Source organism: Streptomyces mirabilis, from assembly GCF_039503195.1.
GTDB classification, from domain to species: domain Bacteria; phylum Actinomycetota; class Actinomycetes; order Streptomycetales; family Streptomycetaceae; genus Streptomyces; species Streptomyces mirabilis_D.
In genome coordinates this window covers 902,187-959,654 of the sequence record NZ_JBCJKP010000001.1, presented here as the reverse complement: position 1 = coordinate 959,654, position 57,468 = coordinate 902,187, and the positions used below count along the sequence as shown (strand labels likewise).

Genomic DNA, 57,468 nt, shown 5'->3' with positions numbered 1-57,468 from the left:
GGCGTCGGTGAGCTCGACCGTGATCTGCCGTTCGGCCAGCCGTCGGCGCAGGTCGTCGAACTGCAGCTCCACGATCCGCTCGATCTGCGTCATGCCCAGCGGCTTGAACAGCACGATGTCGTCGACGCGGTTGAGGAACTCGGGCCGGAAGTGGCCCCGTAGATCGCTCATCACCCGCGCCCGCGCGTCGGACTTGATCTCGCCGTCGGCGGTCACCCCGTCCAGCAGGTGGGCCGAGCCGATGTTGGAGGTCATGATGATCACGGTGTTGCGGAAGTCGACGGTGCGGCCCTGGGCGTCGGTGATGCGGCCGTCGTCGAGGATCTGCAGCAGGGTGTTGAAGACGTCGGGATGGGCCTTCTCGATCTCGTCGAACAGGACCACGGAGTACGGCTTGCGGCGCACCGCCTCGGTGAGCTGGCCGCCCTCCTCGTAGCCGACGTATCCGGGCGGTGCGCCCATGAGCCGGCTGACGGTGTGCCGCTCCTGGTACTCGCTCATGTCCAGGCGGACGATGCTCTCCTCCGAGTCGAACAGCGCCGCGGCGAGCGCCTTGGCCAGTTCGGTCTTCCCGACGCCGGTGGGGCCGAGGAAGATGAACGAGCCGATCGGCCGGCGCGGGTCCCGGATCCCGGAGCGGGCTCTGATGATCGCGTCGGTGACCAGCTTGACCGCCTCGTCCTGGCCGATCACCCGCTCGGTGAGGATCTCGTCGAGGCGCAGCAGCTTCTCGCGCTCGCCCTCCTGGAGGCGGGTGACGGGGATGCCGGTCCAGGCGGCGACGATCTCCGCGATCTCGTCCTCGGTGACGACCTCGCGCAGCAGCCGGTTCTCGCCCTGCTTGGCGGCCAGCGCCTCCTCCTCCGCCGTGAGGCGGCGTTCGAGTTCGGTGAGCCTGCCGTAGCGCAGTTCGGCGGCCCGGTTGAGGTCGTAGCTGCGTTCGGCCTCCTCGGCCTCCTGCCGGACGTGCTCGAGTTCCTGGCGCAGCTCCTGCACCCGGCGGATGGCCTGGCGTTCGGCCTCCCACTGGGCGTGCATGGCGTCGGCCTCGGCGCGCAGGTCGGCCAGCTCGCGGCGCAGCTCGTCGAGTCGCTTCTGGCTGGCGGCGTCGGTCTCCTTGGCGAGCGCCGCGTCCTCGATCTCCAGACGGGTCACCCGGCGGGTGATCTCGTCCAGTTCGGCGGGCATGGAGTCGATCTCGGTACGGAGCCGCGCGCACGCCTCGTCGACCAGGTCGATGGCCTTGTCCGGCAGGAACCGGTCGGAGATGTAGCGGTGGCTGAGGGTCGCCGCCGCGACCAGCGCGGTGTCCTGGATCTTCACGCCGTGGAAGACCTCGAGGCGTTCGCGCAGTCCGCGCAGGATGGAGATGGTGTCCTCGACGCTCGGCTCGTCCACCTGCACCTGCTGGAAGCGGCGTTCGAGGGCCGCGTCGGACTCGACGTACTTGCGGTACTCGTCGAGGGTGGTGGCGCCGATCATGTGCAGCTCGCCGCGTGCCAGCATGGGCTTGAGCATGTTCCCGGCGTCCATCGCGCCCTCGGCACCGCCGCCCGCGCCGACGACCGTGTGCAGTTCGTCGATGAAGAGCAGGATGCGCCCCTCGCCCGCCTTGACCTCGCTCAGTACGGCCTGCAGCCGTTCCTCGAACTCGCCGCGGTACTTGGCGCCCGCCACCAGCGAACTCATGTCGAGCGAGAAGATCGTCCGGTCGCGCAGCCCGTCGGGCACGTCGCCCCGCACGATGCGTTGGGCGAGCCCCTCCACGATGGCGGTCTTGCCGACACCCGGGTCACCGATGAGGACGGGGTTGTTCTTCGTCTTGCGGCTCAGGATCTGGATGACCCGGCGGATCTCCGCGTCCCGGCCGATCACCGGGTCCATCTTGCCGCTGCGTGCCTCGGCGACCAGGTCACGGCCGTACTTCTCCAGTGCCTCGTACGCCGCTTCGGGCGTCGCCGAGGTGACGCGCTGGTTCCCGCGGATCCGGGTGAGCGCGGACAGGAACCCGTCCTTGCTGACGCCGTGCTCCTTGAGGAGTCGGCCGGATGCCGTGCGGGAGCCCTCGTCGACGAGTGCCAGCACCAGGTGCTCGACGGACACGTACTCGTCCTTGAGCCGCCTGGCCTCCTGCTCGGCCGAGTCCAGTACCTTCGCCAGCCGTTGGGTGACGTAGACCTGTCCTGGGGTGGCACCGGGGCCCGTCACTTTCGGCCTGCGGGCCAACTCCTCGTTCAGCGCGGTGCGCAGGGCCCGGGTGTCGGCGCCCGACTGGTCGATCAGCCGCGGTATCAGGCCGTCGGGCTGGTCGAGCAGGGCGAGGAGCAGATGCTCGCCGTCGACCTCGGTCTGGTTCAGCCGGCCGGCGATGGTCTGCGCTTCCTGGAGCGCCTCCTGGGACTTCTGGGTGAGCCGGTTCATATCCACGATTCATCACTCCTGGAGCCGGCGTTGCTGCGCCTCAGAGCGTCCTCCAACTCACTGATCCGGTCGAGCAGATCGAGCACCAGACCCAGGGAGGCGTAGTTGAGGGGGAGCGCGGCCCGTAGTCGTTGGATGCGGGCGAGGGTGGCGGGAGCGGACGGCTCGAACCACAGTCGCCCGGTGGCGTCCCGGGTGGCGTCGACGAGGCCGAGGGTGACGAACCGGCGTACGAGATCGGGATGGAGACCGGAACGGGTGGCGACGGCGTCGAGACCGAGCCGATGGGCCGGTCCGAGCGGGGCGGCGCGGACCACGATGTTCAAGGCCGGCCGGGGTACCGGGGTGGCGGTACGGCGGTGCGCACCGCCGGGGCGGGGGGCTGTGGTCATCGGGGTCTCCTCGGGTCGAAGGCGGACGCGGCGGCCAGTTCCTCGAAGAGCTCACGCTCACGGGCGGTCGGCTCGGGCGGCACCATGATGCGGACCTCCGCGTACAGGTTGCCGTCCTCGCCGCGCGGGTTGGGCATGCCCTCGCCGCGCAGCCGCAGCCGGCGGCCGCTGGAGGAGCCCGCGGGGACGGTGACCTTGGCCGTGCCGCCGGGGGTGGACACCGGCACGGTCGCGCCGAGTGCCGCCTCCCACGGTGTCACCGGAAGGACCACGTGGATGTCGCGGCCCTCCAACCGGAACCGCCCGTCGGGCTTGATCCGCACGCGCAGATACAGGTCGCCCGGCGGGGCGTCGGGGCTGCCCCTGCCGCCTTCTCCGGCCAGCCGGATGCGCTGCCCGTCCACCACCCCGCGCGGGATGTTGACGTCGTAGGTGCGCTGCCCGGTGGGGCCGCCCAGGGTGATGCCGCGCTTGCCGCCCCGGTACGCCTCCTCGACGCCGAGCTGGATCTCGGCCTCCTGGTCGGCACCCGGTACCCGACCCCAGCCGCCCCCCGCCCCCGCGCCCCCGCCACGTCCGAAGATCCCGCCGAACAGGTCCTCGAAGTCGACGCCGGAGCCGTCGAAGTCGACACCGTCCGCCGTACGGAAGCGCACCCCCCTGCCGCCTCCTCCGCCGGCCCCTCCGACGCCCGCGCTCCAGCCGCCCCGGGCACCCGCTCCCGCGGCCACCCGCTCGTCGTAGTCCTCCGGGATCTGCCGGAAGTTCTCACCGAAGCGGTCGTAGCGCTGCCTGGTCTTCGGGTCGGACAGCACGCTGTACGCGTCGTTGATCTCCTTGAAGCGCTCCTCGGCTCCCGGGTCCTTGTTGATGTCGGGGTGGTGTCTGCGCGCCAGCTTGCGGAAGGCCTGCTGGATCTCCTCCGCGCTCGCGGTGCGCGGCACTCCGAGCACGTCGTAGTAGTCCCGTGCCATGGGGCGTCACTCCTGCCGCTTGCTGACCACGACGAAGGCGGGGCGCAACTGCTTGCCGTCCGCCCCGTAGCCCGGGCTCACCACCTGGGCCACGGTGTTCGGCTCGGCGTCGGGGGTGTCGACGACTCCGACGACCTCGTGCCGGGTCGGGTCGAAGGGCACCCCGGTCTCCTCGTAGCGGGGATACCCGAGGCCGCGCAGCACCTCGACCGCCTGGTCGCGTACGGTTTCGACGCCCTTCAGCACGGCGGAGGGGTCGGAGTCGGCGTGGGCCAGCGCCCGTTCCAGGTTGTCGAGGACGGGCAGCCAGGCCCCGGCGGTGCGGGCGCGCTCCTCGACCCGCACGCGTTCCAGTTCCTTCGCGTGTCGCTTACGGAGGTTGTCCAGGTCGGCGAGCGCGCGGCGCCAGCGGTCGCGCATCTCGTCGAGGGCGGCGGTCTGTTCGTCCGACTCCGGCACCTGCGAGGACGAGGGGGTCTCGCCCGGCTGTTCCGGGGGCGTCATCGGCTCCTGCTCGGTGGCCATGACCGCTCCTCAGCTCTTGTCGAATTCCGCGTCGATCACGTCGTCGCCGGCTGTCGCCGAGGCGCTCGCGGTGTCCTCCGTCCCGGTTCCGGTTCCGGCCCGGGCCTGTGCGGCGGCGCCGGCCTGGTACTGGGCGAGCGACGCCAGCACCTGCTGGAGTTCGGAGGTCAGCGGCCTGGCCTTGTCCGGGGACGCCTCCTGCTGAACCGCCTCACGGGCATCGGCGACGAGCATGTCCGCCCGGGCCCGCTCGTGCGAGGGCACCGCGTCGCCCAGCTCGTTCAGCCGGCGCTCCACCTGGTAGGCCACGGCGTCCAGTTCGTTGCGGGCGTCCACGGCGTCGCGCAGCGCCTGGTCCTCGCCGCGGTGCTGCTCGGCCTCCTGGACCATCCGCTCGACCTCGCCCTGGTCGAGGTTGGAGCCCTCGCTGATGGTGATGGTCTGTTCCTTGCCGGTGTCCTTGTCCCGTGCGGTGACGTTCACGATGCCGTTGGCGTCGATGTCGAAGATGACCTCGACCTGCGGCTCGCCGCGCGGGGCGGGGCGGATGTCCTTCAGCTGGAAGCGGCCGAGGATCCGGTTGTCGGCGGCCATCTCGCGCTCGCCCTGCAGGACGACGATGTCCACGGCCTCCTGGTTGTCCTCGGCGGTGGAGAAGGTCTCCGAGCGGCGGACCGGGATCGTGGTGTTCCGGTCGATGATCTTCGTCATCACGCCGCCGCGGGTCTCCACGCCCAGCGACAGTGGAGTCACGTCGAGCAGCAGGACGTCCTTGACCTCGCCCTTGAGTACGCCCGCCTGGATCGCGGCGCCCAGCGCCACGACCTCGTCGGGGTTGACGCTCATGTTCGGGTCCTTGCCGCCGGTCAGTCGGCGAACCAGGTTCTGCACGGCCGGGATGCGCGTCGAGCCGCCGACGAGAATGACCTCGTCGATGTCGTTCGCGCTGGCCTTGGCGTCGGCCATCGCCTGCTTGACCGGTTCCATGGTCCGCTCGACCAGGTCGGCGGTGATCTTGTCGAACGTGGACCGCATGATCGTCTCGGTCAGGTGCTTGGGCCGGAGGCGTCCGCGGTGATGAACGGCAGGCTGACCTGCGTCTGCGTGACCGAGCTCAGCTCCGTCTTGGCCTTCTCCGCGGCTTCGAACAGCCGTTGCAGCGCCTGCGGGTCCTTGCGCAGGTCGATCCCGTTCTCCTTCTGGAAGCCGTCCGCGAGCAGGTCGACGAGGCGACGGTCGAAGTCGTCGCCGCCGAGGTGGCTGTCGCCCGCCGTCGAGCGCACTTCGACGACCCCGTCACCGACGTCCAGGATGCTCACGTCGAAGGTGCCGCCACCGAGGTCGAAGACGAGCACCGTCTCGTGCTGCTTCTTCTCCATGCCGTACGCCAGTGCCGCCGCCGTCGGCTCGTTGATGATCCGCAGTACCTCGAGCCCCGCGATGCGCCCCGCGTCCTTGGTCGCCTGGCGCTGGGCGTCGTTGAAGTACGCGGGCACGGTGATGACGGCCTCGGTGACCTTCTCGCCCAGCTGCTTGCCGGCGTCGTCGGCGAGCTTGCGCAGCACCAGCGCGCTGATCTCCTCAGGCGCGTACAGCTTGTCGCGCACCTTGAAGCGCGCGACTCCGCCGTCGCCCTCGACGACGTCGTACGCCACCGCCTTGGCCTCGTCGGAGATCTCGTCGAAGTGCCGGCCGATGAACCGCTTGGCCGAGTAGATGGTGCCCTTGGGATTGAGGATCGCCTGGCGCCGGGCGAGCTGACCCACCAGCCGTTCGCCGCTGTCGGTGAAGGCGACGATGGAGGGCGTGGTGCGCGAGCCCTCGGCATTGGGTATGACGGTCGCTTCACCGCCCTCCCATACGGCGATCACCGAGTTGGTGGTGCCCAGGTCGATTCCGACTGCCTTGCCCATGAGGAACTCCTTCGCCTGCCACCCCCGGCGTCCGCGCGTCTCCGGTGGCGGCGGTTTGTCTTCACGTGAGGTCGCGTGTCCGCGGGCGCGTCGGCGGGCGGACACGGGTCGTGGGTTCCGTCCTTGCCAGGGTGTTACGGGACGAAGGGCGACGCCTGCTCCCGACGGGGCGAAATTCGGCCCCTCCTCTCCCCCGGGAGTGCAGGAGGCCACGCGGCACGCGCCACCTCCCGGGGTGCCCGGCGCAAGAAGCGGCGAAAGGGGGTGAAAGCTAGTATTACGGCATGTCTGGCACGGCCGACGACGCGACCAGTGCGACGCACCGGAGCATCGCACCACGCGGCCTCGGCAGCCGGGCGCCGACCGCCGCACTGACCGGCTGGGGGCGCAAGCAGTCGGCGAGCCTGTACGACGTGTTCGTGCTGGCCGTGACCATGCTCGACGGCCGCCCGGTGGACGAGATCCTCCAGTTGGCCATGGACGAGGTGCCACACCTCCTCGACTGCCGGCCCGAGGGCTGCTGCATGCTCAGGGACGGCCGCTTCGAGCTCGAGGCCACGCCGAGCACACGGGCCCTCGGCGGTCGGGCAGCGCGCGCTCTGACCGACCCGGTCGGACAGCTGACCGCGCTCGAAGGGGAGGACGGCGCCGTCCACTTCCGGGAGGGCGGCTGGGGCTGGGCAGCGGGCCTGCGCAGCCCCGGCGGGCTGCTCGGCTACCTGCTCGTCAGCGCCGGGAAGCCGCCTCCCGACGAGGACCGCTTCCTCGTCTACGCCCTTGCTCAGCTGACCGGAGCCGCGCTCTACAACGCCGAGGCCCGCCGCCGCGACCGCGAGTACGCCCGACAGCTGTTCCGGGCGATCGAGGAGCGGGACGCGGTCAACGAACGACTCACCGCGCTGGTGGCGGAGCTGGAGGAGCAGCGCACCGTGCACGACGTCCTCGCCCGGACCTCCCTCACCGACGAGGGGGAGCGCGGCATCGCCGCCGCCGTGTACGAGCTGACCGGCCTCGCCACCCGTGTCGAGGACCGCTTCGGAAACCTCCTCGCCCGCGCGGGGCCGGTCCCGCCCGAGCCCGACACCAAGCCCGATCCGCTCCAGCGCGAGCAACTCATGCACGAGGCGATGCGCGAACTCGGTCCGATCCGCCACGAGGGACGCCTCGTCGGACTGGCCCGCCACCGCGGGGAGCCCCTCGGCAGCATCGAGCTGATCGACCCCGACGGCACGGCGGGCGAGGCCGAGAAGTTCGCCCTCGAACACGCGTGCACGGCGCTGTCCCTGGAACTGGCCCACCGCCGCAGTCTGGCGGAGGCCGAACTGCGCCTGCGCCGGGAACTCGTGGACGACCTGCTCACCGGCGCCGACGCCGGCGGCGCGTACGCCAGGGCCGAGGCCATCGGCCACGACCTGCACGGACCGCACCACGTCACGGTCGCACAGTGGCGGGGAACGGCCGCCGACGACCGCTTCCTGGGAGCGGTGGGACGTGCCGCGCAGGGACGGGGCCTGCGGTCGCTGCTGGCCCGACGAGGCGACATGGCGGTGCTCGTGGTCCGGGGCGAGCCGCGCGACTCGGGTCTGTACCAGGCCCTCGCCGACGAAGTGGGCTCCCCGCACGGCGCGGTGGGCATCGGCAGCCTGTGCGAGGCGGTGGCGGACATCCCGCGCTCCTTCGACCAGGCCGTCCGCGCGCTCGCCGTACGCCGCCAGTCCCACCCCGTGGACGGCACCACGACGTGCGAGGAACTCGGCCTCTACCGCATTCTGGCCCGGGACAAGGACGCGGGGGACGTCACCGACTTCGTCCGCGAATGGCTCGGCGCGCTCCTCGACTACGACGACGCCCACGGCACCGACCTGGTGCACACCCTCAGCCGGTACTTCGACCACGGCGGCAACTACGACGAGACGGCGCAGGCCCTCGCCGTGCACCGCAGCACGCTCCGCTACCGTCTGCAGCGCATCAGGGAGGTCAGCGGCCGCCGGCTCGACGAGGTGGACAGCCGCTTCAACCTCCAGGTCGCCACCCGGATCTGGAAGGTCAGCGGCCCCGCCTTCTGACCGCCCGCCTCGCCCCGCACACTCGAATCACTCGAACCGGGAGGGATCGCCCGCTCCTCGTCGTACGATCTCGGGCTCGCCCTGCGAGAAGTCGATGACGGTCGTCGGCTCGACGCCGCAGTCGCCGGAGTCGAGGACCGCGTCCACCACGTGGTCGAGTTCCTCCTTGATCTCCCAGCCCTGGGTCAGCGGCTTCTCCTGATCGGGCAGGAGCAGGGTGCTCGACAGCAGGGGCTCGCCGAGCTCGGCGAGGAGCGCCCGGGCGACGACATGGTCGGGAATCCGGACACCGACCGTCTTCTTCTTCGGGTGCAGCAGCCTGCGCGGTGCCTCCTTCGTCGCCGGGAGGATGAAGGTGTAACTACCCGGAGTCGAGGCCTTGATCGCACGGAACACCGCGTTGTCCAGCCGTACGAAGTGGGCCAGCTGCGCGAAGTCCTGGCACATCAGGGTGAAGTGGTGCCGGTCGTCCAGCCGGCGGATCGAACGGATCCGGTCGAGTCCGTCCCGGTTGCCCAGCTGAGCCCCGAGGGCGAAGCAGGAGTCGGTCGGATAGGCGACGAGCCCTCCGCCGCGGATGATGTCCGCCACCTGGCTGAGAGTGCGCTGCTGAGGGTTCTCGGGGTGCACGTCGAAGTACTTGGCCATGCGCCGAGCTTAGATCGGCGGCGTCGGGCACCTGACGATTCGCCCCAGGACCCTTCGTTCGGTCCTGAGGCCTCGCACCCCAGGTACCAACCAGGTACCATCCGAGTATGCCATCACTGAACGTGACCTTCACGGAAGCGGAGCTCGAGGGAGTGCGCGCGGCCGCGGCGGCCGACGGCAAGAGCCTCAAGCAGTATCTGCACGACCTCGGTGTCCGGGAGATGCAGCGCAGGCAGTTCGTCGCAGGCGCCACCGCCTGGGCCGACCGACTGCGCGGCGAGTTCGACGACGCGTTCCCCGACGAGGTGCCGCCCGCCGAGCGCCGGGACGGATCCGCGGCCGCCTGATGCACCTGACCATCGATGTCGCCTGGCTGCTGGACGTCCAGGAGGCCGCCCTCGCCCGCGAGGACATGTCCGTGTCGGACTACTCCGCGCTCGTCGCGGCCGTCGCCCGGCACAAGACCAAGCTGCCCACGCTCGCCGCGGCCGACCCGGACGCGGCCTGGCGCGCCGCCGCGCTGATGCACACCATCGTGCGCCTGGAGCCGCTGCCGCACCGCAACAGCCTGTTCGCGGCGTTCGTCGCCGCCCAGTACATGGACCAGTCGGGCGAGGGAATCGACCCGCCCTACGGAGCCCTGTCCGACCTCGTCCGCAAGATCCGCGACACCCGCGTCGGCGTCCCCGCCGTCGCCGACCAGCTGCGCTCCTGGAAGGTCTGAGGACGCCGGTCCACCAGATCCACCGCCGCGCCCCGGAGTCGTGATCGCAGGCAGGCGTGAGAGTGCGGGTCCCGATAGCGGGACCCATACTTTTTGAACGTCCGGAATGTCCCTTCCATTGAACCGGAATGTCCCTTCCACTGAAGGGGGCAGTCGCCTGAATTCCCGGTTGTTCCGAGCTGGACGCGCCGCCGCCGCTCTGGACGCTCTGCGAGCAAGTACAGGACGACTCGATCGGAAAGACTCATGCGAGCAACTCTGATTTACGGTGCCGGTGACGTGCGTGTGGAGGAGGTTCCCGACCCGAAGATCCAGCGGCCCACGGACGCGGTCGTACGCGTGCTGCGATCGTGCATCTGCGGCAGCGACCTGTGGCCGTACGGGTCGCGCCCGCCCTCCGAGCAGGGCGACCGCATCGGCCACGAGTTCCTGGGTGTCGTCGAGGACATCGGCGCGGAGGTGTCCGGACTGAGGACCGGAGACCTGGTGGTGGCCCCCTTCGTCTATTCGGACAACACCTGCGACTTCTGTCTCGAGGGCCTGCACACCTCGTGCCGGCACGGGGGCTTCTGGGCCACGGACGGGGTGGACGGTGGCCAGGGAGAGGCGGTGCGGGTACCGCAGGCCCAGGGCACGCTGGTGAAGCTGCCCGTCGGCGAGGACTCCGCCCTGCTGCCGTCGCTGCTGACCCTGTCGGACGTGTTCTGCACCGGCCATCACTGCGCGGTGACGGCGGGCGTCACCCCGCGTACGACCGTGGCCGTGGTCGGTGACGGAGCGGTCGGGCTGTCGGCGGTGTTGTCCGCCAAGCGGCTCGGCGCCGAGCGGATCATCCTGATGGGGCGGCACAAGGACCGCACCGATCTCGGCCGCGACTTCGGTGCCACCGACATCGTCGCCGAACGCGGTGAGGAGGGCGTCGCGCGTGTGCGCGAGCTGACCGGCGGCGACGGTACGCACACGGTGCTGGAATGCGTCGGTACGCTGCCCGCGCTTGAGACGGCGCTGGGCGTGGTGCGCGCGGGCGGCACGATCAGCCGGGTGGGCGCACCGCAGTACGACCAGGCGCCACTGGGCGTCCAGGTGTTCATGAACAACATCACCCTCACCGGCGGTGTGGCTCCGGCCCGCGCCTACATCGAGGAACTCCTCCCCGACGTCCTCGAGGGGAAGATCGAACCCGGGCGCGTCTTCGACCGCACGGTGAGCCTCGACGAGGTACCCGACGGCTATCGCGCGATGGCCGCCCGGGAGGCACTGAAGGTGCTCGTCCAGCCCTGACACCGAGTGGTGCGCCCTACTCCGGTGCCCCGGTGACCTGCGCGACAGCCCCGTGGGGGCCCTGCCACGCCCCGGAACACCGCTCCCATGAACAGCACGGTCTGCCGGGATGCGGGCCGGGCGAGCAGGCTGGATGCTCGTTGAAGATCCCATTTCCCGGGAGCATCCCATGCCCGTCCCCGTCACTCCGACCCGGCGACCCGTCGGCGATCCCCCGGGGCAAGCCCTCCCAAGTCCCGCGCCGGCGCTGGCGGCGGCCCTCCTCGGCTTCTTCGTGATCACCCTCGACACGCTGGTCGTCAACGTCGCGCTGCCCTCGATCCAGGACGACCTCGGCGGTGGCGTCACGGGCCTGCAGTGGGTCATGGACGGCTACACGCTGATGTTCGCCGCGCTGCTGCTCTCCTCGAGGGGCCCTCTCCGACCGGATCGGCGCGCGCCAGGCGTACGCGGCCGGGTTCGCGTTGTTCATCGCCGCCTCCGCGGCCTGCGGATGCGCCCCCACGCTGGGCGTTCTGATCGGGGCACGCCTGCTGCAGGGGCTCGGCGCGGCGGTCACGCTGCCCGCCTCCATGGCCCTCCTCCGCGAGGCCTACCCGGACCAGGTCGAGCGTGCCCGCGCCATCTCCATCTGGGCGATGGGCGGCGCGGTCGCCTCGGCGGCCGGACCGGTGCGCGGCGGCTTCCTGACCCTGCTCAGCTGGCGGGCGATCTTCTTCATCAACCTGCCGGTGGGCCTGGTCGCGCTGCTGCTGGTCACGAGGATCGCGCGCTCACCCCGCCGGGAGGCGCCGCTGGACCGGACCGGGCAGATCGCCGCGGTCGTGGCCATGGGCGGGCTGACGTACGGCGTGATCGAGGCCGGTGCCGACGGCTTCGGCACGCCCAGGGTGCTGATCGCGCTGAGCCTCGCGATCGTCGCGCTGATCGTGTTCCTGACGTCCCAGGCACGCGGCAGACACCCCATGGTGCCCCTGGACCTGTTCAGGTCCCGCGGTGTCGTGGTCCCGCTGCTGGGCGGCTTCGCCTTCACCGTCGGCTTCTACGGACTGGGGTTCCTGCTCAGCCTGTACTTCCAGGAACTGCGCGGCCTGTCCTCGTCGGCCACGGGCCTCGCGTTCCTGCCGATGACCGTCGTGACCGCCTTCATGAACCTGGTGGCCGCCCGGGCCGAGCGGGCGGGCACCGCGAGCGGCGTGCTCAACACCTTCCGGCAGTCGGGCGGCGCCCTGGCGGTGGCGGTCTACGGAGCGCTGATCACCACCGACTTCCTGCACGGCATGCGCGTCGGCCTCACGATCTCGACCGTCCTGCTGGTCGTGATGGCCGCGGCCACTCTCACGCTGAAGCGCCCGGCAGAAATGACCACACCCATGAAGGGGGCCAGACCATGACCACGTCGTGGACGAGCGACGAACTCACCGGGATCGGCCGGGCGGAGGAGCTGGAGATCGCGTCCGTGCGCCGCGACGGCGCGCTGAGCGGCCCCCGGACGATCTGGGTCGTCCGGGTCGGCGACGAGATCTACGTCCGCTCCGTGAACGCCCCGGGCTCCGACTGGTTCCGCGGCACCCGGGCCCGCCGCGAAGGCCGCATCGAGGCCGACGGCGTCGAGAAGGACGTCACCCTGACGGACGCCGACGGCGAGATCAACAGCGAGGTCGACGCCGCCTACCGCACCAAGTACGGCCGCTACTCCGCGAACACCATCGCCCGCATCACGAGCCCCGTGGCGGGCTCCACGACGACGCGACCGAGGCCACGCGGCGCAGTGGACGCCCAGTCAGACTTCGGCACCCGTCCGGCCGCCGACGACCCCATCAACCTCACCCCCCACTGGAGAACCGGTGCTTACCGTCCCCGCATACGCCGCCACTTCGGCGACCGAACCGCTCGCGCCGACCACCGTCGAGCGCCGTGACGTCGGCCCGCACGACGTCCTCATCGACATCAAGTACTGCGGCATCTGCCACTCCGACATCCACAACGTCCGCGGCGAGTGGGGCCCGGCGACCTACCCCCTGGTCCCCGGCCACGAGATCGCCGGCATCGTCACCCAGGTCGGTTCCGAGGTCACCCGGCACGCGGTGGGCGACCGGGTCGGCGTCGGCTGCATGGTCAACTCCTGCCGTGAGTGCGTGCCCTGTCTGCGCGGCGAGGAGCAGTACTGCCTCAAGGGCAACACCCTCACCTACGGCTCGATCGACGCCGACGGCACCCTGACCCAGGGCGGCTACTCCACCCACGTCGTGGTCAACGACGACTTCGTCGTCACCATCCCCGAGGGCCTCGGCCTCGACGAGGCCGCCCCGCTGCTGTGCGCGGGCATCACCACGTACTCCCCGTTGCGCCGCTGGGGCGCGGGCCCCGGCAAGAAGGTCGCGGTCATCGGCCTGGGCGGACTCGGTCACATGGCCGTCAAGATCGCACACGCGATGGGTGCCGAGGTCACCGTCCTGTCGCAGTCGCTGAAGAAGATGGACGACGGCCTGCGGCTGGGCGCCGACCACTACTACGCCACCAGCGACCCGGCCACCTTCGAAGAGCTCGCGGGCACCTTCGACGTCATCCTCAACACGGTCAGCGCCAAGCTCGACCTCGACACCTTCCTCGGCCTGCTCGCCGTCGGCGGCACGATGGTCAACGTCGGCGCTCCCGCGGAGCCGCTGTCGCTGAACGTGTTCTCGCTGATCATGCAGGGCCGCGTGTACGCGGGGTCGCTGATCGGCGGCATCCGCGAGACGCAGGAGATGCTCGACTTCTGCGCCGAGCACGGCATCGGGGCCGAGGTCGAGATCATCCCCGCCGAGAAGATCAACGAGGCGTACGAGCGTGTCCTGGCCTCGGACGTGCGCTACCGCTTCGTGATCGACACCGCGACCCTGGCCTGACCCGCCGCGGCACCGTCCGCCCGAGACCACCCCGTACGAGGCGCGCCCCCGAGCCCTCGTACGGGGTGCTGCCGCACGTGCCGAGGTCACCCGAGGGGCACGTGAAGAGGGGGGCCGCTAGCCGGCCGCGGGCCGGCCGGCCCCGGCCGGCGTGCGGGCCGCTCTCCGGCCTTCCCGGCCGCGTCGAGCAGGAGCATCGCGTCGTACGCCGGGGTGCCGGGCGGGGCGTGGTACGCGACCAGGCGGTGGCCGTCCGTGGCCTCCAGTGTCATGGACTGGTAGCCGAAGGTGACGTCCCCGACCCGGCGGTGGTGGAAGGTCTTGCGGCCCGAGGAATGGCCCTTCACGTCGTACGCCTCCCACAGGCGCCCGAAGTCCGGGCTCTTGAGCAGGAGTTCGTCGACGAGGTCGGCGAGGTCCGGGGCGTCGGGGTCGGTGCCGGCGAGGGTACGCAGCCGGGCGACGCAGCCGCGGATCTGGTTCTCCCAGTCGTCCAAGAGCGCGCGGGCGGCGGGGTGGAGGAAGACGTAGCGCACGATGTTGCGCTGCTTCTCGGGCCAGTCCTCCAGCCCGGCCATCAGACGCAGGCCGCCCGGATTGGCGGCGATCATGTCCATGGTGCGGCTGACCACGTGCGCGGGATTGGGCCGCATGCTCTCCAGCAGCAGCTCGACACCGGGATCCACCGAGCCGCCCGGAAGCCCGGAGCCGCCGGGCGCCGGCGACAGCTCCGGGACGGTGCGCGCGGCGCGCGCGGCGAGGTCGCGCAGATGCTCGCGTTCGGTCCCGTCCAGCCGGAGGGCGGCGGCGAGGGCGTCGACGACGGACGGGCTCGGATTGGTCTCCTTGCCCCGCTCCAGACGCGTGTAGTAGTCGATGCTGACCCCCGCCAGCGTGGTCAGCTCCTCGCGACGCAGTCCGGGCGTGCGGCGCAGCCCCGGGCCCTCCGGTAGACCGACGTCGGCGGGAGTCACCCGGGCGCGGCGGGCGCGCAGGAAGTGCCCCAGTCCCGTACCGCCCCTGCCACCTGTGCTGCCGCTGTGCCGCTCACGTGCCATGCGAGCCAGTGTGGCAGTCCCGTGACCTGGTCGGCAGCCGTGCGGGGGCCCTGCCACACCCCCGAACACACCCAGGCGCGCGGCAGGAACCCGAGGGGCGGGCCGCCCACCCCACGGAAGTGACCCATGCGGCCCGAGCCCCTGTCAGGCGGTGGTTTCGGGGCGGTCGGGCTGCGACCAGTGGGTGTGGAAGGAGCCCTCACGATCGGTGCGCCGGTAGGTGTGGGCGCCGAAGTAGTCGCGCTGCCCCTGGAGGAGGGCGGCGGGCAGGCGGTCGGCGCGCAGGGTGTCGTAGTGCGCGAGCGCGGCGGAGAACGCGGGGACGGGGATGCCACGCCGGGCGGCGGAGGCGACGATCTCCCGCCAGGGCACCTGGGCGTCGCTGATCTCCTGGGCGAAACCGGCCTCGGCGAGCAGGCTGACGAGGTCGGGGTCGGTGGCGTAGGCGGCGCGGATACGGTCGAGGAAGGAGGCGCGGATGATGCAGCCGCCGCGCCAGATGCGCGCGACCGAGCCGAGGTCGATCTTCCAGCCGTACTCGGCGGCGGCGTCCAGGATCATCTTCCAGCCCTGGTCGTAGGCGATGACCTTCGAGGCGTACAGGGCGTGTTCTACCTGGGCGGTGAAGCGTGCGCCCTCGGTGCGGCTGAGCGGGGGAGTCGTGCCGCCGGGCAGCCCTCGGTAGGCGGCGCGCAGGTCGCTCTGGCCGGAGGCGGCGCGGGCGAAGGTGGCCTGGGCGATGGCGGTGACCGGGGAGGCCAGGTCGAGAGCGGTCTGCACGGTCCAGCGGCCGGTGCCCTTCTGCCCGGCGGCGTCGTCGACGATGTCGACGAACGCGCCGCCGGTGTGCGGGTCGGTGTGGGCGAGGACCTCGGCGGTGATCTCGACCAGATAGGAGCCGAGGCGGCCCTCGTTCCAGGTGCGGAAGACGTCGGCGATCTCGGCGGGGCTGTACCCGGCGACCTGGCGCAGCAGGTCGTAGGCCTCGGCGATGAGCTGCATGTCGGCGTATTCGATGCCGTTGTGGACCATCTTGACGAAGTGTCCGGCGCCGTCGGTGCCGATGTGGGTGGCGCAGGGTTCGCCGTCGACCTTGGCGCTGATGCGCTCGAACATCGGGCCGAGGACGGCGTACGACTCCGCCGAGCCGCCGGGCATGATGCTCGGCCCGTTGAGGGCGCCCTCCTCACCCCCGGAGATGCCCGCGCCGACGAAGTGCAGGCCGCGTTCGCGCAGCGCGGCCTCGCGGCGGCGGGTGTCGGCGAAGTGGGCGTTGCCGCCGTCGATGATCATGTCGCCGTTCTCGAGGAGTGGGGCGAACTCGTCGATGACGGCGTCGGTGGCCGCGCCCGCCTGCACCATGATCATGAGGCGGCGGGGGCGGGCGAGCGCGGCCACGAACTCCTCGGCCGTCTCGGCCGGGACGAAGGAGCCCTCGTGGCCGAACTCGTCCACCAGCGCGCGGGTGCGGCCGGCGGAGCGGTTGTGGACGGCGACGGTGTAACCGTTCCGGGCGAAGTTACGGGCCAGGTTGCGGCCCATCACTCCGAGGCCGGTGACGCCGATGGAAGCGGATGCGTTCATGAGGCTGCCTGTTCTTCGAATGTCGGCCATGTCAGGGGCGGGGCGACCCCATGACCATGGGTACGGGCCGACGGCCCGGTCTTCTCGATGTCGCGGCGGCCAATCTTGATCAGGTTCCCGGAGGACGTCGTCGTTGCCCGGTCCACGCGGCCGAAGAGTCGGCACCCCCTCCGGTCGGCGCCGACTCACCGCCTGGGGCAGCGGTCGGATGTTTCGGGTCATGCCTACGGGTAATGCGGAAGATATGGTGCAAATCGGCTACACGATGATGACCGAGCAGGCCGGCCCTCGCGACCTCGTGGAACACGTGGTCGAGGCGGAGCGGGCCGGTTTCGACTTCTCCGTCACGTCCGATCACTACTTTCCCTGGCTGGAGTCGCAGGGGCACGCCCCCTACGCGTGGAGCGTGCTCGGCGCCGCCGCCCAGGCGACGGCGCGGATACCGCTCATGACGTACGTGACCTGCCCGACGACCCGCTACCACCCCGCCGTCGTCGCGCAGAAGGCGGCGACCCTGCAAGTGCTCTCGGAGGGCCGGTTCCGGCTCGGGCTCGGCTCGGGCGAGAACCTCAACGAGCATGTGGTGGGCGGTGGTTGGCCCTCCCCGCAGGTCCGTCTTGAGATGCTCGAAGAGGCCGTGGAGATCATCCACGCGCTCTTCGGGGGCGGCGACGTGCATCACCGGGGCACGCACTTCGAGGTGGCGAACGCCCGGCTGTGGGACCTGCCGGACGAACCGCCCCCGATCGGGGTGGCCGTATCCGGCAAGCGGTCCTGTTCCCTGGCCGGCCGACTCGCGGACCTCGTCATCGCCACCGAGCCCGAGCCGGAACTCATCGAGGCCTTCGACCGAAGTGGCGGCCGGGGCAAACCACGCGTCGGGCAGGTGCCCGTCTGCTACGACCCGGACCGGGAGGCCGCGGTGGCCCGCGCGCACGAACAGTTCCGCTGGGCCCTCGGCGGCTGGCCCGTCAACGCCGAACTGCCGGGCCCCTCGGGCTTCGAGGGCGCCACCCGGTACGTCACCCCGGAGGACACCGCGGGAGCCATCCCGTGCGGCGACGACGTCGACACCTTCATGGAGGCGGTCCGGCCCTACGTGGAGGCGGACTTCACCGAGATCGCCCTGGTGCAGGTGGGCGGCGACCAGCAACTCCCGTTCATCGCCTGGGCCGAGAAGACACTGCTGCCCGCCCTGCGCGAACTCTGACGACGACGCGACCCGCACGCGGTTCGGCTCGGCTCCGCCGGTGCCGGGCCCGACCAGGAGATGTGAGAGGACACCATGAACAGCACGGCGCACCACACCGACACCGCGCACCACACCTCGTCATCCCCCGACCCGGCCGACCGGTCGGCCTCCTCCCCAGAGCGGGTGCAGGTCGTCTTGGACGCCTGTTCCGTCGCGGACGCGGACACCGTGTTGCGCGTCCTGGGTACACGCTTCGCTGAGGAGAGCGGTGACGACATGCCGCGGCACGACAGCACCGCGCGGTCCGACACCTGGACCGGCGCCTTCCTCGTGGGGCGGGACGCGCGCGACGCCGCGCTCCCGTCCGACCTCTCCCTGGACGGTTCCGTCGCGGTGGAGCTGCAAGGCGGTCCCGTGGCGGTGGACCGGCTGCGGCAGACCCTCACGTCCGCCTTCGGCGTCCAGGTGTCCGGGTCCGCCTCCGGCGACCAGGAGATCGATCTACGGCTCCGGCTGACGCACGCTTAGGCCCGTCCGGGGAACGAGTCGCCCCTCAGACCCTCAGATCTCCTCCTCCATCCGGATCACGTCCCTGAGGTTCTCGTGCGCCTTTCCGGGTTCACCTTCCTGTGCTTCGAGCAGAGCGGCGGCGATGGCGTCCAACTTGCGCTGAATCGCTCGCTCGGCCCGGAGTTCCGAATTCTTGAGCAGCGCGAGGAGCAGCAACGTCACCGCCGTCATGGAGTCGCCGGCGAGAAGGAGCCACTCCGTCGCGATTCCCGCGATGTGCACGGCGACAGTGAAGGAAACCAGCGCGAGACAGAAGACGAAGAAGGCCGGTGAACTGGTCACCGTCGACACGGACTCCGCGAATCGTTCGAACTTGCCGCGTCCGACACCGCCGCGGTCGGCGGGATGCTGAAGAGTCATGGTGCTGCGCGCCCTCCGTTGCGGGGTTCGGGCTCGACCCGGGCGGAGCCTCCGGCGCGTCGCGGACCCTCCTCGGTGGCGTGGTCGCGTACGCCGCCGAGAGGAACACGCCGCCGAGAGGAAGGGGCCGTCGCCGGCGTCGATCCCGGGCCACTGACCTCGCAGAGCGACCTCGCAGGGCGCCGACCACCGAGATGGAGCAGGCGGGCCGGAACACGGTTCGTCACCGTGAGCGGATCGAGCGGTACTGTCACATCAGCCGGAGGAGCGACGCCGAGGACCGCGCCCCGGGGCGCCGAAGACCCTGCCCGGGGCGCCGACGACCGTATCCGGGACGCCCGGGCCGTCGTCCTCAGTGCTTGGTCCGCTGGCGGATGTGGCCCACGGCCTTTTCGGTCATCTCCTGGGCCTTTCCGCGCAGCTGTTCGCCACGGCCCGCCCTCTGCATGGACTTGTCGCCCAGGGCTTTGCCGAGGGTCTCCCTCATCTTGCCCTTGAGCTGCTTCGTTCTGGCGTTGCCCTTCATCATCACAGTCGCTTTCCTCGAGGCCGCCGACGAGTGGGATGCGGCGACATGCCTTTCTTCACCGTGTGGCCAGGAGGTGGACACCGCAAACCGGCATACGCGATTTCACCGTTCGGGCCCTCTCCCGTCATTTCGCCACGGGAGGCTTCGTCGCGATCCCCTCACGTGCCGTGGACGAGGCCACCGGGGCGGTCACGAACACGGCCCCGGGCGTCCCCCTCTTGACGTCCTGGATCCCACCGCCCGACGCGTCCGTTCGGCGCACCGTCCCGTACGACGGTCCGGCGGGATCCGGCGCACCTCTTGCACGGCCCCGCGGTTGCTGATGTCATATTCAGCCGCAGGTCGGTGACTTTGGCTGATTACGCTTTCGGGCGATCCGAAAGTTTCGGCTACCTTGTGGCTGCACAGATGTTGATGCCTAAACAAGGCCTGCGTCGATGCCCTTCCCCGGTCTCGGTCGTGTCGATTCATCCCGCATGCCCGTTTCCCGACTCGCCCTCGTTCCGAGCGGAGTTCGTGTGACCCGACATCGCGCCATGGCATGGACGAGCAGTCCTCTCTCCACCGGTCCTGGTGGCGAGGTCCCCGCCGGTCCTGGTGCCGAGGCGGTCCGCACCACCCCGTAGGTGCCGCCGGTGTCGAACGGACCGCCGCCGGGGCGTCACGCCGTGGACGGCGGGTGGCTCTCCGGCTCGATGAACATCATGCGCCTGAGGGTCCTTCGAGCCCGCCGGGCGTTCCCCATCACAGCTGAGTGAAAGCCCCCCATACTCCGTGACCATTCAACTGTACGAGGGCCGACCGGCCGGTCGGCATGCCGCCGTACCGCCCGGCAGCCTGCTCCGCCGGGTCTACGCACCGCGGGCCTTCGACGCCCTGGCCTTCTCCATGTCGACGTACGCCATGCCGCTCCTGGTGCTGGCCACGACCGAATCCGCCTCGCTGACCGGGCTGGCCTTCGCGCTGGAATGGATACCGCGGGTGGCGGCCTTCGGTCTCGCCGGTGACCTGGTCGACCGGCGCGGAGCCGCCATCGTGTTCTTCCTCGCCTCCTCGGCGCGCGCGGTCCTCGTGGCCGGCGGGAGCGTCGCGCTGACGATGCTGGACCGCGGGTCGGCGCAGACACTCGTCGTGATGGCGCTGGCCGCCGCGACGGGCACACTGACGCAGTTCAGCTTCATCGCCAACGAAGCCGTGGGCGCGATCGTGAGCCGCCGTGCGGACACCCAGGCACACAAGGTGCAGGCCGTCCTGATCGGCATCGACCAGACGGCGACGCTCACCGGACCCGCGCTCGGCGGCGTCCTGCTGCTGGCGGGGCCGACCCACATGCTCGCCGTTCTGAGCGTGCTGTCGTGCCTGGCGGCGGCCCTCGCCCTGCAGACCCCGCCGACCCCCCTTCGCGGCTCCCAGCCCGGCACCACACAGCGCGGAGCGGGCCTCAAGACGGGCTGGCGGACGCTGCGTTCGCTGCCCGCGCTCGGCTGGCTGGTGGGCGGCCTGACCGTATCCAACCTCGCGCTCGGGCTGCTCCAGTCCGCCAGCCCGATCATCGTCGTCGAGCGCTTCGGTCTGTCCCCGGCGGCCGTCGGCACCCTCTGGTCGGCAGCCGCGGCCTCCACGCTGCTGACGGTCACCGTCTGCCGCTTCGCGCTCAACCGGCTGGGCCTGTGGGGAGTCGGCGTGGTGTGTTCCACCGTCGCGTCCGCGGCCTGCCTCGCCCTGGCCCACGCGCCCACGTACACCGCCTACGTCGTTCTCATGGCGCTGTTCATGGCGGGCGACGGCGGCCTGACCGTCGTCCTGCGCACGCTGCGCTCCCTGCTCATCCCCGCCGCGGTCTTCGGCAGCACCCTCTCCCTGACCATCCTGCTTCTGCTGCTGCCCTTCCCGCTCGCGGGCATCGTTGTCGCCCTCACCTCGCCGTGGGCCCTCGACTACGTCATCGCGGTGTGCGCCGCGCTGCAGGCCGTCGCTCTCGGTCTCGCCTTCCTGCGCCTGCGCACCGACCCGGTCCTGCGCACTCCGGGCAAACCAGCGCAGGTCACGGCCTGAACCAACGGGCGCCCCGCGGCGGCCCGTTGGTGCGGGCCGGGGTAGGGTCTGGCACCGGTTCGTAGCCACTGAAGGGCCACGAACCGGTGGCGGGGAGCGTCGAAGGGCTGCGAACGGTGGAATCCCACATGGGGGACGGCGGATCCATGGACGTGGACGACACGCGGTTGGAGGCGATGACCGCGCAGCCGCTGCTGACCCGGGACTACGAGACGCGCCCCGCGCTCGTCTACGAGCGGCTGAGGCAGCGGCACGGCCCCGTCGCGCCGGTCGATCTGCTGGGCGTACCGGCGTGGTTGGTGCTGGGGTACCGCGAGTCGCTTCAGGTCCTCCAGGACGACGACGCGTGGCCCAAGGGGCTGGAGAACTGGCGGGCCCGGTCGGAGGGCAGGGTTCCCGCCGACTGGCCGCTCGGACCCTCCCTCGAGGTGAACCACGTGCTGATCCAGGGAGGTCCCGGCTACCAACCGCTGCGGACGGCGTGGGACGCGGCGCTCAAGTCCTTCCAGGATCCGCGCCACCCGCAGACCAAGCGGCTGAAAGCGGCCGTCACCGCCCATGCCGACGAGCTGATCACCCTGTTGGGACAGGGCGGGGGCAGGGGCGTGGCCGCTTGGCGCTCCTCCCCGTTCATGCGCGGCCTGCGATCGCTGCCCGTACGGTACGAACTCGCCCCGCCGGTCCCCGCGTTGACGCCGGACGGGCAGGAGCGCACCGCGGGCCCGGCGTCCGACACCCCCGACACCCCCGACGTGTCCGGGACGGTGACGACGGACCAGGCCGTCCAGCGCGGCTCGTCGCTCTGGCGCTACCTGACGGGCCTGATCCGGACGGGCCGTTGAGCCTCCCCCCACACCGCGATCAACGCACCAGGCACACACCATGCCCGCCCCCGGGACACCGGCCGGCCATGCGGTCCTGGCCGAGGCGTGCGCGGTGCTGCACGGCGTCCGGAACGTCCGGCGTGCCACCCCGGGCCGCGCTCGCCGAGCACCGCGGGGACACGGAGGAAGCCGTCCGCCTCCTGGACACGTCCACGCAGGAGTACGTCCGTTGCGGACTGACCCTGCGGTACCCCCTGTTGCGCGCCGCTCCCTTGGTGAAGCACTCCGGACAGGCCCCGCGCGGCCGTGATGTGGCACCGGGCCCACCGGATCGCGCCTGAGCCAGGAATCCCCCTCGTTCACGAAGGGGAGCATTCACAGGGACAGTTCCAGCACGAGCGGGCGATGGTCCGAGATCCCCGTCGCGGGCGTGCGCACTCCGCTCGCCGCTGTCACGCCGACGCCGGTCGCGAGCACATGGTCGAACTGCACGACCGGGCGCTGCGCGGGATAGGTCGGGGTGCGGGCCAGATCGAACCAGCCGCGGGGCGACGGTGGGGTGCGGGTCTTCCCGGGAGTGTTCAGTACGACCCTGGGCAGGGCACCGATCAGGTTGAAGTCGCCCAGCAGCACATGAGGTGGGGGCAGGTCGGCGATCCAGTCGCGGACGGCGAGCAGCTGTGCGACGTTCCAGCCCGGTACGAACGACAGGTGCACCGCCACCGCCGTGAACGGACCGCCCGGTCCCTCCAGTACGGCGGCCAGCGCGGCGCGCGGCTGGTCCCGGACCAGGGTGAACCCGGGCCGCCCGGCCATCCTCAGGGGCATACCGAGGGGCGCCGGGGCCAACCGCCGGGCCCGCCAGTCCCGTACCGGAAACCGGGACAGCAAGGCGATCCCGTGCGAGGGGACGTCCGTGGCCGGGTCGACGTCCTGCGGGCCGTACACCCGCAGCCCGGGCTCGGCCGGGTCGCGGACCCACCCCCGGTCCGCCGTGGAACGGGCGTGGAACGCGCTCGCGTAGCGCCAGTGCTTCAGCCCCGCCGCGTCGGCGGCGACCGACGCCTGGTCCGCTCCGCCCGATCGCTCCTGGAGGCGGTCCAGTTCCTGCAACGCCAGGACATCGGCGTCCAGGGACAGGACGGCTCGGGCGAGCGGTCCTTCGGCCGGGTTCGGGGCGGGGAGAGGGGCCCTCCGTCCGGCAGCGCCCTGCCGTGCAGCACATTGAACGTCGCGAGCCGCACCGGCCGACGGCGCGTGCCCTGGTCCCGCTGACTTCGCTGATTCATCGTCAGGCCAGTGTCCCCGTATCGATGCGGTCCGCGGAAACCGGCGTGGGCAGCTTCCCGTGCTCGGCAACCCACGCCACCCACGCCACCCACGCCACCCATGCCACCCACGCCACCCGGACCGTCCGGCCCCGGCCGAAAAGTGCCCTGAGCCGGGGTGAACACCCAGCAATCAATAGCCAATTTCAGCCGTTGCTTTGTCATCTCCATGACAAATCTGTGCATGCGATGTCAGTCTGCTCTTGAACGTTCACCGTTCCTTCACACCCCCCACCTGTCGCGCGCCGCCGAGTTCCGACACTCCCCTCGTGGGTCACCTCGTGCAGCGCCCTTCCCTGCTCAGCGCGTTGCCAGCCGGCCACACCCTGCCGGCCCGCTCTCTCGGCCTCGACCACGGGCCGATCGTCGCCAGAAGGAGAAGCCCTTGCTCCCGCCCCACCGCACCTCGCACCGGCGCAGATACACCGCGGCGTTGGCGCTCACCGCCGCCGGCACGCTGCTCGCCGCCGGTTTCCACACCGGCGTCGCGTCCGCGGCCCCCCGCGACCGCGGCCACGCGAAGATCGTCGCCACCCCCCGGGCCGCCGCGGCCCCGGCGAAACTGTCTCCCGCCGCGCACTCCGCGCTGCTCAAGAGTGCCAGGGCCGCGGTCGGCGCCACCGCGAAGATCCTCGCCCTCGGCTCCAAGGAGAAGCTGATCGTCAAGGACGTCTCCAAGGACGCCGACGGCACCACACACACCCGCTACGAGCGCACCTACGCCGGACTGCCGGTCCTCGGCGGCGACCTCGTCGTACACGTCAGGAACGGTCTGTCCACCGTGTCCGAGGCGAGCAAGGCCGACCTCCAGGTGACGACCACCACCGCCCGCGTCTCGTCCGCCACCGCCGCCCACAAAGCAATCGCGGTCGCGAAGAAGGCCGACGCCACGCGTCCCGCGGTCGACGGCGCTCCCCGGCTCGTCGTCTGGGCCGCCGGGGCCGAGCCGGTGCTGGCCTGGGAGTCGGTGGTCGGCGGCACCCAGGACGACGGCACGCCGAGCGAGCTCCATGTCATCACCGACGCCACCTCGGGCAAGGCCCTGTTCGACTTCCAGGCGGTACGCACGGGCACGGGCACGGGTCAGTACAGCGGATCGGTTCCGCTCAGCACCACGCCGTCCGGCTCCACGTACCAGCTGGTGGACGGCGACCGCGCGGGTCACCGCACCTACGACCTCAACCAGGGCACCTCCGGCACCGGCACCCTCTTCACGGATGACAACGATGTCTGGGGAGACGGCACCCAGAGCGACCGGCAGACGGCCGGCGTGGACGTGGCCTTCGGCGCCGCGGCCACCTGGGACTACTACAAGGACGTCTTCGGCCGCAACGGCATCCGCAACGACGGCGTGGCCGCCTACAGCCGGGCGCACTACGGCAACAGCTACGTCAACGCCTTCTGGTCCGACACCTGCTTCTGCATGACGTACGGGGACGGCGCGAGCAACGCGCACCCGCTGACCGCCCTGGACGTCGCCGCGCACGAGATGAGCCACGGCGTGACCGCCGCCACCGCGGGCCTCACCTACTCGGGCGAGTCCGGTGGCCTCAACGAGGCGACCTCGGACATCTTCGCCGCCGCAGTGGAGTTCCACGCCAACCTGTCCGCCGACGTCCCCGACTACCTGGTCGGCGAGAAGATCGACATCAACGGCAACGGCACCCCGCTGCGGTACATGGACAAGCCCTCCAAGGACGGGGCGTCCCGCGACAACTGGGACTCCTCGCTGGGCGGCCTCGACGTCCACTACTCCTCCGGACCGGCCAACCACTTCTTCTACCTGCTCTCCGAGGGCAGCGGCGCCAAGACCGTCAACGGGGTCTCCTACGACAGCCCGACCTACGACGGCGTACCCGTGACCGGCATCGGCATCGAGAACGCCCAGCGGATCTGGTACCGGGCCCTGACCACCTACATGACCTCCAGCACCAACTACGCCGGCGCCCGCACCGCGACCCTCCAGGCCGCCGCCGACCTCTTCGGCGCGTACAGCGACACCTACCTCGCCGTCGCCGCCGCCTGGGCCGGGATCCATGTCGGCGACCGGATCGCGCCGGGTGTCAACGTGGCGCCGATCGACGACCAGACCAGTGGCGTCGGCCAGCAGGTCTCCCTCCAGACCAGCGCCTACACCACCAACTCCGGCGCGGGCCTGACCTATGCGGCCACCGGCCTGCCGGACGGTCTGACGATCAGCGACACCGGCCTGATCTCGGGAGTTCCCACCACCACCGGGACCAGCCCGGTGACCGTCACGGTCACCGACAGCACGGGAGCGTCCGTCTCGGTGAGCTTCACCTGGCGGGTGGCGAACATCTACGCCAACAGCACGCGGGTGGACATCCCCGACGCCGGAGCCGCGGTCGAGTCACCCATCACCGTCACCGGCCGGACCGGCAACGCCTCGGCCACCACCCAGGTCTATGTCAAGATCATCCACACCTACCGCGGTGACCTGACGGTCTCCCTGGTGGGACCCGACGGCACCGTCTACTCGCTCCTGAACCACAGCGGCGGCAGCGCCGACGACGTCGACCAGACCTTCACGGTCGACGCCTCCGCGCAACCCGTCAACGGCACCTGGAAACTGAGGGTCCAGGACACCGCCGCGATCGACGTCGGCTACATCCAGCAGTGGCAGCTCACCCCCTGACCTGTCCGCCCGCCGACCTCGCCCGTCCGGCCCGCCCCGCGCGGTCCGGGCGGGCGAACCGTCCTCACCCCCGCTCGCCCTGGACGTCGGGTGTGAGGACCAGCATCGTGACGTCGTCTCGCACGGCGGTGCAGAACCGTAGGAGGTCCTCCCAGAGGCGGTCGGTGAGGTCGGCCGGTGTCTCCCGGGCCAACGTGGTCAGGCGCTCGGCCAGGGGATAGAAGGCGCCCGTCGCGTCCCGGCTCTCGGTCACTCCGTCGGAGCCGAGGAACAGTCGGTCGCCGCGCTCCAGCCGGACGGTGCAGATCTGCGGCGGAGAGATCTCGAAGAACCCGAGACCGAGGGGGGCTCCTGGTTCGAGTACGAGCTCGACGGCCTTGCCGTCGCGCAGCAGAAAGGGATGCGGGTGTCCGCAGGACGTCAGGCGCACCGCGTCCGCGTCGGCCGAGAACTCCAGCAGCAGAGCGGTCGCGAACAGTTCGGCGTGAGCGGTCTGGGCCGAGTCCACGATGAGCCGGCGATCGAGGCGGGCCGCGGCCGATTTCAGGTCGCCCTGGTCGAGCACGGTCTCCCGGAACGCCCCGAGGAGGGAGGCGACGGTCGAGACGGCCGACAGCCCGTGCCCCTGCACATCGCCCATCACCGCCCGCACACCGTACGGGCCGGCGCGCACGTCGAAGAAGTCGCCACCCACCAGTGTCTCGCGCTGCGCCGCCCGGTAGAGCGCCGTGCAGCGCACCGGGCCCACGCGTCCGGGAAGCGGCGGCAGCACGGCCAGCTGGGCGGCCTCCGCGACGGTGCGCACCGTGACCAGGTGGGCGTCGCGCCGACTGCGCACCAGGGAGATGGCGACGCTCAGGATCGCGACGAACGTGATGGTCAGCAGGTCGGTGTTGCCCGGATGGTTGAGCTGGAGCGGCGGTACGAACAGCAACACGATGACGATGGCGCCGAAGACGGCCGTCGCCACGGGTCCGTAGGAGAGCACCGCCAGCGACGGGATGGCGCCCAGCAGGAAGCCGATGTCCAAGGGGTACCGGCTCAGGAGTTCGGCGGTGCAGACCGCCACCAGCAGGGCGGGCGGCAGCACCCGCACCCAGCGCGGTGGTGGTGCTCCGCGCAGCCAGCCCTGGCTCTCCCGGACGTGATGCCGGTGGTCGGCCGTGCCCATAGCGCTCCTCCCTACCCCACCACGCTCCTCCTTCCGGCGATCGTGCGCATCACGGTGGGCCGGGCGGACCGCCGGATGCCGAGGATTTCCCTGCTCCGCGCGGAGTTGCGTGCGGAGAATTCCCGCTGTTGGTTGAAAATCGCAATTCTCTGAGAATTCTCTTCGGGAAAAAGAGTGTCGGCGCGCGCTGAACGGACACCCGGTGTTTTCAAGCGCACCACGACATAGCTGGAGGATTTCTTCATGTACGAGAATCTGTGGGCCTACACTCCGACCAGCGGCCACACCCCCGACTCGGACCTCACCGGGTACCGGGTGGAAGCGACCGATGGGCACATCGGGAAGGTCGACAAGCACTCGGACGAGGTCGGGTCCCAGTACATCGTGGTCGACACCGGCATCTGGATCTTCGGCAAGGAGGTCCTGCTACCCGCGGGGACGATCACCACGATCACCCACGAGGACAAGACCGTCCACGTCGCCCGGACGAAGGACGAAATCAAGTCGGCACCGGAGTTCGACAAGGAGAAGCACCTCGGTGACCCGCATTACCGCGATCAGCTCGGCGGACACTACGGGTCCGGACACTGACACCGCCCCGTCCGCCGGTGCTGCCCCTTTCGGGGGCGGTGCCGGCGTTTCCGCGCCGGGCATCACCGCGCCGGGCATCACCGCGACGACGGAGCCGTTGATCGAAGGAGTGTTCCCATGGTCGCCACTCGTGGCGGGCCGGACGTGCTGGTGGTCGGTGCCGGCCTCGCCGGACTTGCCTGTGCCCGCGACCTGACGCGGGCGGGACTCGGTGTCCGCGTCCTGGAGGCCTCGGACGGGGTCGGCGGGCGCATGCGCTCCGACCGTCACGAGGGGTTCGTCATCGACCGCGGCTTCCAGGTGTTCAACACCTCCTACCCCCAGGTCCGACGGCGCCTCGCACTGCGCGCGCTGCGGCTGCGGCCCTTCACCCCCGGGGTCCTCGTGCACACCGACGAAGGCCCGCTCCGCTTCAGTGACCCGACCCGGGGCCCCCGCAGGCTCGGCGACCTGCGTCCGGGACGGCTGGCCGGCAGTCGGGACCTGGCCGCCCTGGGTGTCCTGTCGGCCCGCGACATGCTCGCTCCAGCCCGTTCGGTGAAGCACGGCGACGACCGCACCACCCGCACCGCACTGGCTGCCGGCGGATTCTCCGAGGAGTTCGTCGAGCGGTTCTTCCGTCCCTTCCTCTCCGGAGTCTTCCTGGAGGACGAGTTGGAGACGTCCAGCAGGGTGTTCCACCTCGTCTGGCGCAGCATGCTGCGCGGCACCCTGTGCCTGCCGACCGAGGGCATCGGAGCGGTGCCGCGGCTGCTCGCCGACGCGCTGCCGGCGGGCGCCGTACACCTCGACACCCCGGTGACCCGGCTCACGGACGACGGAGTCCTCCTGGGCACAGGGGGCGAACTGGCCGCGCGGGCGGTGGTGGTGGCGACCGGGCCCGGCCAGGCAGCCGCACTGCTGCCGGGACTGGAGATGCCCGAGTACCGCACCGTGACGACGTACTACCACACCGCGCCCCGCTCTCCGCTGGCCGAACCCGTCCTCGTGACGGACGTGAGGAGGAGATTCCTCAACACCTGCGTCCTGAGTGAGGTGGTGCCCGGCTACGCGCCCGGCGGGATGGCGCTGATCGCCACTTCGGTACGCGGTCAGGACCACGGAGGCCGCGAGGCGGAGGTGCGCGGAGCACTCGCCGAGGCGTACGGCACCGACACCGGCGCCTGGCAGCCGCTGACCGTGCGTACGGTGCCCGACGCGCTGCCGGCCATGCCGCCCCCACAGCCGCTCAGCCGTACCGCCCGGGTCGGCCGGCGACGCTATGTGTGCGGGGACCACCGCGCCACCGGCTCCGTCCAGGGGGCCCTGGCCTCGGGGGCCCGCGCGGCCCGCGAGGTGGCCCGGGACCTGGCGGCACAGTCACCCGTGGGCGGCTAGGCGTGTGAGGCGTCGGTGGGGGAGGCGTCGGTCAGGGACGTGGGGCGCTTGGAGAACCAGGAGCCGATCAGGGTGGGGAGCGAGGGGCCGCCGCGCAGGCACCAGAGGGCGATCACCGGGTCGCAGATCGCGCAGCCGAGCGACGAGTGCGTGGCGAACGGGATGATCGGGGCACCCCGCAGGTAGTGCAGGGCGTCCCAGGCGGTGTGCAGCAGCCAGGCGACGCCGATCCAGACGTACGAGTCGAGGCCGCGGTAGGCGCAGTAGGTGACCGCGGCGGTGAAGACGAACTCCCAGGCGCCGAAACTGCCACTGCTGAGATAGGCGGCTCCGGCCCCGGCGACCATGATGGCGTTGAACCGCCGCCTCGTGGGCTCGCGGAGCAGGGACATGAGGAACGCGTAGAGAACACCGATGAGTACGGGTGCGACGAAGAGCATGCGCGAGACGCTACGAGGGTGATCGCGGCCCCGGCAGTGGCCGGAATGACAGAGTGCGACGGGTTCTCGCCAGTCGGCATCATCGACTCCGGGTACCGTTCCCTCGTCGCGAGGCGGGGCGAGAGATGGGGCGCGACGGCCGGGCCCCGGGGCCGCGGATCAGGAGCCGCCGCAGGAGGTCACGTCGGCGTCGAGATGCCGGGCGAGTTCCTCCACGACCGCCGGGATCTCGCGGCGGAACGCGGCGAGGTCGAGACCTTCGTCGGCGAACCACGGCGAGCAACGCGCGGCTGCCGACCGCCGTGACGATCACGTGTCCCGTGCCGCAGCGGGCGCTCACTGATCACCCTCGGCGAGCAGTACCCCCTCATCAGGCCGCTCAACGCCGCCTCCGCCCCGCTCTTCCTCCACCTGGCACTCGACCGTGGCCGCAGCAACCTCGCGCTGACCCGGCACCACCTCAAGCGCCTGGAATCCGCTCCGGAGGACGGACGACCCGTGGGCGGTGGGACACTTCTCCCACAGGCGGAGTCGGAACACGGGAAGAGCTGTGATGCGCGGCCGAACGCGGACAAGGACCTCTGGCGCACCGACGCGTGGACCGGTCGGGGCCGACACCGCCCTGGTGCCGGTCCGTCACTCGGACACGGCGCGTGCGGCCGTGCTCGTCCTGCACGGGGGCCGGGCCGACAGTCTGGCCCGCTCACGGCCCTGGAACGTGGCGGCGCTGCGGATGAGGCCCGTGGTCCGGGCCGTCGCCGCGGCCGTGCCGGACGACGAGGTCTTCCTCGGACAGGTGCGCTACCGCCTCCAGGGCTGGAACGGTTCACGGGCCGACCCCGTCGGTGACGTCCGGCGGGCGCTCGCGGAGCTCGTCCGCCTCGTCGGTGCGGTGCCGGTGATTCTCGTGGGTCATTCGATGGGCGGCCGGGCGGCTCTGCGCGTCGCGGCGGCGACACAGGTGGGAGGAGTGGTGGCGCTGGCGCCCTGGTGTCCGGAGGGCGAACCGGTGGCCCACCTCCAGGACAAGAAGGTGATCGCGCTCCACGGTGACCGCGACCGCGTCACCGATCCGTCGGAGTCGATCGCGTTCGTCCGCCGGGCCAGGGCCGCCGGTTCCCGCGCGGGTGTGCTGCTGGTCAAGGGCGGTGACCACGCCATGCTCCGACGGTACGGAACCTGGCACGGCGCCACGGGGGCGGCCGTCGCCGAACTGCTGAGGCCCACGGAGCCGCCCGGCGGACTGCTCGCCCGCGCGCTTTCGGCGGCCGACTCCGGCCTGCTCTGACCGGACATGCCCCGAACCGACTCCGGGACCGGGCGCGGCGCGAGGAGCGAAATTCCGGTGCGCCGACCGCTTCGCGCTCCCTACACTCACCCCACAACGCGCGCTCACCGCACCTGCGGAACATCACGGCGCGCGTCCTGACGAGTGAGGGGAGCCGGGCCGTGCGTCACCGCACCGCTGTCGTCGTTCCCCCTTCGCGCTACGAGGTGATCCTCGTGTCTCCGGGTCCCCGGTGCCGGCTGCGCGGCCGGCGCCGGTGGTCCGTGACGAACATCTGACCTCTCTCCGCCCGTCGCCGGGCAGATCGGCTCCGTACGCCCCCATGGGGATGTGCCGTGGCCGGAGGTCCTTGCACGGCCCGTGGCACGACCCCGGGCCGCGTCGTCCGGGAAATCGCGCCGTCCCATCCGGATCATTCCGAAAGGCCATGGGCCGTGCGTACCGACCTGCACCGTCACCTCGACACCCCGCTCGCCGCCGTCCGCAACCTGGGCATCCTCGCCCACGTCGACGCCGGGAAGACCACCCTCACCGAGCGGATCCTCTACCTCACCGGGACCACCCACAAGCGGGGTGAGGTCCATGAGGGCACCACCGTCACCGACTTCGACCCCCAGGAACGCGATCGTGGCATCACCATCTTCGCCGCGGCCGTGAGCTGTGCCTGGGACGCACACCGGATCAACCTGATCGACACCCCGGGCCACGTGGACTTCTCCGACGAGGTGGCGCGCTCCCTGCGGGTGCTCGACGGCGCCGTGGCGGTCTTCGACGCCGTCGCGGGAGTCGAACCGCAGAGCGAGGCGGTGTGGCGCCAGGCGGACCGGTACGGCGTGCCGAGGATCGCCTTCGTCAACAAGCTCGACCGCGCCGGTGCCGACCTCGACACCGCGGTCGAGTCGATCAGGGAGCGGCTCCATCCGGCCCCGCTGGTCGTCCAGTTGCCGATCGGATCGGAGGCCGGGTTCACCGGTGTGGTGAATCTGCTGCGCATGCGGTCACTGGTCTGGCCCGAAGGCCGCGACACGGTCGAGGAAGGCCCGGTGCCCGAGGCGCTGAGGGACGCCGCGGAAGGCCGCCGCCGACAGCTGGAGGAAGCGGTGGCGGAACTCCACCCCGGCGCGCTCGAGGAGTTCTGCGCGGAAGGGAGGCTCTCCGCGCGGACCCTGACCGCCGCACTGCGCGACCTGACCCGTTCCGGCGACGGCGTGGTGGTGCTGTGCGGCTCGGCCTACCGCAACCGCGGGATCGAGCCACTGCTGGATGCCGTGGTGGCCTACCTGCCGTCGCCGCGCGACGTGCCCGCGGTACGCGGCACCCGGGACGGTGGGGAACAGGAGCGGTTCGCCGACCCGGCGGCACCGTTCGCGGCACTGGTGTTCAAGGTGAACGGGACCGCCACGGGGCGGCTGACGCACCTGCGTGTCTATTCGGGCACGATCGGGAAGGGAGAGACGGTGTGGGACTCGGGCACGGGGCGCACCGAGCGCATCGGCCGGATCCTGCGGGTGCAGGCAGACCGCCACGCCCCACTGGAGCGGGCGGTGGCGGGTGACATCGTCGCGGTGGTCGGGCTGAAGTCGGCCCGCGCGGGGTCGACCCTGTGCGCCCCCGGGGCTCCGTTGGTTCTCGAACCGCCGACCGTCGCCGATCCGGTCGTCTCGGTGGCCGTCGAGGCCGTCGCCGGCGCTGAGGTGGAGCTGTTGGTGTCCGCGTTGACGCGGCTGGTCGAGGAGGATCCCTCGCTGGTCGTGCGCACCGACCCCGAGACCGGCCAGCTGGTCCTGTCGGGCATGGGCGAACTGCATCTGGAGGTGGCGGTGGAGAAGATCCGGCTCGCCCACGGTCTGGACGTCCGGGTCGGCCGGCCGAGGGTGGCCTATCGGGAGACGGTCGTCCGGGGAGTGTCGGGGCTGGTTCACCGGCACGTCAAACAGGACGGCGGTGCCGGTGAGTTCGCCCATGTCGTGCTCGACGTGGAGCCGCTGGAGGACGTCCCGGGCGACGGCGACGGGGGCGCGGCGCGCTTCGAGTTCCGCTCGACCGTCGTCGGCGGACGGGTGCCACAGGAGTACGTCCGGGCGCTGGAGGCCGGGTGCCGTGACGCGCTGGCCGACGGGCCGCTCGGCGGGCATCCGGTCACCGGGGTGCGTGTCGTCCTCACCGATGGAGCGACCCATCTGAAGGACTCTTCGGAGCGGGCGTTCCGGACGGCCGGCCGGTTCGCGCTGCGGGAGGCACTGCGCGCCTGCGCGATGGTTCTCCTGGAACCGGTGGCGGACGTCACGGTCACCGTGCCGGACGACGCCGTGGGCGGGGTCCTCGGTGACCTGGCGGCGCGACGCGGGCACGTCACGGGCTCCGTCACGCGGGCGGGCGTCGCGGCGATCGCCGCGACCGTGCCGCTGGTCGAGCTGTTCGGCTACGCGACCCGGCTGCGCAGCCGGACCCGGGGCAGGGGAGTCTTCACCGCCCGGCCCGCCGGGTACGCCCCGGCACCGAGCACGGCGGCAACCGGGACTGTGGCCCGGTGACGCACGGGACGGTCCCGCCCGACTTCGGGCGGGACCGTCCCGTGGCGCCCCGGTCGAACGCTGTCCCTGTAGAACGCAGCCCGGGGCGGGTGCGTCGGACGACCGTGGCGCGTCAGGCGACCGCGGGATCGAGCAGCCCGGTGCGAAGACGCTTGATGATGCGGGTGATCAGACGCGAGACGTGCATCTGCGAGATGCCGAGTTCCTCGCCGATCTGGGCCTGGGTGCGCTCCTCGACGAAACGCATGTGGATGATCCGGCGCTGACGTTCGTCCAGTTCGGCGATCAGCGGGGCCAGGGACTGGAAGTCGTCGACGAGTTCGAGCGAGGGATCGTCCTCGCCGATGAAGTCCGCGAGAACGGTGTCCCCGTCCGCGCCGTCGTCGGCCGTGAGCGCGGCGTCGAGGGACGAGGAGTTGTAGCCGTTGGAGGCCTTGCGCGCCTCGATGACCTCCTCCTCGGAGAGGGACATCAGCGCGGCCAGCTCACGCGTGGTCGGGGTGCGGCCGAGGCGGGTGCGCAGTTCTTCCGTCGCCTTGGCGAGTTCGATCCGCGCCTCCTGAAGACGGCGGGGCACATGGACGGCCCAGCTGGTGTCGCGGAAGAAACGCTTGATCTCGCCGACGATGTACGGAACGGCGAAGGAGGTGAACTCGACCTCGCGGGTCAGCTCGAAACGGTCGATCGCCTTGATGAGCCCGATCGTGCCGACCTGGACGATGTCCTCCATCTCGTCCTGGTTGCGGCTGCGGAAGCGGGCCGCCGCGTAGCGCACGAGGGAGAGGTTCATCTCTATGAGCGTGTTGCGCGCGTACTGGTAGTCGTGCGTGCCTTCCTCCAGCACGGCCAGCCGGTCGAAGAACTGACGCGACAAAGAGCGCGCGTCCTTCGGGCTGATCTTCAGCGGCTCGTCGATCAGGGGGAGTGCCTCCTCCTGTGCCGTCCCTGCCTGCTGTGCCGTGTTGGTTGCCTTCGCTGCCGTCACGGCTGCCATGCGATCCACCCCAGTTCGTTCGAAGGAATTGAAGACAGTGCCCGTCTGCCCCGTCTCAAGCCAGTCATGCCACCCAATCTCCGAAACCCGCGGAACGTCTCTGTTCCGCGGCCCGCCGGAGGTGGGGCCCGTACTACTTCTCGCCGAAGCCCTCCGCCGGATGCACACCGACGGCAACCGTCGCCGCCTACAGTGGGATCCGAGGTGAGCCAGTGGGCATGGAGCAGGGAGAAGACGGAGCGCGGTCGCTCTTCGTCCGAGACCGGGCGGAGCCGTTCGCGCACCCCGCGCTCCTGTACCGCTCCGAGCAGGAGTACGCCCAAGGCACGCTGCCGTTCGTGTCCGAGGGCCTCGCCGTCGGCCTGCCCGTGGCGGTGGCGGCACCTCCGTCTCGACTGGCACTGCTCAAGGCGGAACTCGGACCGGTCGCCCACGAGGTCCGCTGGATCGACATGACACGGGCCGGCCGGAACCCCGGCCGGATCATCCCCGCCGTCCTGCGTTCCTTCGCCGACGCCCACCCCGGACGCCCTGTGCGCATCATCGGGGAGCCGATCTGGTACGGCCGTAAGCCGATCGAGTACCCGGCCTGCGTCCAGCACGAAGCCCTCATCAACACGGCGTTCCACGGCCGCGGCGCGACCATCCTCTGCCCTTACGACGCCCGAACCCACTCCGACGACGTGATCGCCGACGCACACGCCACGCACCCCGTGGTGATCAGCGACGGGCGGCCCGCCGTCAGCCACGCCTACGATCCCGAACGCGTCCTCGCGCGCTACAACGAGACCTTGCCGTATCCGCCGGGAGCGGCCACGGTCCGCTTCGCCGCCGGACTGCTGCCTGCCGCACGCGACTTCGCGCTGCGTGAGGCACGGGAGCGAGGGATGGCGCCGCCCCGGCTGCAGGATCTGAACCTCGTCGTCGCGGAGTTGACGACCAACAGCGTGGTGCACGGAGGCGGTTCGGGGACGCTGCGGATCTGGGCCGAGAGCGAGCAGATCGTCTGCGAGGTGCGTGACGAGGGACACCTGACCGACCCCCTGGCCGGCCGCCGCCCGGTGCGCCCGGACCAACTCGGCGGACGGGGCCTGCTCCTCGTCCACTTCCTGTCCGACCTGGTACGCGTCCACACCGCCGCGTCCGGAACGACCGTACGCAGCTATCTCGCCCGAAGATGACCGCGGTCGCTCCGCCCGGGGCCGGCCGTGCCCCTCGCTGCTCGCCGTACGCGCTCTACTCGCCGCGGTGCCGCCAGTACCAGACCAGGACCGCGACGAGCCCGCAGAGATAGACCAGGGGCAGGACCAGTCCCGGGACACGGGCCGCGTTCACGAAGCGGCCCCGACGGGAGAACGGGCCGATCCGGCCGGGGTGTGTGCCATGGCTGTCTGCTTTCGATGAGCTGCGGGCCGGTGGGGGCGTGTGCGGCGACAGGAGCGGACTGATCGGTACTCGCGGCCCAGGTGGTGGGCTCCATGATGACGGCAGGACCCGCGGTTCGGCCCCGTCCGGGCCGGCTGGACTTGTGTACGGGGGGTTCCGCCCGCGCGAGCGGTACACGGAGACCGGCTCCCGTTCCGGGCGCGCACCGATGCGCGAGGTTGTGTCGACAGGATTCCTGGGGGCACTCGGACTCCACCACCACTTCGGATGAGGAGAGTTCATGCTCGGAATCGTTGCGGCGATCGTGCTGTTCATCGCGTTCTTGATCAATGCCGCGGACCTCTCGACCAACGACGTCTTCACGTCGACCAACGTCATGCTCATAGGCCTGGCCCTGCTCGCTCTGCACGTCTCCGGCGTCGGCGGCGGCTGGGCGACCCGCGGCCGTAGGCGCTGACACCTGGGGTGGACGATTCAGGAGGAACAGTATGACGATCGACAGAATCTGGTCGTACGCGCCGGGGTTCGGCAGCCCCGAGGCGCTGGACCTCACGGGCTACACCGTCGAGGCGAGCGACGGGACGATGGGACACGTGGACCGACAGGCCGACGATCGCGGTATGCGTCACCTGATCGTCGACACCGGCGTGTGGGTTTTCGGCAAGAGTGTTCTGGTACCTGTGGGTGTCGTCGCCGACATCGACACACGGGCGCGGAAGGTGACCATGGCCCGCACCCGGGAGGAGATGACCTCGGCACCGGTCTTCCAGACCGACCGCGAGACCCTGGACCCCGCATACCTGGCCCGGGTCGGCAGCTACTACCGAAGCCTGCCGCCCGGACACCTCGCCTGATGGCGTCGTCCCCGAGCGGACGACGCCATCGCAGCCCAAGGAGCCCGAGTGACCTACGACGTCGGCGCGTTGCGCGCCCAGATCCCCGCTCTGCGGACCGGCATCGCGTATTTCGACGGTCCGGGAGGCACCCAGACGCCGGCGCCGGTCGGCGCGGCGATCGCCGACGCGCTCACCCGCCCGCTGTCGAACCGGGGGAGCGTCACGGTGGGAGAGGCGAACGCGGAGGCTCTCGTCAGGGAGTTCCGGCAGACCATGGCCGACCTGTTGGGCGGGGAGTCCTCGGGAGTCGTCTTCGGCCGCAGCGCCACCCAACTCACGTACGACTTCTCCCGGGCGCTGGCCAAGGACTGGGCCCCCGGCGACGAGATCGTGGTGAGCCGGCTCGACCACGACGCCAACATCCGCCCCTGGCTCCAGGCCGCGGAGCGGACCGGCGCCCGGGTGCGATGGGCCGACTTCGATCCGGCCACCGGCGAACTCCCGCCCTCGGCCGTGGGCGAACTGCTCACCGAACGCACCCGGCTGGTCGCCGTCACCGCCGCCTCCAACCTGATCGGCACGCTCCCCGACGTCGCGGAGATCGCCCGTCTGGTCCACCGCACGGATGCACTGCTCTACGTCGACGGCGTGCACTACACGGCGCACACGTTCGTGGACCTCGCACGGCTCGGCGCCGACTTCTTCGTCTGCTCGCCGTACAAGTTCCTCGGCCCGCACCACGGCGTGCTCGCCGCCGCACCGGCCCTGCTGGAGACGCTGCGTCCCGACAAGCTGCTGCCCTCCTCCGACGCGGTCCCGGAGCGTTTCGAGCTCGGGACGCTGCCCTATGAGCTCCTCGCCGGCACCCGCGCCGCCGTCGACCTGCTCGCCGGTCTCGGGACCGGTCCGGCGGACGACCGGCGCGCCCGGCTGCGGTCCGCGTTCGCGTCGATCGAGCGGCACGAGCGAGCGCTGCGGGACCGGATGGAGAACGGCCTGGCCGCACTCGCGGGCGTCACGATCCACTCCCGGGCGGCCGACCGCACCCCCACGCTGCTCCTGACCTTCGACGACCGCGACACGGACGACGCCTACCGCTTCCTGGCGGCGCGGAGCGTGCACGCGCCCGCGGGAACGTTCTACGCGCTGGAGGCATCGCGCCACCTCGGCCTGGGCGACACCGGAGGCCTGCGCCTCGGACTGTCGCCGTACAACGACGAGGACGACGTGGAACGGCTGCTGGAGGGCCTGGCGGCATTCCTGAAGTCGTGAGCCCCGTGACCCCCTACATCGCGACCACCGGCACTTCCCGGGCCGCGACCTGCACTTCCTAGGCGGCGGGTCCCCGGGACGCCGTGTCCGCGGGGGTCGACACCGGTACTCCGAGGGGGCGGGCGAGGCCGATCACGCCTTCGTCCAAGCGCTGCAGATGCCGCAGGACCCGGTCGGTCACGCGGTCGTGCCGGGGAAGGCCCGGCCGGTCCGTCTCCAGCATGGACGCGAGGCTGGGGCCGGTCTCGGCCCCGCCCTCGGTGTCGTCGTCCTCGACCCTTGCGACAAGGACGTCGATGTTGCGCGCGATGCGCCGGCCGGCTCCCTTGAGCCGGGGATCGGCCGCGACGGTCTTGCTGTAGGGCAGCAGCTCGGCCGTCGCCGCCAGGGAACGCGCGTGGTACGCGCACGTCTCCAGGAGCGCCACGAGATAGCGCGCGGTCTGCCGGCGGGCCCGCAGCGGGGTGATCGGGTGGGTCAACGGCTGCGTGGAGGACCGTAGATCGTCCAGAGCCGTGTCGAGATCCCGCGCCTTGTCCAGCAGCTCGATCGCCGGGCCGCCGCTCAGCTGGTCGACCGCCGCACCGGTGACCTCCCCGAGCCGCTTCAAAACCGTGGCCAGCAGCTCGTCGGTACGGCGGTCCGTGTTCACCGGCAGCACCAGGGCGGCCGCGATGACACCACAGGTGGCGCCGAGCGCCGTCTCCTCGATACGTAGGACGAGCACCCCGGTGCTGTAGGTGTTGAGCAGCGTGTACAGCAGGCCCAGCATCGCCGTGACGAAGAAGGACATGAGGGCGTACGACAGCGGCGCGGTGAAGAACATCGCGAAGATGAACAGCAGCACCAGGGCGAACGCGGTCCAGGTGTGGGAGCCGACCAGACTCGCCAGCAGGGCGCCGGCGACGACGCCGAGGACGGTGCCCAGCAGCCGCCGGTACCCCTTGACCAGGATCTCTCCGGTGGACGCCGTGTTCAGGAAGACCACCCAGCAGGTCAGCACGGCCCAGTACCAGCGCTGACTGGAGAGGAACTCCCCACCGACGATGGCCAGGGCCGAACCCACCGACACCTGGACCGCGGTGCGGGTCGTCGGACGTTTCCACCCCGTGGGGTCGTGCGCGTCCTCCTCGTCCTCTTCCTCCCTGGCGATGGCGATGTCCTCGGCGTCCAACTCCTCACGGGAACGGGTCGTCGACGGTGTGTCGTCGGACTCGTCCTGCGGCCCGTCGAGGGCGAGCCGCAGCCCGAGGACGGAACGCCCCGTCTCCCCGATCCCGCGGAAGACGTCCTGGACGGCCGCCGAGGCGCGCGGCAGGTTCTCCTCGTCGCGGTAACCGAGCAGCCGGTTGCGCACATGGGCCACCCCGGTGCCGCGGTCCTCGGCGACCGGGCGCAGGACGAGCAGGCGCAGCGCTTCGAGATCACGGCGCAGGGTGGCGGTGGTGTCGTCCTGCGCCCGGAGCCGGTCGCTCGCCGCGGGCACGGGTGCGTTCGGCAGATGCAGGGTGAGCGTGTCGGCGCGTTCCGCGCTGCGAGCGGTCAGGATGAGCACCCCGAGCCGCTCGGCGGCGATCTCGGCGTCGGCGATACGCCGCTGCACGAGCGCGGCGGTGGCGCTGTCGCTGGTCCCCTCCGCCAGCCGTCCCTGGATCATCATCGCGCTCTCGTGGAGCCGGGCGGTGTGCCGCCTGACCTCCTGCAGAGCCTTCTCCACCCGGTCAGGTCCGGCGTCCAGCAACTCGATCTGGGTGGACACCAGTTGCGCCAGACGGGCCCGGAAGGCCGCGCGCAGCCGACGCAGCACACGCTCGGGCGTCTCCGGCACGACGACGAAACGCACCAGCGCGCTGCACACGAACGCGACGACCAGGGTCCCGCACAGTCCCGGCAGACCGGAGACGCCGGCCCGGACGAACAGCGACACGAAGTAGACCTGGAACCCGATGAGGCCCAGCGCCGTTCCGCGATCACCGAAGCGGCGGCTGTACACGGCCGCGAAGATCAGCGCCAGGAAGAAGAGGTCACCCGCGACCACGTGGGTGCTGAGCACCGCCCCCAGCGACATCGCGGCGAGCGCCACGACCAGCCCGAGCGCGAGCGTGACCGCCTGTTTGCGCTGCTGCTTCTCCTTGATGGCGAAGGTCGCGGCCATGGCCGCGATGGCACCGGCGACCAAGTGAGTCTTACTGGCCCCGAGCAGCGCCAGTACGGCGAGCGTGAGCGCGATGGCCCCCACCGTCCGCAGCCCGGCCATGAGCCGCAGCAGCCCGGGGTCCGATGCCGCGAATCGGTCCCAGATCCTCGTCCGGACCGGCCGTGTCGCTGTCCTCACGCTGTTGTTCTGCCTCGCTCTCCGCCATGATCGGCGGTTCCAGCATGGCACGTGTCGACGCCCGCGCGTCCTTCCCGGCGTCCGCGGCGACCCCGGACTCAGTCGGCCTCGCTCAGCGCGGGCGTCAACTGCGCCCAGGGATTGGGGGGTTCTCCCGTCACGGGACCGAGCGGTACGAGCGCCTCGGGCACACCGTGGACGAGATGGCAGAACCGGTCGGGCGGGTGCCGGGGTGCGGCCGACCGACCCCGGCGACCTTCGCCGCCGCACGGCTCCACAGGGTGACGGAGCGCTGTTGGCCAGTACCGTCCGGGCCGGGAACGGCGGAACCGTTGCTATCGCTCGTGAGGCGGAGACGTTCTCGGCCCACGCGTGATTTCCGGCCGCGGGGCTGACCGCGTCGAGTGCGTGGCGGCCATGGCGTGGTCTTGTCCGTGGTCCGGGCAACGGCACCTGGGTGTGCCAGGGGGCGGACTTCATGGTGGCGCGGGAACATGGGGGTGACCCGTGCGCCTCGGTCGGTGCCCGGGGGAGAAAGCGGGAGAGGAGCGGGAGAGAAGGAGGGGCAAGCCGGTGGCGTTGGTGTTCTCCGTCGTCTTCGCGGTGCTGGCCGCGGTCAGCAACGCGACCGCCACTGTCCTCCAGCGCCGCGCGGCACAGGACGTGCCGTTGTCCGAGGGCTTCCACGCCAGGCTGCTCGTCGAGCTGCTGCACCGGCCGGTGTGGCTGGGCGGGATGGCCGCGGTCATGGCGGCGGCATGCTTCCAGGCGCTGGCGCTGGTCGACGGAGCGCTGTCCGTCGTACAGCCGATCTTCGTCCTGGAACTGCCGTTCGCTCTGCTCATCGGCGGTCTGGTGCTACGGCGTCGGGTGACCCGGCGCGGGTGGATCGCCGTGGTGTGCATCGCCGTCGGGCTGGGTACCGTGCTGGCCGCGGCCGCCCCCTCGGTCGGGACCGACCGGCCCACCACCGGCGGCTGGATCCTGGCCATCGTGTGCTGCGTCGGCGTCATCGTGGCTGCCGTCGGTGTCGCCCTGCGGTGCCCTGCCGGACGCGCCCGCGCGGCCTGTTTCGGTGCCGCGGCGGCCATCGGTTACGCACTCACCGCGGCCCTGATCAAGGACGCCACGCACGCCTGGGAGACGGGCGGCGTCACCGGGTTCTTTCTCGCCTGGCAGACCTATGCCTTCGCCGCCACCGGAGTCTGCGCGCTGTTCCTTCTGCAGAACGCCGTCCAGTCCGGCCCCCTCGTCGCTTCCCAGCCCGCCCTCACCCTCGGTGACGCCCTGGTCAGCCTCGTCCTGGGCGTCACCTTGTACGCGGAGCGGGTACGCACCGGCTGGTGGCTGATCCCCGAGACCGTCGGGGCCGCCCTGATCCTGTACGGAGCGATCCTGCTGGCGCGGATCCCGCTCACCCAGGTGCTCGTCGCGTCGTCGGCCGCGCCGGACCGTACCAGGGCATGAACCGCGGGGACCGACGACTCGACGGGTTCAGGCCTGGAACTCGGTGAGATCGATGACGTGAACGAACAGGGGATAGCCGTACACCGGGTGCGTCGTCTCGCGCTCCAGCGTCAAACCGAGCTTGCGGATGACGTTCTCGGACGCGTCGTCCCCCGGTCGGGTGATGCTGATGACGCGGTCGAGGCCACGGTCCTGGAGCGCGAACTCCAACGTGGCCTGGGCGGCTTCGGAGGCGTACCCCTGACCCCAGAACGGTGAGCCGAGCCGCCAGCTGATGGCGACGGCGGGCAGTACCTCCGGCAGGAACTCGGGCACGGACAGGCCCACGAAACCGGCCAGTTCGCCGGAGGCCAGCAGTTCGACGGCGAAGAGGCCGAATCCCTCCTCGTCCCATTCCTCTTCCCACTGTTCGATGGCCTCCGCCGTGTGGTCCAGGTCGCGAACGGAGCCGTCGTCGATCCAGTGCATGACTCGGGGGTCGGCATTGATGTCCGCCATCGGCACGAGGTCGTCGTCGGACCAGCGGCGGAGGAGGAGGCGGGGCGTGTGGATCTCGGTCATGGCGCCCATCCTGCCCGACGGGCGACCTCGGGCCGACGGCGGCGGCGCCAAGACCGTGCAGCCGGTGTTCGGGAGGGCCCTCAACGACCGGTGGGACGGGACACGAGGTCGGTGACCAGTTCGTCGACCGCTTCCCGGGCCGTGGCGTGCAGTGCGCCGACAGCCGTGCGACGCAGGTCGTCGAGGACCTGTTCGACGTCGGAGGCCGAGTCGGAACCGGCGACGTACTCGGTGCCCTCGGTGAGTACGTCGTACCCGTCGCGGACGGCGACGCGCAGGCGCGTTCCCCCGGTGCCGACGGCGTGCAGAGCGGCGGCGACGACCAGTGGTGGCGGACCGCCCGCTTCGCCGGGCAGCTTGCGGTACGCGCTGGTGATCGGATCGCGCCAGCGGAGGCCGAGCAGCAGGTGGCCCTTGGCCAGTACCTCGGTCAGGTCGGTCTCGTAGACGCTGTCCGGATCCAGGACCACCGCGCGCGCTTCCAGCACGAGTGCGGCGGGCAGCAGACAGCGCAGGGTGCTCCCGACGATGTTGCCGCCGACGGTGGCCGTGCGGCGCACGGCTCCGGTCCCCACGGTGGCGGCCGCCCGGCGCAGTGCTTCGGGCACGCGGTCGTCGATCCGGTTCAGTATCACGGCCCCGCCCAGCCTCTCGCGGCCGATCATGGTGGCTTCCGGCAGGTCGCGCAGCGACATGGCCTGCTCGGGGAAGCCGTCCCGCTGCCAGGTGGCCCATATCAGGGTCGCCCCGCCTATGGGCACCGCCCCCTCGGCCATGCACTCCTGTGCTTCGGACACGGATGTGGGTAGACGCAAGAGCACGGCAGCCGACCTGCTTCCTGGAAAATGAGCGGCTGAGTAGGCACTACCTCAGCCGTATGACCGTCGACATGGCGCACTTTCCCCGGCACACAGGGGCGCGTACAGGGCTCACCGCATCACCCGGTGCGCCCCGTACGCGGTTCAGCCGCGCCCGCCGCCGAACACCCCCAGGATCCGCTCGGCGGCCAGCGTGGCCGTCAACTCCCCGTCCTGCACCTGTTGTTCGAGGCCGGGGGCGAGGGCGCGTACGGCAGCGTCGGCGTGCAGGCGGCCGAGGAGTTCGTCGCGGACCATCGTCCACGTCCAGTCCACCTGCTGGTCGCGGCGCTTGGCGGCGAGGCGGCCGGTGGAGTCGAGGAGCGTGCGGTGCTGTTCGAGGCGCTCCCACACCGTGTCCAGACCGGTCGACTCACGGGCACTGCAACTCAGCACCGGCGGCGTCCAGGCGGCGTCGACGGGATGCATCAGCCGCAGCGCGCCCGCCAGCTCCCGTGCCGCACCACGGGCGTCCCGCTCGTGCGGGCCGTCCGCCTTGTTGACCGCGATGACGTCCGCCAGTTCCAGGACGCCCTTCTTGATGCCCTGCAACTGGTCCCCGGTGCGGGCGAGAGTCAGCAGCAGGAAGGAGTCGACCATGTTCGCCACCGCGGTCTCGGACTGGCCGACGCCGACCGTCTCCACCAGGACCACGTCATAGCCCGCCGCCTCCATCACCACGATCGACTCCCGGGTCGCCTTCGCGACCCCGCCGAGCGTGCCCGCGGTGGGGGAGGGGCGTACGAAGGCCGCCGGGTCGACGGCCAGGCGCTCCATCCGGGTCTTGTCACCCAGGATCGAACCGCCGGTCCGACTCGACGACGGATCGACGGCGAGCACCGCAACCCGGTACCCGAGCGAGGTGAGCAGCGTGCCGAACGCGTCGATGAACGTCGACTTGCCCACACCGGGTACGCCGCTGATGCCGATCCGCCGCGCCTTCCCGCTGTGCGGCAGCAGCTCGGTCAGCAACTCCTGTGCCAGGGCACGGTGTTGGGGCCTCGTCGACTCCACGAGCGTGATGGCGCGCGCCACCAGTGCCCGCCTTCCGTCGAGTACGCCCTTCACATAGGTGTCGAGGTCGATCGCCATGGGGGTCAGAGGTCGTGGCCGAGGTCGGCGGACAGCCGCTGCACCAGGTCGTACGCCGCGTCCGGGATCACCGTCCCGGGCGGGAACACGGCCGCCGCGCCCATCTCGAGGAGCGTGGGCACGTCCTGCGGCGGGATCACCCCGCCGACCACGACCATGATGTCCTCGCGGCCCTCCTCGGCGAGCGACTCCCTGAGCGCCGGTACGAGGGTGAGGTGCCCGGCGGCCAGCGAGGACACCCCGACGATGTGCACGTCCGCCTCGACGGCCTGGCGCGCCACCTCGCCCGGGGTCTGGAACAGCGGGCCGACGTCGACGTCGAAGCCGAGGTCGGCGAAGGCGGTGGCGATCACCTTCTGGCCGCGGTCGTGCCCGTCCTGGCCCATCTTGGCGACCAGGATGCGGGGCCGACGGCCCTCGGCCTCCTCGAAGGAGGACACCAGGGTGCGGGTGCGTTCGACGGACGGCGACTCGCCGGCTTCGGTGCGGTACACACCCGAGATCGTACGGATCTGGCCCGCGTGCCGCCCGTACACCTTCTCCAGGGCGTCGGAGATCTCGCCGACCGTGGCCTTCGCGCGGGCCGCGTTCACCGCCAGTTCCAGGAGATTGCCGGTGCCTTCGGCAGCCCGGGTCAGGGCGTGCAGGGCGTCCTGGCACGCCTGTTCGTCGCGCTCCGCGCGCAGCCGCCGCAGCTTCTCGATCTGTTGGGTGCGCACGGAGGAGTTGTCGACCTTGAGGACGTCGATCTGCTCGTCGGTCTCCACCCGGTACTTGTTCACGCCGATGACCGGCTGGCGTCCGGAGTCGATCCGGGCCTGGGTGCGGGCAGCCGCCTCCTCGATGCGCAGCTTGGGGATGCCCGCGTCGATGGCCTTGGCCATGCCGCCCGCCGCCTCGACCTCCTCGATGTGCTGCCAGGCACGGCGGGCGAGGTCGTACGTCAGCTTCTCGACGTACGCGCTGCCACCCCAGGGGTCGATCACCCGTGTCGTGCCCGACTCCTGCTGGATCAGCAGCTGGGTGTTGCGGGCGATGCGCGCCGAGAAGTCGGTGGGCAGGGCGAGCGCCTCGTCGAGGGCGTTGGTGTGCAGCGACTGGGTGTGCCCCTGCGTCGCCGCCATCGCCTCCACACACGTACGCGTGACGTTGTTGAACACGTCCTGTGCGGTCAGCGACCAGCCGGAGGTCTGGGAATGGGTGCGCAGGGAAAGGGACTTGGCGTTCTGTGGGTCGAACTGCTTGACCAGCTTGGCCCAGAGCAGCCGCGCCGCCCGCATCTTGGCGATCTCCATGAAGAAGTTCATGCCGATCGCCCAGAAGAAGGAGAGCCGGGGCGCGAACGCGTCCACGTCCATCCCCGCCTCCCGCCCCGCCCGGATGTATTCCACCCCGTCGGCCAGCGTGTACGCCAGCTCCAGGTCGGCCGTCGCGCCCGCCTCCTGGATGTGGTACCCGGAGATGGAGATGGAGTTGTAACGCGGCATCCGCTGCGAGGTGAAGGCGAAGATGTCGGAGATGATCCGCATCGACGGCTTCGGCGGATAGATGTAGGTGTTGCGGACCATGAACTCCTTGAGGATGTCGTTCTGGATGGTCCCGGCCAATTTCTCGGGCGGTACACCCTGCTCCTCGGCGGCCACGATGTAGAGCGCGAGTACGGGCAGTACCGCACCGTTCATGGTCATCGACACGGTCATCTTGTCCAGCGGGATGCCGTCGAAGAGCTGGCGCATGTCGTAGATCGAGTCGATCGCCACGCCCGCCATACCGACGTCACCGGTCACGCGCGGGTGGTCGCTGTCGTAGCCGCGATGGGTGGGCAGGTCGAAGGCGACGGACAGGCCCTTCTGGCCGGCCGCGAGATTGCGCCGGTAGAAGGCGTTGGACTCCTCCGCAGTGGAGAAGCCGGCGTACTGACGGATCGTCCAGGGCTGGTTGACGTACATCGTCGGGTACGGGCCGCGCAGATACGGGGCGATGCCCGGGTAGGTGCCCAGGAAGTCCAGGCCCTCCAGGTCCTGCCCGGTGTACAGCGGCTCGACCGCGATGCCCTCCGGGGTCTCCCACAGGAGATCGGCCCCGCCCGTGGCCTTCTTGACGGCGCTTCGCCACTCGTCGTTCCCGCCGTCGGCCTTCGGGACCCCCAGCTCGATCCCGGAGAAGTCGGGGATTCCCCTCGCTGCCATCAGGACACTCCCATACGGTCGAGGGTGGCGGAGAGCACGGCGACGGCGTCGCACCCCGCGAAGACATAGGCATCGACATCCGGGTACTGCCCGGGACGGCCCGCGAGGAACACGTGCCCGGCGCCCGTCGCCTTCAGCTCCCCGGCGACCTCCGCGGCCCGCTCCTCGTACAGCGTGTCGCTGGAGCACAGGCAGACCTCGGTGGCGCCGCTGTCCTCGAAGGCGCCCACGGTGACGGGCTCGATGCCACCCGCCTGGAACAGGTTCGAGGCGAAGGTGAGGCGGGCGGTGTGCGCGGCGGCCGGGCCGAGGGCGGCCAGGAAGATCCGCGGCCGGGAACCGGTCGCCGCCAGGTGGGCGTCGGACCGGGCCCGCAGCGCCTCGAACGCCTCGTCGCGCCGCACCCGCGGCAGGCCGCCGGACGGCGGTACGGGGGCGGGAGCGCGCTCTACGAGGCGTTCGGCGAGGTTCGGGAACTCGCTGACCCCGGTGACGGGTTCGCGCCGCTTGGCGAGCTTCGCGCTGCGCGCCTCCCAGGTGCGGGCGAGGTCCTCGCCGAGCCGCCCGGAGCGCAGGGCCGCCGCCTGGCCGCCCTCCCGCTCGATCCACTGGAAGAACTCCCAGCCCGCATGGGCGAGTTCGTCCGTGAGCCGCTCCACGTACCAGGAGCCGCCCGCCGGGTCGATCACCCGGGACAGATGCGACTCCTCGACCAGGATGGTCGAGGTGTTGCGGGCGATCCGCCGGGCGAACGCGTCCGGCAGACCCAGGGCGTGGTCGAAGGGCAGCACGGTGACGGCGTCGGCGCCGCCCACTCCGGCGGCCAGAGTCGCGACCGTCGTGCGCAGCATGTTCACCCACGGATCGCGGCGGGACATCATCACCGGCGAGGTCACCGCGTGCTGCACCTGCCCGCCCGGGGTCCCGCAGACCTCGGTGACCCGCGCCCAGAGCCGGCGCGCCGCCCGCAGCTTGGCGATGGTCAGGAACTGGTCGGCGGTGGCCGCGTACCGGAACTCCAACTGGGCGACGGCCTGTTGGACGCTCAGGCCCGCCTCGGTCAGCTCCCGCAGGTAGGCGACGCCGGTCGCCAGCGAACTGCCCAGCTCCTGCGCCGCCGAGCCGCCGGCCTCGTGGTACGGCAGCGCGTCCACGGTCAGTGCCCGCAGCCCCGGGTACTCCTCGGCGCACAGCCCCGCGAGGGCGGCGACGGGCGCGAAGTCGAACCCGCCGTCTCCCGTGCGGGCCTCGTGGCCCAGCGGGTCGGCTCCCAGGTTGCCGCGCGCCGCCTCCTTGGCGACCCCGCGCTCCTGGTAGAGCCGTAGCAACTCGCGTGCGGCGGGCTCGACGTCACGTCCCGCGTCGAGGACGACGGGCGCCAGGTCGAGATAGACGCCGTCGAGGACCCGGTCGAGCGAGGACACCGGAATGCCGTCCGCACCGGCGACCAGCCAGAGCGAGGTGACGCCGTTCTCCAGGTCCCCGAGGACCGCAGCGCCGTCGGCGGCCGTGTGCTGCTGTCGTACGTCCCAGCCGCCGAGGGTGTTGCCCTCGGGGCGTCCGCCCCGTACGAAGGGAGCGAAACCGGGCAGGCCGGGATCGGGCGCGGAGTCGTCCGCGGTGTACAGGGGGCGGGCGCGCAGCCCGTCCTCCAGCGTGGTGGACAGGGCGTCTTCCGCTGCCGCGCCCGAGACTTCCTTGCCCGACTTGCGCAGGACGCCTTCAACCAGGCGTTGCCACTGCTCATGGGTCGCGTCAGGGAACTCGGCGGCCAGCGAGAGCCCGTCGTCAGGCAGGACCGTCATGCTCGGATGCTAGGCCAGATACGCAGGTGAGCAGCAGAGGACGCGGCTGTGACCTTGACCTCCCAGGGGTGGTCTTGATCAACAGGCCGGGTTCGTACTACGGCAGCACAGCGATCTCGGACAGCGCCGGGTACCGCGGAGCGAGGAGGACGATCTGCGCGGGGTGCGCCCCTGGCCGCGGGTGCACGGTCCGGCGCCGGTCCCGGCGGCAAAAGAAGTTCAGCGCCGTGGTGTCGTGATGGCCGGTCACCGCCCAGGCCCGGTCGTCCGGGGCGGGCAGCAGCAGGACGTCGAGCATCCCGGTGCCGACGCCAGCCCCCGTCAGCCGCGGTTTCGGCACGATTGTTAGCCTTGGTCGTGATCCAATTCCCCGTGCCCGGCCAAGGCTTGCGATGAGCGCGGTCGGCTCCTTCCCGCTCGGTGCCGCGACCACGCTCGCCGAACTCGCCGCGGATCCGCATCCGCGGCTGGCGCGACTCCGTGCCCACGAGCCCGTTTCCTGGCTGCCCGAGCTGGACGGCTGGCTGGTGACCCGCCGCGATCTGGCGCTGAACGTGATGCGCGACCCCGCGACCTTCACCGTCGACGACCCCCGGTTCTCCACCGCACAGGTCGTCGGTCCGAGCATGCTGTCCCTGGACGGTGACGAGCACGCACGCCACCGGGAGCCCTTCACCGCTCCCTTCCGCCCCAGGGAAGTACGCGTCGGCTTCGCCTCGTTCATCGAGCGGGAGACCGAGCGGCTCATCACCGCGCTGGAACCGGCGGGCGCCGTCGAACTGCGGCGCGCCTTCGCCGGCCCGCTCGCCGTCGCCGTCGTGACCGAGGCGCTCGGGCTGGTCGGCACCACCGCGGACACGGTGCTCTCCTGGTACGACTCCATCGTCCGGTCGGTCTCGGACATCACCGCAGGACACGAGGCGGCACCCGCGGGCGCCGAGGCGTACGCGCGGCTGAGGGCCGCCGTCGAGGCCACCGTCTCCGACCCGGGTACGGCGTCGCTCCTCGGCTCCGCCGCCGAGCGGCTGGCGCTGCCCGAAGTGGCGTCCAACGCCGCGGTGCTGATGTTCGGTGGGATAGAGACCACCGAGGCGATGATCACCAACGCGTTGCTGCACCTGCTGCGACACCCCGGCCAACTCGCCCTCGTCCGTGATGACGACGGCCTGCTGGACGGCGCGATCGAGGAATCGCTGCGCCTCGAACCGGGAGCGGCGGTCGTGGACCGCTACGCCACCCGTGACACCGTCCTCGGCCCGGCCACGATCCGCCGGGGTGAACTGGTCACCGTGTCCCTGGCCGGCGCCAACCGCGACCCGGCCGTCTTCCCCGATCCCGATCGGTTCGACGTCCGCCGCGAGAACGCGCGCCTCCAGCTGGCCTTCGCGCACGGCCCGCACTACTGCCTTGCCGCGCACCTCGCCCGACTGGAGACCCGGATCGCCCTTCAGCGCCTGCTCGAACGCCTCCCCGCCCTGCGTTTCGACCCGGCCCGTCCGGCCGCTCCGCAGGGGCTGGTCTTCCGCAAGCCGCCCACCCTGCATGTCCTGTGGGACAGCCCCGCCTGATCAACGCGACACCGGGGTGCGTCGCAGGGATCTCAGGAAGGGCCGCAGAAGCCATCGCCGGGCGGGTACCTCCACGTACTCGTACAGGAGCCAGGCGAGGGCCAGGGACATCCCGAAGGCGGTGAGCGCGCCGATCGGCGACGGTTTGAACAGGTGCTGCCCCGCGCGCAGCACGAGCAGGTGGACCATGTAGAAGGCGAAGGAGAGTTCACCCAGTCGGACGAGGGCCGGATGCCGCCACAAGCTGGGCAGGCCGCGTACGTCGGCCAGGGCGGCCGCGGGGATCAGGCAGGTGAAACCGACCAAGGTGCAGGCGACGCAGGCGTACGATCCGCCGACCTGGGAGACCAGGAAGTAGCCGATGATCGTCAGGGCCACCGACGCCTCCAGGCCGGGGCCGCGCCAGCGGCCGAGGAGCACGAGGCGGGCGACGGCGACGCCGAGGACGAACTCCGGCAGCCGGGCGGCGGGGAAGGAGTACAGGGTGCGGCCGACCCCCAGATGCAGGTCCGCCCGGGTCAGGATGAGCACGGTCAGGACGCTCGCGCCGGCGAGCGCGGTCGCGGTGAGGGCCCCGGCGTGCCGCAGCAGCAGGGCGAACGCGGGGAAGGTCGCGTAGAAGAACGCCTCGCACGCGAGCGACCAGCTGACGGGGTCGAGTGTCTGCCACCACGGGTGCCACCAGGAGTGCACGAGAAGCAGATTCGCCGCGCTGCCGGCCGGCTTGCCCATGCCCATGACGAACACCGCGATACAGGCCGTGACCAGGTGGACGGGGTAGAGGCGGGCGAAGCGGCGGCGCCAGAAGGCCGTGGGGCGGTCGTCGGACCGGGCGGACCAGCCGAGGACGAAGCCGGAGAGCAGAAAGAAGAAGGAGACCCCGGTGGAGCCCGCCCCGAAGCCCCAGTCGGCGAAGTGACGGGCCTGCCCGTTGAAGTAGCCCAGATTGCGGGTGTGCAGGCAGAAGACGAGAAGGGCCGCCACCCAGCGCAGACCGGTGAGGGAGGGCAGTGGACCGGGGTGGGTCACCTCGCGGTGGTGAGTCTTCGATCGGACCGGCGATTCGGATTGCTCCGGCTCGGCGAAGGAAGACTTGCTCACGATGGGACCGCCTGTGTTGGTCAAGGAGAGGTGTTCGCTGGGGGACTGGGGTGGTGAACTGGGCATGTTTGGGGTGGTTGTCGTCGACGCGTCTTCCCCGAGGAGCCGATAAGTATGCGTGTCGAATTACCGTTCGATCTGGTGATGGGCGCCAGCTGCTGCGATGCCTTGTCAAGGTGTGAACGCCTGGTCGGACGCTGGGTCACCCTCCATCCGACGGCGGACGGGACATCTTCGGGCAACGGGATGGCCGATGGACTGTGACACGCACGGGGCCCGCGTCGCGTACCGAGCGCTGGGGCGCCGGCACAGGAGGGGGTCGGCACGATTGCCGTGGGCGCGGTGGTCGACGCCGCGGTGATCGGGAGCCAGGGCCACTCGGGCCCGGGCGGTCGCTTTCCGGCCCCGGTCAGCAGCGTCACCAGGAACCGCACAGGCCGCCCGGCAGGCCTGTGGTGAGCGCACCACGGTCCACCGTCCCGCAGGGCAGAGGACTGCCGGCAGCGCGCGGCGGGTCTCCAAGTCACTCGGGGACGCCGGGTCGAAGCCGCGAACCCCACGGGCCGCCGGCGTCGCCGAGCCCGCCGCCCGCCGGCCGGGCAGGAAGGCGGCGAGGGCGAGGGCGAGGAAGGCGGCACCGGCACCGATGGCCATGACCACCTTGAAGCCGTTCTCCGAGGGCAGGGCGGTGGTGCCGAGGTCGGTGGTCATCTGCGCCAGGACGACACCGGCGATGGCACTGGCGAACGATGTACCGATGGACCGCATCAGGGTGTTGGTCCGGCAGGGAGCTGTCGTCGGCGGCGTACCTCATAGGCGGACAGCGGGTCGCGGAGGTGGAGCCTGCCGTCCTGGGTGAGCAACACGATCAGCGCCGATGGGAGGGCGCAGCAAGGCGCGAGCACGCCGCAACGGGTGCGACGCGCCTTTCGGGGAGGACTCGTCGTCGGCATCACGGCCCCCGCGCCCGGAGATCGGACCACGCCGAAAAGGGGTGCGCGGTCACGTTCGGGACCGTTCACCCGACCATTTCACGCATTCGTGCAGGTGGACGTCGACGCTCTCGCGCCCGCGGTGGGCGGCAGGCGCGGGAGCGTTCGGCCGGGCGCTCGGCGCGAGATTCGGTCGGGCACTCAGCGCGAGGTGAGTTTCCACAGATGGTCGGCGGTGCCGTTGTCGTCCCACTGGAGAACCTGGGCGCCGGCAGAGGTGCTCATGTTGGTGACCCCGAGCGGGAGGCCGCTGTTGTAGTTGGCGATCTTGTAGGAGCCGTTGTCGGCGGGGATCAGTTGCCAGAGGTGGTCGGCGGTGCCGTTGTCGCCCCAGATCAGAGCCGTACCTCCGGCGGCGGTGCTCATGCCGTTGATGCCGAGCAGCAGACCACTGGCCTGGTTCACGATCTTGTAGAGGCCCGAACCCGCCGACACCAGCGTCCAGTTCTGGTCGGTGCCGGTGGTCGAGGTGGCCTGGACGACGGCGGTGCCCTGTGCGGTGCCCGCGCTCTGTGTGTCCAGCGCGAGCCCGCTGTTCTTGTTGCTGATCTGATAGCGCCCGGCGAGCGAGGTGGACGTCCCGCTGGGCGTGACGACCAGGTGGTAGCCGTCGGACGCGTTCATCGCGACAGGGACGGTGAGGGAGCCGTTGCTGACCGGATAGTCGCTCTCGGAGATGGTGTACGGGGCGGAGACGGCCGTGGTGCGGCCCTTGGACGGGGTGTATTCCAGTTTGACGTGGACCGTGCCGCCGAAGGCGGGCAGGGAGCCGAGTCCGTTGACCGTGACGGCGGTCGAACCGGTGCCTCCGCCGAAGATCACGCTGATCTGCCGGCCGTCACCGGTGAGCGAGGCGGCGCCGTCGATGCTGGTCTGCGCCGGGGGAGTGGTGGTGAGCATGTTCCCGGACATGTCGCCGTACCACTTGTAGAGCCAGTACGAGCCGTTGGGCGATCCGCCGGTGTCGGTGAGGGTGTCGCCCAGGGTTCCGTAGTGGTTCCAGAAGGCGAGTTCCGCGTCGTGGACGCCCGCCCGCTCGAACTTGGCGACGTAACCGACGAGAGCGCCCGGTATGCCCATCTCGCTCGGTGTCGCGTACTCCTCGATGGAGATCGGCCGCGGGCTGATGCCGAGGCCGCTCTCCAGGGAGCGGTAGGCGGAGACGTGCGCGGCGATGTCCTTGCTGCCCTGGAGCTCGTGCCAGGCGATGACGTCCGGGACGGTGCCACTGGCCTTGGCGTCGGTGAGGAACTGGCTCATCCAGCTCTGGTTCCACGCCGAGTAGCTGGGGCCCTGGATGGGAGTGGCGGTGTCCTTGGCACGTACCTCCTTGTACGTCCGTGCCCAACCCGCGTCGAAGGCACCGGCGTTGGTGGTGTCCCAGGTCCAGTCGGGCTCGTTCCACAACTCGTACGCGCTGATGTTCCCGGCGCCGGAGGACTTGACCGAGGCGACCTGGGTGTCGACGGCGGACAGCCAGTCGTTCCAGCTCACCCACTTGTAGGGGAAGTCGGGGTACCAGTCGGGCATCCGGACGACGACCTTCGCACCCGCCCTGGCCGCCTTGGGAGCGACGACCAGGGAGTCTCCGGCGGGGCTCGGTTCACCGTTGGGCAACTGGTGGCCGCCGGGTGCCATCTGGACGAAGGTGTTCGGCTTCAGCGGCTGGACGAGGCTGTCGGCCGGGGTGCTCGCGTCGGCGAGGCCGTAGAGGCTGCCCGTGGCGACATGGGTGACGGACCGCAGGGTCTGGGCGGCGTTGACGACCAGGGTCGTGGACGTGGTGGGGGCCGCCTGGGCGGGTGTGCCGGTGAGGGCGGTCGCGGCGGCGGCCAGGGCCGTCGCGAGGACGGCGGCGGCCGTGCGGTCGAACGGCCTTCTGGGCGTGCGTGGTTGACAGCTCGGAACAGGCATGGGTGGCGGCTCTCCTGACGGATGAGGAGGTGGATGGGGGGCTGACGTCCCGGTCAGTCCTTGACCGCGCCCGCGGTGACCCCGGCGGCCACGTACCGCTGCGCGAGGACGAGCAGGACGGCGGCGGGTACGGACGCGACGACGGCGGTGGCCATGATCGCGTTCCATTCCTGGTTGTTGTTGCCGATGTAGCGGTAGATGCCGAGGGTGATCGGGCGAAGATCGCCACCGCCGTCGAGGGTGTTGGCGAAGACGAAGTCGGACCAGGCCCACAGGAAGCTGAACAGCGAGACGGTGACCACGGCGTTGCGGCTCACCGGCAGGACGACGGACCAGAAGGTGCGCCAGGTACCCGCGCCGTCGATGCGCGCGGCGGCGGTGAGCTCGTCGGGGATGCCCGACATGAACGCCGTGAAGATCATGACGCCGAAGGGCACGGCGATGGTGGAGTCCGCGATGATCAGGCCCCACCAGGAGTTCAGCAGGCCGAGGTTGAGGAAGATCCCGTAGAACCCCATCGCCATGACGATGCCGGGGATCATCTGGGCGACGAGGAGGGCGAGGCCCATGACGCCGCCGCCGCGGGGGCGGAGTTTCGCCAGTGAGTAGCCGGCCGGCGCGGCGAGGACGAGGGTGGCGGCGACCGTGCCGAGGCCGATCAGCAGACTGGTGCCGAGATAGGGCATCTGGTCGTGCAGCACGGCCCGGTAGCCCTCGAACGTGGGGTGCAGCGGGAACAGGTCGGGCGGGGACTTGCGCATGTCCTGCTGCGGAGTGAGGGACACGTTCAGCATCCAGTACACCGGGAACAGCATGATCCCGGTCAGCAGGAGTCCGACGGCGGTGTGACGGCGGGAGCTCGCGGGGGACTTCACGCTTCCTGCCTCCTCTGGACGCGGATGTACAGCAGGCCGAAGACGAGGGCGATGAGGATGAGGATGTTGCCGACGGCGGCACCGGGACCGAAGTGCGGGAGCAGAGTGCCGAACGCGAGCTGGTACGACCAGGTCGCCAGCGTCGACGAGGAGTCGCCGGGACCTCCCTTGGTCATGATCCAGATCAGGTCGAACACCTTGAGCGTGTAGACCAGTCCGAGCAGCAGCGTGATCGCGGAGACCGGCCGCAGCAGGGGAAAGGTGATGCGCCGGAACTGCTGCCGGCCGCTCGCCCCGTCCAGCGAGGCGGCCTCGTACAGCTCCCCGGGGATGTTCTGCAGACCGCTGTAGAGGATGACGAGGTTGAAGGGGATGCCGATCCAGACGTTGGCGATGACGACCGACGCGAGCGCCCAGTGCGGCGAGGTCAGCCAGTCGACGGGCGGAACGCCGACGAGGTGGAGGGCGTAATTGACCACGCCCGACTCGCTGTTCAGCATCCAGGACCAGGTCGACGCCGACACGATCAGCGGCAGCAGCCACGGGATGAGGAACAGCGCCCGCAGCGTGGTGGAGAGACGGAAGTGCCGGTTGAAGAAGACCGCGAGCCCCAGCCCGGCCGCGTACTGGAGCGCGATCGACACGAAGGTGAACACCATCGTGTTGCCCAGCGCGGGCCCGAAGGTCGGGTCGTTCAGCACCTGGGAGAAGTTGTCCCAGCCCGAGAACGGCGCGTCGCCCGCCACGAACGAGCGGACCGTGTAGTCACGCAGGCTCAGATCGAGGTTGCGGTAGAGCGGATAGAGGTAGAAGGCGACGAGGTAGGCCACGAGCGGGGAGAGGAAGCCCAGCGCGGTCAGCCGGTCCCTGCCGCGCCGACGGCGTGGCGGCACGTCACGCCGGTCGGCGCCGCCCGCCGCTCCGGACACGGCCGGGGACCGCTTGGGACGGCGGTCGACTCGGGCGATGGTCATGCGAACTCCTGGATGCGGGTGGCGGTGTCCGGGACGCGGCCTGGGGCGCCGCGCGCTGTCGGCCCTTGCTCTGGCCGGTCGCGTCAGCCCTTGCTCCTGCCGGCCGCCGTCTGCGCGGCGTCGAGAGCTGCCTTGGGGCTCTTGCCACCGGACAGGGCCGCCTGTACGGCCGTCCACATCGGCTGCGAGATGGTGGGGTACTTCGTGCCGAGACCGCCACTGGTACGGCCACGCGCGGCGGCCACGGCCGCCACCCACGGCTTGAGCTTCGGGTTCGCCTGGACCTGCTGGGCCTGGACCGCCGCGGTGGGTGCGACGTACGTCAGGGCGGTGTCGCTCGCCAGCAGGCTCTCCGAGCTGGTCAGACACGTGACGATCTTCTTGCTGACGTCGTAACGCGCGGTGTCCTGCTGTACGGGTACGGTGACGAACTCGCCGCCGGTCGGCACCGGCGCCGAACCGCCGTTCTGCCCGGGGATACTGACGACCCCGTAGGGGAATCCGGCCTTCTCCGCGTTGGCGAGCTGCCAGGTGCCGTTCTCGCCGAAGGCGTAGTCGCCGGTGGCGAACTCCTGCCAGCTGGTGGTCTGGGTGTTGTTCAGGACGTCCTTGGGCGCGAGACCCTCGTCGACCCACTGCTTCCACAGCGACAGCGCGGCGGCGCTCTTCGGCGAGTCGAGGTGGGTGAGGTCGCCGCCCGCGCCCCAGAACCACGGCAGGAACTGGAAGCTGCCCTCCTCCGTGCCGATCGCCGAGAAGGTGATGCCCTTCTTCCCTGCCGACTTGACCTTCTTCAGGGCGGCCGTGAGCGACGCCCAGTCCTTGATGGAGGCGGGGTCGACGTGGGCGGCGGTCAGGATCTTCTTGTTGTAGTAGAGGGCGAGCGTGTTGGCGCCGATCGGTACGCCGTAGGAGGCGCCGTCGATGGTGCCGGCGCCGATGATGTTCTTCTGGATCGCGGACGTGTCCAGACCGAGGTCGTTCGTCTTGTTGAGGATCCCCGCCTCGACCAGTGTGGAGACGACCGGGTTGTCCACGAGCATCACGTCGGGCGCGTTGCCCTGCTGGGCGGCCAGCAGCGCCTTGTTGCCCAGGTCGGTGGTGTCGTAGCCGGTGCGCTTGATCTTGACGCCCGCCGAGGTACCGCACTGGGCGACGCGCTTGCCCCAGTCCGAGGAGGTGTCGAACTGCGGGTACGGGTCCCAGAAGGTGTACGTCGCCGACTTGCCGGTGGAGTCGGAGGAACCCGAACCGCCGCCCCCGCAGGCCGTGACGGAGGCGAGGGTGCCGGCGGCGACACAGGCGGCGAGGAGAGTTCTGCGGGTGATTCGCATGGCGGTGACCTCGTTGTCATGAGTGGTCGTGCGGGGTGACGGCGTGACGGGATGTACGCGGATGCCGGGAGGAGGCCGTGCAGGTCGGCCGGCGTCAGGAGGTGGGCAGCCAGACGCGCATGCTGCCGTCCTGCCGGTTGGCCCAGGCGTAGTAGGGGATCGCGGTGAGCTCGACGGACTCGCCCGAGGGCGCGATGGCCGGGTCGGCGTCGGCGGACCGATAGGGCCACCAGCCGGTGTCCGGGACCGCGCGGCGACGGCCCGTGGTGACGACGGTGGTGACACCGCCGAGCAGATCAGGTCGCTGCTTCACGGCGAGCGGCCGCGCCGTGTCGATGACGACGTCGTCCAGACCGCCCCCGGGGTGGTCCACCTGCTCCAGGCAGTACACGAGCGGGCCCCGCTCGATCGCCACACAGCCGCGGACCGCGTCCACCCGGGGGTCGGCCGCGGTGAGGCGGGGCTCCAGGCCGAGTTCGACGACGACCCGGTCGCCCGGTGCCCAGGTGCGCTCCAGCCGCAGC

General features: G+C 70.9%; 47 protein-coding genes and 5 pseudogenes (2 of these 52 running past the window's edge). 22 read left to right on the top strand and 30 right to left on the bottom strand.

From position 1 onward, the window contains the following. From clpB to dnaK, 5 genes and pseudogenes are all read right to left on the bottom strand, one after another. Positions 1–2,427 carry the 5' portion of an ATP-dependent chaperone ClpB gene (gene clpB, locus AAFF41_RS04915; RefSeq protein ID WP_343323545.1) on the bottom strand. It extends 216 nt beyond the left edge of the window, so 2,427 of the gene's 2,643 nt are visible here — the first part of the coding sequence; the start codon lies at positions 2,425–2,427; the stop codon falls past the left edge of the window. Further along, complete coding sequence (locus tag AAFF41_RS04910) at positions 2,418–2,813, bottom strand: chaperone modulator CbpM (protein WP_101406834.1); 396 nt, start codon at positions 2,811–2,813, stop codon at positions 2,418–2,420. The genes clpB and AAFF41_RS04910 overlap by 10 nt, the downstream gene beginning before the upstream one ends. Next, positions 2,810–3,787 (bottom strand): DnaJ C-terminal domain-containing protein, encoded by a 978-nt coding sequence (locus AAFF41_RS04905; RefSeq protein ID WP_319751663.1) that lies wholly within the window; start codon positions 3,785–3,787, stop codon positions 2,810–2,812. Before AAFF41_RS04905 ends, AAFF41_RS04910 begins: the two co-directional genes overlap by 4 nt. A gap of 6 nt (positions 3,788–3,793) precedes the next feature. Then, entirely contained in the window at positions 3,794–4,312 is a 519-nt protein-coding gene (locus AAFF41_RS04900) for a nucleotide exchange factor GrpE (RefSeq protein WP_388412355.1), read from the bottom strand. A 9-nt stretch (positions 4,313–4,321) separates the two neighbouring features. Further along, positions 4,322–6,225: pseudogene (gene dnaK / locus AAFF41_RS04895) on the bottom strand (molecular chaperone DnaK). A gap of 284 nt (positions 6,226–6,509) precedes the next feature. Between dnaK and AAFF41_RS04890 the strand changes: the two are divergent. Further along, entirely contained in the window at positions 6,510–8,291 is a 1,782-nt protein-coding gene (locus AAFF41_RS04890; protein WP_343323544.1) for a PucR family transcriptional regulator, read from the top strand. Positions 8,292–8,318: 27 nt separating this feature from the next. On the opposite strand, the gene AAFF41_RS04885 is transcribed toward AAFF41_RS04890, so the two are convergent. Continuing rightward, positions 8,319–8,939: an L-threonylcarbamoyladenylate synthase gene (locus tag AAFF41_RS04885; RefSeq protein WP_060900152.1), complete on the bottom strand. Its 621-nt coding sequence runs from the start codon at positions 8,937–8,939 to the stop codon at positions 8,319–8,321. Between the two features lie 107 nt (positions 8,940–9,046). On the opposite strand from AAFF41_RS04885, the gene AAFF41_RS04880 reads away from it, so the two are divergent. The 6 genes and pseudogenes from AAFF41_RS04880 (at position 9,047) to AAFF41_RS04855 (ending at position 13,835) form a co-directional block, all read left to right on the top strand. Beyond that, the gene (locus tag AAFF41_RS04880) at positions 9,047–9,286 is read left to right on the top strand and encodes a hypothetical protein (protein WP_060900151.1); all 240 of its coding nucleotides are present in this window, start codon (positions 9,047–9,049) and stop codon (positions 9,284–9,286) included. Then, entirely contained in the window at positions 9,286–9,663 is a 378-nt protein-coding gene (locus tag AAFF41_RS04875; protein ID WP_054229421.1) for a hypothetical protein, read from the top strand. The genes AAFF41_RS04880 and AAFF41_RS04875 overlap by 1 nt, the downstream gene beginning before the upstream one ends. Before the next feature lie 246 nt (positions 9,664–9,909). After that, positions 9,910–10,944, top strand: coding sequence for a zinc-dependent alcohol dehydrogenase family protein (locus AAFF41_RS04870; protein ID WP_343323543.1), 1,035 nt, complete (start codon positions 9,910–9,912; stop codon positions 10,942–10,944). A 169-nt stretch (positions 10,945–11,113) separates the two neighbouring features. Next, positions 11,114–12,338: pseudogene (locus tag AAFF41_RS04865) on the top strand (MFS transporter). Then, entirely contained in the window at positions 12,335–12,865 is a 531-nt protein-coding gene (locus AAFF41_RS04860; protein WP_343323541.1) for a DUF2255 family protein, read from the top strand. Before AAFF41_RS04865 ends, AAFF41_RS04860 begins: the two are co-directional and overlap by 4 nt. Beyond that, positions 12,792–13,835, top strand: a complete 1,044-nt coding sequence (locus AAFF41_RS04855; protein ID WP_343323540.1) for an NAD(P)-dependent alcohol dehydrogenase — start codon at positions 12,792–12,794, stop codon at positions 13,833–13,835. The genes AAFF41_RS04860 and AAFF41_RS04855 overlap by 74 nt, the downstream gene beginning before the upstream one ends. 86 nt (positions 13,836–13,921) lie before the next feature. Here the strand turns inward: AAFF41_RS04855 and AAFF41_RS04850 are convergent, their stop codons facing one another. Continuing rightward, positions 13,922–14,893 carry a helix-turn-helix transcriptional regulator gene (locus AAFF41_RS04850; RefSeq protein ID WP_343323539.1) on the bottom strand — a complete coding sequence of 324 codons (972 nt, stop codon included), beginning with the start codon at positions 14,891–14,893 and terminating at the stop codon, positions 13,922–13,924. A 144-nt stretch (positions 14,894–15,037) separates the two neighbouring features. Further along, positions 15,038–16,477 carry an NADP-dependent phosphogluconate dehydrogenase gene (gene gndA / locus AAFF41_RS04845; protein ID WP_319751670.1) on the bottom strand — a complete coding sequence of 480 codons (1,440 nt, stop codon included), beginning with the start codon at positions 16,475–16,477 and terminating at the stop codon, positions 15,038–15,040. Between the two features lie 244 nt (positions 16,478–16,721). On the opposite strand from gndA, the gene AAFF41_RS04840 reads away from it, so the two are divergent. Together AAFF41_RS04840 and AAFF41_RS04835 are read left to right on the top strand one after the other, a co-directional pair. Next, positions 16,722–17,687, top strand: a complete 966-nt coding sequence (locus AAFF41_RS04840; protein ID WP_319751671.1) for an LLM class F420-dependent oxidoreductase — start codon at positions 16,722–16,724, stop codon at positions 17,685–17,687. A gap of 75 nt (positions 17,688–17,762) precedes the next feature. Continuing rightward, complete coding sequence (locus tag AAFF41_RS04835; RefSeq protein WP_054229414.1) at positions 17,763–18,197, top strand: hypothetical protein; 435 nt, start codon at positions 17,763–17,765, stop codon at positions 18,195–18,197. Between the two features lie 33 nt (positions 18,198–18,230). On the opposite strand, the gene AAFF41_RS04830 is transcribed toward AAFF41_RS04835, so the two are convergent. Continuing rightward, complete coding sequence (locus AAFF41_RS04830; protein ID WP_143599983.1) at positions 18,231–18,599, bottom strand: low affinity iron permease family protein; 369 nt, start codon at positions 18,597–18,599, stop codon at positions 18,231–18,233. Between the two features lie 352 nt (positions 18,600–18,951). Next, on the bottom strand, positions 18,952–19,128 hold the full coding sequence (locus AAFF41_RS04825) for a CsbD family protein (protein ID WP_319751672.1): 177 nt from the start codon (positions 19,126–19,128) through the stop codon (positions 18,952–18,954). A 774-nt stretch (positions 19,129–19,902) separates the two neighbouring features. Here AAFF41_RS04825 and AAFF41_RS04820 point away from each other — a divergent pair. Both AAFF41_RS04820 and AAFF41_RS04815 read left to right on the top strand, forming a co-directional pair. Beyond that, complete coding sequence (locus AAFF41_RS04820) at positions 19,903–21,183, top strand: MFS transporter (protein ID WP_319751673.1); 1,281 nt, start codon at positions 19,903–19,905, stop codon at positions 21,181–21,183. Between the two features lie 128 nt (positions 21,184–21,311). Beyond that, positions 21,312–21,795: pseudogene (locus AAFF41_RS04815) on the top strand (cytochrome); the annotation flags it as partial. 587 nt (positions 21,796–22,382) lie between these two features. Here AAFF41_RS04815 and AAFF41_RS04810 read toward each other — a convergent pair. Then, complete coding sequence (locus AAFF41_RS04810; protein ID WP_343323538.1) at positions 22,383–23,120, bottom strand: endonuclease/exonuclease/phosphatase family protein; 738 nt, start codon at positions 23,118–23,120, stop codon at positions 22,383–22,385. Between the two features lie 600 nt (positions 23,121–23,720). Between AAFF41_RS04810 and AAFF41_RS04805 the strand changes: the two genes are divergently transcribed. Continuing rightward, complete coding sequence (locus AAFF41_RS04805; RefSeq protein ID WP_343323537.1) at positions 23,721–25,991, top strand: M4 family metallopeptidase; 2,271 nt, start codon at positions 23,721–23,723, stop codon at positions 25,989–25,991. Positions 25,992–26,055: 64 nt separating this feature from the next. Here AAFF41_RS04805 and AAFF41_RS04800 read toward each other — a convergent pair whose 3' ends face one another. Both AAFF41_RS04800 and AAFF41_RS04795 read right to left on the bottom strand, forming a co-directional pair. Continuing rightward, a complete protein-coding gene (locus tag AAFF41_RS04800) occupies positions 26,056–27,162 on the bottom strand; it encodes a PP2C family protein-serine/threonine phosphatase (protein WP_319751676.1) in 1,107 nt (368 codons plus the stop codon). A gap of 11 nt (positions 27,163–27,173) precedes the next feature. Next, entirely contained in the window at positions 27,174–27,407 is a 234-nt protein-coding gene (locus AAFF41_RS04795; RefSeq protein ID WP_343323536.1) for a hypothetical protein, read from the bottom strand. On the opposite strand from AAFF41_RS04795, the gene AAFF41_RS04790 reads away from it, so the two are divergent. After that, positions 27,406–27,753, top strand: coding sequence for a PRC domain containing protein (locus AAFF41_RS04790; protein ID WP_054229476.1), 348 nt, complete (start codon positions 27,406–27,408; stop codon positions 27,751–27,753). The two genes, AAFF41_RS04795 and AAFF41_RS04790, sit on opposite strands and share 2 nt — an antisense overlap. A 117-nt stretch (positions 27,754–27,870) precedes the next feature. Next, the gene (locus AAFF41_RS04785) at positions 27,871–29,130 is read left to right on the top strand and encodes an NAD(P)/FAD-dependent oxidoreductase (RefSeq protein WP_319751678.1); all 1,260 of its coding nucleotides are present in this window, start codon (positions 27,871–27,873) and stop codon (positions 29,128–29,130) included. On the opposite strand, the gene AAFF41_RS04780 is transcribed toward AAFF41_RS04785, so the two are convergent. Continuing rightward, complete coding sequence (locus AAFF41_RS04780) at positions 29,127–29,570, bottom strand: DUF6010 family protein (protein WP_060900548.1); 444 nt, start codon at positions 29,568–29,570, stop codon at positions 29,127–29,129. The two genes, AAFF41_RS04785 and AAFF41_RS04780, sit on opposite strands and share 4 nt — an antisense overlap. A gap of 625 nt (positions 29,571–30,195) precedes the next feature. Between AAFF41_RS04780 and AAFF41_RS04775 the strand changes: the two genes are divergently transcribed. Both AAFF41_RS04775 and fusA read left to right on the top strand, forming a co-directional pair. Continuing rightward, positions 30,196–30,858, top strand: a complete 663-nt coding sequence (locus AAFF41_RS04775) for an alpha/beta hydrolase (RefSeq protein WP_319751679.1) — start codon at positions 30,196–30,198, stop codon at positions 30,856–30,858. A gap of 434 nt (positions 30,859–31,292) precedes the next feature. Continuing rightward, the gene (fusA, locus tag AAFF41_RS04770; RefSeq protein ID WP_319751680.1) at positions 31,293–33,392 is read left to right on the top strand and encodes an elongation factor G; all 2,100 of its coding nucleotides are present in this window, start codon (positions 31,293–31,295) and stop codon (positions 33,390–33,392) included. A 112-nt stretch (positions 33,393–33,504) separates the two neighbouring features. On the opposite strand, the gene AAFF41_RS04765 is transcribed toward fusA, so the two are convergent. Then, entirely contained in the window at positions 33,505–34,386 is an 882-nt protein-coding gene (locus tag AAFF41_RS04765; protein ID WP_097288676.1) for an RNA polymerase sigma factor SigF, read from the bottom strand. A 218-nt stretch (positions 34,387–34,604) separates the two neighbouring features. Between AAFF41_RS04765 and AAFF41_RS04760 the strand changes: the two genes are divergently transcribed. From AAFF41_RS04760 to AAFF41_RS04745, 4 genes are all read left to right on the top strand, one after another. Next, entirely contained in the window at positions 34,605–35,567 is a 963-nt protein-coding gene (locus tag AAFF41_RS04760) for an anti-sigma factor RsbA family regulatory protein (protein ID WP_343323535.1), read from the top strand. 485 nt (positions 35,568–36,052) lie between these two features. Next, the gene (locus AAFF41_RS04755; protein ID WP_095856747.1) at positions 36,053–36,229 is read left to right on the top strand and encodes a hypothetical protein; all 177 of its coding nucleotides are present in this window, start codon (positions 36,053–36,055) and stop codon (positions 36,227–36,229) included. 31 nt (positions 36,230–36,260) lie between these two features. Further along, positions 36,261–36,626 carry a PRC-barrel domain containing protein gene (locus AAFF41_RS04750; protein WP_343323534.1) on the top strand — a complete coding sequence of 122 codons (366 nt, stop codon included), beginning with the start codon at positions 36,261–36,263 and terminating at the stop codon, positions 36,624–36,626. Positions 36,627–36,674: 48 nt separating this feature from the next. Continuing rightward, positions 36,675–37,880 (top strand): cysteine desulfurase-like protein, encoded by a 1,206-nt coding sequence (locus AAFF41_RS04745; protein WP_319751683.1) that lies wholly within the window; start codon positions 36,675–36,677, stop codon positions 37,878–37,880. Between the two features lie 58 nt (positions 37,881–37,938). Here AAFF41_RS04745 and AAFF41_RS04740 read toward each other — a convergent pair whose 3' ends face one another. After that, positions 37,939–40,215, bottom strand: coding sequence for an FUSC family protein (locus AAFF41_RS04740; protein WP_319751684.1), 2,277 nt, complete (start codon positions 40,213–40,215; stop codon positions 37,939–37,941). Between the two features lie 98 nt (positions 40,216–40,313). After that, positions 40,314–40,445: pseudogene (locus AAFF41_RS51465) on the bottom strand (spherulation-specific family 4 protein); the annotation flags it as partial. 343 nt (positions 40,446–40,788) lie between these two features. Between AAFF41_RS51465 and AAFF41_RS04735 the strand changes: the two are divergent. Then, complete coding sequence (locus AAFF41_RS04735; RefSeq protein ID WP_319751685.1) at positions 40,789–41,682, top strand: DMT family transporter; 894 nt, start codon at positions 40,789–40,791, stop codon at positions 41,680–41,682. Positions 41,683–41,709: 27 nt separating this feature from the next. Here the strand turns inward: AAFF41_RS04735 and AAFF41_RS04730 are convergent, their stop codons facing one another. The 6 genes from AAFF41_RS04730 to AAFF41_RS04705 form a co-directional block, all read right to left on the bottom strand. Beyond that, positions 41,710–42,243 carry a GNAT family N-acetyltransferase gene (locus AAFF41_RS04730; RefSeq protein WP_319751686.1) on the bottom strand — a complete coding sequence of 178 codons (534 nt, stop codon included), beginning with the start codon at positions 42,241–42,243 and terminating at the stop codon, positions 41,710–41,712. Between the two features lie 80 nt (positions 42,244–42,323). Next, positions 42,324–43,064: an FAD binding domain-containing protein gene (locus AAFF41_RS04725; protein ID WP_319751687.1), complete on the bottom strand. Its 741-nt coding sequence runs from the start codon at positions 43,062–43,064 to the stop codon at positions 42,324–42,326. A gap of 141 nt (positions 43,065–43,205) precedes the next feature. Further along, positions 43,206–44,192, bottom strand: coding sequence for a methylmalonyl Co-A mutase-associated GTPase MeaB (gene meaB, locus AAFF41_RS04720; RefSeq protein ID WP_343323533.1), 987 nt, complete (start codon positions 44,190–44,192; stop codon positions 43,206–43,208). Positions 44,193–44,197: 5 nt separating this feature from the next. Next, a complete protein-coding gene (gene scpA, locus AAFF41_RS04715; RefSeq protein ID WP_343323532.1) occupies positions 44,198–46,381 on the bottom strand; it encodes a methylmalonyl-CoA mutase in 2,184 nt (727 codons plus the stop codon). Continuing rightward, on the bottom strand, positions 46,381–48,186 hold the full coding sequence (locus AAFF41_RS04710; protein ID WP_319751690.1) for a methylmalonyl-CoA mutase subunit beta: 1,806 nt from the start codon (positions 48,184–48,186) through the stop codon (positions 46,381–46,383). The genes scpA and AAFF41_RS04710 overlap by 1 nt, the downstream gene beginning before the upstream one ends. A 97-nt stretch (positions 48,187–48,283) precedes the next feature. After that, complete coding sequence (locus AAFF41_RS04705; RefSeq protein ID WP_319751691.1) at positions 48,284–48,526, bottom strand: hypothetical protein; 243 nt, start codon at positions 48,524–48,526, stop codon at positions 48,284–48,286. 52 nt (positions 48,527–48,578) lie between these two features. Between AAFF41_RS04705 and AAFF41_RS04700 the strand changes: the two genes are divergently transcribed. Continuing rightward, positions 48,579–49,754, top strand: a complete 1,176-nt coding sequence (locus AAFF41_RS04700; RefSeq protein WP_343323531.1) for a cytochrome P450 — start codon at positions 48,579–48,581, stop codon at positions 49,752–49,754. Here AAFF41_RS04700 and AAFF41_RS04695 read toward each other — a convergent pair whose 3' ends face one another. The 7 genes and pseudogenes from AAFF41_RS04695 to AAFF41_RS04665 form a co-directional block, all read right to left on the bottom strand. Continuing rightward, positions 49,755–50,855: an acyltransferase family protein gene (locus AAFF41_RS04695; RefSeq protein WP_343323530.1), complete on the bottom strand. Its 1,101-nt coding sequence runs from the start codon at positions 50,853–50,855 to the stop codon at positions 49,755–49,757. Between the two features lie 531 nt (positions 50,856–51,386). After that, positions 51,387–51,653 (bottom strand): annotated as a pseudogene (locus AAFF41_RS04690) (MFS transporter); the annotation flags it as partial. 335 nt (positions 51,654–51,988) lie between these two features. Next, a complete protein-coding gene (locus AAFF41_RS04685) occupies positions 51,989–53,761 on the bottom strand; it encodes an RICIN domain-containing protein (RefSeq protein ID WP_343323529.1) in 1,773 nt (590 codons plus the stop codon). Between the two features lie 53 nt (positions 53,762–53,814). Next, a complete protein-coding gene (locus tag AAFF41_RS04680; protein ID WP_099925921.1) occupies positions 53,815–54,576 on the bottom strand; it encodes an ABC transporter permease subunit in 762 nt (253 codons plus the stop codon). Between the two features lie 56 nt (positions 54,577–54,632). Beyond that, positions 54,633–55,610, bottom strand: a complete 978-nt coding sequence (locus AAFF41_RS04675; protein ID WP_343323528.1) for a carbohydrate ABC transporter permease — start codon at positions 55,608–55,610, stop codon at positions 54,633–54,635. Between the two features lie 83 nt (positions 55,611–55,693). Further along, positions 55,694–56,944: a sugar ABC transporter substrate-binding protein gene (locus tag AAFF41_RS04670; protein WP_319751696.1), complete on the bottom strand. Its 1,251-nt coding sequence runs from the start codon at positions 56,942–56,944 to the stop codon at positions 55,694–55,696. 94 nt (positions 56,945–57,038) lie between these two features. Next, positions 57,039–57,468, bottom strand: the final stretch of a protein-coding gene (locus AAFF41_RS04665) for a glycoside hydrolase family 127 protein (protein WP_343323527.1). It continues 1,592 nt past the right edge of the window; only the last 430 of its 2,022 coding nucleotides appear in the window; its start codon lies off the right edge, out of view; the stop codon is at positions 57,039–57,041.

Coding starts and splice junctions, on each gene's coding strand:
- AAFF41_RS04910 (WP_101406834.1), bottom strand. CDS start 2,813: ATGACCACAGCCCCCCGCCCCGGCGGTGCGCACCGCCGTACCGCCACC.
- AAFF41_RS04905 (WP_319751663.1), bottom strand. CDS start 3,787: ATGGCACGGGACTACTACGACGTGCTCGGAGTGCCGCGCACCGCGAGC.
- AAFF41_RS04900 (WP_388412355.1), bottom strand. CDS start 4,312: ATGGCCACCGAGCAGGAGCCGATGACGCCCCCGGAACAGCCGGGCGAG.
- AAFF41_RS04890 (WP_343323544.1), top strand. CDS start 6,510: ATGTCTGGCACGGCCGACGACGCGACCAGTGCGACGCACCGGAGCATC.
- AAFF41_RS04885 (WP_060900152.1), bottom strand. CDS start 8,939: ATGGCCAAGTACTTCGACGTGCACCCCGAGAACCCTCAGCAGCGCACT.
- AAFF41_RS04880 (WP_060900151.1), top strand. CDS start 9,047: ATGCCATCACTGAACGTGACCTTCACGGAAGCGGAGCTCGAGGGAGTG.
- AAFF41_RS04875 (WP_054229421.1), top strand. CDS start 9,286: ATGCACCTGACCATCGATGTCGCCTGGCTGCTGGACGTCCAGGAGGCC.
- AAFF41_RS04870 (WP_343323543.1), top strand. CDS start 9,910: ATGCGAGCAACTCTGATTTACGGTGCCGGTGACGTGCGTGTGGAGGAG.
- AAFF41_RS04860 (WP_343323541.1), top strand. CDS start 12,335: ATGACCACGTCGTGGACGAGCGACGAACTCACCGGGATCGGCCGGGCG.
- AAFF41_RS04850 (WP_343323539.1), bottom strand. CDS start 14,893: ATGGCACGTGAGCGGCACAGCGGCAGCACAGGTGGCAGGGGCGGTACG.
- gndA (WP_319751670.1), bottom strand. CDS start 16,477: ATGAACGCATCCGCTTCCATCGGCGTCACCGGCCTCGGAGTGATGGGC.
- AAFF41_RS04840 (WP_319751671.1), top strand. CDS start 16,722: ATGGTGCAAATCGGCTACACGATGATGACCGAGCAGGCCGGCCCTCGC.
- AAFF41_RS04835 (WP_054229414.1), top strand. CDS start 17,763: ATGAACAGCACGGCGCACCACACCGACACCGCGCACCACACCTCGTCA.
- AAFF41_RS04830 (WP_143599983.1), bottom strand. CDS start 18,599: ATGACTCTTCAGCATCCCGCCGACCGCGGCGGTGTCGGACGCGGCAAG.
- AAFF41_RS04825 (WP_319751672.1), bottom strand. CDS start 19,128: ATGATGAAGGGCAACGCCAGAACGAAGCAGCTCAAGGGCAAGATGAGG.
- AAFF41_RS04800 (WP_319751676.1), bottom strand. CDS start 27,162: ATGGGCACGGCCGACCACCGGCATCACGTCCGGGAGAGCCAGGGCTGG.
- AAFF41_RS04790 (WP_054229476.1), top strand. CDS start 27,406: ATGTACGAGAATCTGTGGGCCTACACTCCGACCAGCGGCCACACCCCC.
- AAFF41_RS04795 (WP_343323536.1), bottom strand. CDS start 27,407: ATGAAGAAATCCTCCAGCTATGTCGTGGTGCGCTTGAAAACACCGGGT.
- AAFF41_RS04785 (WP_319751678.1), top strand. CDS start 27,871: ATGGTCGCCACTCGTGGCGGGCCGGACGTGCTGGTGGTCGGTGCCGGC.
- AAFF41_RS04780 (WP_060900548.1), bottom strand. CDS start 29,570: ATGCTCTTCGTCGCACCCGTACTCATCGGTGTTCTCTACGCGTTCCTC.
- AAFF41_RS04765 (WP_097288676.1), bottom strand. CDS start 34,386: ATGGCAGCCGTGACGGCAGCGAAGGCAACCAACACGGCACAGCAGGCA.
- AAFF41_RS04760 (WP_343323535.1), top strand. CDS start 34,605: ATGGAGCAGGGAGAAGACGGAGCGCGGTCGCTCTTCGTCCGAGACCGG.
- AAFF41_RS04755 (WP_095856747.1), top strand. CDS start 36,053: ATGCTCGGAATCGTTGCGGCGATCGTGCTGTTCATCGCGTTCTTGATC.
- AAFF41_RS04750 (WP_343323534.1), top strand. CDS start 36,261: ATGACGATCGACAGAATCTGGTCGTACGCGCCGGGGTTCGGCAGCCCC.
- AAFF41_RS04730 (WP_319751686.1), bottom strand. CDS start 42,243: ATGACCGAGATCCACACGCCCCGCCTCCTCCTCCGCCGCTGGTCCGAC.
- meaB (WP_343323533.1), bottom strand. CDS start 44,192: ATGGCGATCGACCTCGACACCTATGTGAAGGGCGTACTCGACGGAAGG.
- scpA (WP_343323532.1), bottom strand. CDS start 46,381: ATGGCAGCGAGGGGAATCCCCGACTTCTCCGGGATCGAGCTGGGGGTC.
- AAFF41_RS04710 (WP_319751690.1), bottom strand. CDS start 48,186: ATGACGGTCCTGCCTGACGACGGGCTCTCGCTGGCCGCCGAGTTCCCT.
- AAFF41_RS04700 (WP_343323531.1), top strand. CDS start 48,579: ATGAGCGCGGTCGGCTCCTTCCCGCTCGGTGCCGCGACCACGCTCGCC.
- AAFF41_RS04685 (WP_343323529.1), bottom strand. CDS start 53,761: ATGCCTGTTCCGAGCTGTCAACCACGCACGCCCAGAAGGCCGTTCGAC.
- AAFF41_RS04680 (WP_099925921.1), bottom strand. CDS start 54,576: ATGCTGTTCCCGGTGTACTGGATGCTGAACGTGTCCCTCACTCCGCAG.
- AAFF41_RS04675 (WP_343323528.1), bottom strand. CDS start 55,610: ATGACCATCGCCCGAGTCGACCGCCGTCCCAAGCGGTCCCCGGCCGTG.
- AAFF41_RS04670 (WP_319751696.1), bottom strand. CDS start 56,944: ATGCGAATCACCCGCAGAACTCTCCTCGCCGCCTGTGTCGCCGCCGGC.